Source organism: Chryseobacterium cupriresistens, from assembly GCF_046614675.1.
In the GTDB taxonomy this organism is placed as follows: domain Bacteria; phylum Bacteroidota; class Bacteroidia; order Flavobacteriales; family Weeksellaceae; genus Chryseobacterium; species Chryseobacterium cupriresistens.
The window spans coordinates 749,728-807,398 of sequence record NZ_JBKKJT010000002.1 but is presented as its reverse complement, the minus strand read 5'-3'; the positions used below and the strand labels follow the sequence as shown (position 1 = coordinate 807,398).

The window sequence follows — 57,671 nt, the reverse complement described above, 5'->3', positions numbered from 1 at the left end:
TCCTGTGTAAAGAGTAGTATGATTTTTATTCGTCATAATGTAGACAAAACCTGCTTTCATCTGTAGTTATTTTAGAGATTGCTTCGTCACTTCGTTCCTCGCAATGACCTGATGCTATTTACACATTATTGTTTTTCAAAACTTTTATAATGGTTTTTGGTAAGATAAACGTCACCATTTTGAGTGTAGATGATACGGTCAGCATTTCTTCCACCACAATGATAGTTTACATCTGCTTCAAAGTACTTTTCTCCATATGGCAAACGTCCTTCCCTGTTTCCGAATTGATCTCCGCCGATAGCTTTTCCAGGTAGTACATCACAAAGATTTCCTTGAGAAGGATTCCAACCTTGTTTCCTTGCTTCTTTTTTAGTGATATAATAATCCGGAAGCTTATGATTTTGCTTTACATAGCTGATTACCATTTTCTCCTCTGTAAGCTGATCTATAGAAACCTGACCAGATGAACTTCCATCGGAAGAAGTACTTCCGTAACTCACTGCTTCTTTTTTTACAGAATCTGACCGATCTTTCTTATTTTCAATAAAGTTTCTGTAGACATACATTACAGACATTCCGAAAAGGAGTCCCAGACATATAAAAAATACAGATCTTATTTTTCCGTTCATAACTATTATTTACTATATGATGTATTAGTCAGCTTACCAATGAATAGTATTGTTATGCTCTCCATTCTTCAGGAATATCGCAAACCGGGATAGGATCCATCTTATGTCTGGCAGCTTTATGCATTCTGTCGAAGATCAGGAACACTTCCTTATCTCTCCCTTCGTAATCTTCAGCCGTTTTCGTTCCGTATTCTTTCTGGATTTTTTCCAGTTCCGGATAACTTGCACCAATCTGTTGTTCATCTGTTCTTTCCGTATCCCAAAGTCCATCGGTAGGAATAGCCTCCTGAATGCTTTTGATAAGATTTAATCCTTTAGCAAGTTCATATACTTCAGTTTTATAAAGATCTGCAATAGGTGAAACATCTACCCCACCATCTCCATATTTTGTATAAAATCCAATTCCGAAATCTTCTACTTTGTTTCCTGTTCCACAAACAAGAAGCCCGTTCAGCTGTCCGTAATAATAAAGTGTAAGCATTCTGAGACGTGCTCTTGTGTTGGCAAAAGTCAAATTCTCATTGGGATACACCTCATCATTTACATGGAAGGTTTTATAGATCTCTTCAAAGGCCGGGGTCAGATTTACAGATATTGTTTCTACATTGGGAAATCTGGATTTAAGATCATTCATATGATCCTGTGCACGATCTACCTGATCAGCTTTCTGACGGATCGGCATTCCGATTAGTAATGTTTTCATGCCTGTCATTGCTGCTAAAGTAGAAACTACTCCGGAATCTACACCTCCGGAAACTCCGATTACATATCCGTTTACTTTAGCATTTGTAGCATAATCCTTTAACCAGCTTACAATATGATCTATTACTTTTTGTGTCTGCATTATTTATATTTTTTAGTCTATTCCAAATTCATGAGGGTATTTTACCACTCCTTTTTTATCTTTTAATCCGTCTTTTACCAATTCTACAGCCATTCCGTTTTCTTCCGGAATATCAAATGGAAAAGAAATTCCAAAATTACTTGTTTTTTTGTAACCAAAGCGCGGATAATATTTTTCATGTCCGATAAGGATTACAGATTCATATCCTAATTCTTTGGCAATTCGATGTCCTTCCAGAATCAGTTTCGTTCCGATTCCCTGATTCTGGAACTCAGGTTTTACGGAAACAGGTGCCAGTGCAAGGGATTCAAACGATTTTTCTTCATTGACAATTTTAATTTTAGTAAACAGAATATGTCCTGCAATTCTACCCTTTTCATCTTCGGCCACCAATGATAATTCCGGGATGAAAGCTTCTGAACGTCTTAGTTTTTCTACCAGAAACTGTTCCTGATGATTACTGTATTCCATTTCTCTGAAAGCTTCTTCCGTCAGCTGAAAGACCTTTTGATGATCTTCTTTTTCTTCTTTTCGTATTGTTATCATTTTTTACTGTATTTTTCACGCTTCAGTTCATACCAGAAACAGATTCCGTCGGGTTCTTCAAACTCGTCGGTTTTTTCAAAACCTAATTTTCTTAGAATATGATTGGAAGCATCATGTTCAGAATGGGCATAGGCATAAATGACTTCTGCATTTAAATCATTAAAACCATAATCCAGAGAAGCTTTTCCGGATTCCACAGCATATCCTTTTCCCCATGATTCCGGCAGAAAACGATATCCCAGTTCCAGCACATTTTTATAACCATTGGTTTCATGGGTAAGCAGTTTCAAGCCGCTCCATCCTATCAGAAGTCCGCTCTCTTTTTCTACTACTCCAAGCCTTCCTACTCCATTCTCCTCATACTGTTTCTGAATCATGCTGATGACCTTTTTTGATTCATTGATATCCGTCAAAGCCGGTACACCAATGTATTTCATAACTTCAGGATTGGAATCCAGCAAAAATATGCGTTCAAAATCTTCATCTTCGAGTTTTCTTAAAATCAGTCGTTCTGTTTCTATCATCATAATATTAGTCTATTCTTCAGCTCCAAAAATGGTTACGTTAGTTTTAGCACCCTTCTTTATATCTGTTTCTCTTATCTTATTCCCCATGATATTAAGGGTTTGTAAAGCCGGGTTGCCGGAAATATCAATTTTCTGAAGCTTGTTATGCTGTACATTCAGCTTTCTTAATACTTTAAACTGAAGCAGATTTATTATTTTTAATTGATTTAAAGATAATGTTAATTGATCAATTTTCGGAATCTCCATCAGCGAAATACTTTCCAACAAATTATTATCGAGATATAATGAACTTAAATTTTTAAGGTTTTCGGCTTTGAATGAAGAAATTTTGCATCCCGTACATGAAAATAATTCAAGCTGAGACAAATCATTAAGTACAATGCTGGAAATTCTATTATCATCGAGAACAACCATTTTCACGTTTTTAAAAAGTGACAGATCTTCTACAGAAGTAATTCCTTTCTGAACCAGGAACAGATTGGTAACCCTACCTGCTTCCGGAGATTCAAGTATTCCGTTTCTATTCAGATCAAAATTTTCCAGCACTGCTTTTTCAAAGTTTTTATCTTTAAATTCAAGGTTTTGCCCGCAGAAAAAAGAAAGCCCGGAAATAAGGCAACCCGCTGTAAATATTTTAATTTTCATCATGAATTGTGTATTTAATCCTTATTTTTGTAAACTTAAATTCCATGTAAAAATAATGAAGATTTTTAGATATATTGCGCTTTCTTTCGTTTTAGCTGCCGGGCTTGTTTCCTGCAAAAAAGAACCTGAAAATCAATGGAAGGTCGAAGTCAAACAAACTGCCGAAAAAGTTGACATTACAGATATTTCCAAAGAATTCTATAATCAGAACATTCCATTGGATCAGTTTAAAGCTCAATTTCCTTGGTTCCAGGGAAGTGTTTCTGATGCTGATTTCGAAAAAAGAAGAGCAGATGCTGAGGAGATAAAAATCTACAAGGAAGCTATCGGGAAAATAGATCAGGCAAAGCTGCAAAATGAGCTTCAGAGCTTATTTTCTCATATCAAATATTACTTTCCTCAATTTAAAAATCCAAAAGTATATCTGTTCTCATCTGCTCTACAGATGGTACAGGATCCTATATTTTATGATGAAAAAGGCAATCTGTTATTCATAGATGTAACCGGTTTTATGGGTGATGGAAATCCTAATTACAAAGGGCTGGAGTTGTATTTCCAAAAATCAATGAATCCACAGAATATTGTTCCTAAAGTATCACAGTTGTTTGCAGAAAATATTGTAACGGAATCTCCTGATCATCAGAAATTCATTGATCAGATGATTCTGAACGGAAAAGTAATGATTCTTCAGGATGCTTTTCTTCCGGATACTCCCGATTATCTGAAAATGAATTATACTCAAAAGCAGTATGAATGGGCAACCAGTAATGAGGCGAATATCTGGAATTATTTTGTAGAAAGTAATCTGATCTTCGGCGATGATCCGAGACTGGGAGAACGTTTTATTTCCCCAGGCCCATTCTCGAAGTTTTATACAGAAATTGACAATGAATCTTCACCACAAATCGGGATTTTTACAGGCTGGCAGATCTGTAAAGCATACTTTAAAGAAAAGCCTGAAACAAAGTTAACAGAGTTCCTGAAAATGGATGCTACCACAATTTTTAATCAATCCGGTTATAAACCGAAACTTAAATAATAGAAATTTTAGAATTTAGAAAAAATAGAAAAATGAGAAAGACTCAGATTACGATAGATGTAGAGCTTGATGAAAATCACGTACCGGAAAATATTACATGGAACGCTCAGGATGGCGGTATTGAAAAACAAGATACCAAAGCAACCATGATTTCCGTATGGGATGATAAAACAAGAGAAGCGTTAAGAATTGATCTTTGGACCAAAGAAATGCCTGTAGACCAGATGAAGATGTTTATCCACCAGATTTTAATATCTCTAGGAAATACGTATCAGAGAGCAACCGGAGAAGAAGATGTAGCGCAGTGGATGGAAGAAATTGCAGAAGAATTTGCGGTAAAATCTGCTATTAAGTAAAAAAATATAATTGCAGTAAGCTGCAGGCAGTAAGCGGTAAGCTTTTTGTATTCAGCTAGAGCAAATTTTAATAAAACAATCCGCTTAAGCAATATACTTTATTGTTTAATGCTAAGCCTAAAGCAAAAAATTATGAATTTTAATACAAAAGTAATTCACGGAGGGCAGCACCACGAGTCTGCAACAGGTTCTGTAAATGTACCTGTATTTTTAACCTCTACGTTTGCACAGAAGAGTCCGGGAGTACATTCCGGATACGAATATTCAAGAGCTGCCAATCCTACAAGACAGGCATTGGAAGATTCTTTGGCAAGTATTGAAAACGGAGCGAGAGGTCTGGCTTTCGGTTCCGGTCTTGCAGCCATCGACTGTGTTTTGAAATTATTAAACCCTGGTGATGAAGTGATTGCTGTAGATGACCTTTACGGAGGAACTTACAGAATGTTCACGAGACTTTTCGAAAAATATCAGCTGAAATTCACATTCGTAAATTTTGACGATGTTTCTAAAATTGCTGATGTCATTACAGATAAAACAAAACTGATCTGGGTAGAAACTCCTACGAATCCTTTGATGAAATTAGTAGATATCAAAGCAGTAGTAGAAGTTGCAAAAGGGAAAGATATTCTGGTAGCAGTAGACAATACTTTTGCTACGCCTTATATCCAGAGACCTATTGATTTGGGAGCTGACATTGTAATGCACTCCGCAACGAAATATTTAGGAGGCCATTCTGATGTGATTGCAGGAGCTCTTATTGCTAAAGATGCCGAACTGGGAGAAAAACTTCACTTTATTCAGTTTGCAAGCGGTGGTATTTTAGGTCCTCACGATTCTTATCTTGTATTGAGAGGAATTAAAACACTGGCCTTAAGAATGCAGAGACATTCGGACAATGGTCTTGCTGTAGCGAAGTACCTTGAGACACATCCAGCTGTGGATAAGGTAATTTATCCGGGATTGGAATCTCATCCACAGTATGAACTGGCAAAATCCCAGATGAAGGAATCAGGGGGAATGGTTTCATTCACTTTTAAATCTAGTAAGAAAGAAGATGCTGTCAAATTCTTGGAAAAAGTAAGAGTATTTACCCTTGCGGAATCTTTAGGAGGTGTAGAATCTTTGGCTAACCACCCTGCGTTGATGACTCACGCTTCAATCCCGGCAGAAAAACGTGCTGAACTGGGAATCACAGACGACCTTGTTCGTTTAAGCGTAGGCATTGAAGATGCAGAGGATCTTATTGCAGATCTTGAGAAAGCTTTTTCTTAACATACAATACATTAAATGAGAAGGGTTTTGATAATCCTTCTCATTTATTATAACACCAACTGATATTATGAAAAACTCAAGGAAAGCAACTATTTCCGACTTACCACAACTCGTAGAATTATTTGATCAGTACAGGATATTTTATCACAAAGAATCAGATATTCCTGCTGCTACAACCTTTCTTCAGGACAGACTTGAAAACAAAGATTCCGAAATTTTTGTTACGGAAGAAAATGGTAACCTGACAGGTTTTGTACAGCTATATCCTATATTTTCATCTACAAGAATGCAGCGTTACTGGCTGCTGAACGACCTGTATGTAAATGAAAGTCACAGAGGAAAAGGATACTCTAAAAAACTGATTGAAGAATCTAAGCAACTCTGCCGTTCCTCAAAAGCATGTGGAATTCTTTTAGAAACAGGAAAAAGCAATGATATTGGAAACCAATTGTATCCAGCCAGCGGTTTTGAGCTTTATGACTCTGTAAATTTCTACGAGTGGACGAATCATGATTAATGAGTAATTGATGCGTTACACTCACCATCCCGAATCTCAAGACCCCGAATCCCGAAAACCCGTAACCCAAACAAAAAATAATATGACCGACTTTCAAAAATACATCCAAAGATATTTAGATCAGATTCCATCAGGAAACTGGATCAATGAACTGCAGATATCAGCAGACAAAACCATCGGAATTTATTCCAACCTTACCGAAGAACAATCTAATTTTGCTTATGCAGAAGGAAAATGGACTTTAAAAGGTCTTCTACTCCACTTATCTGATACAGAAAGAGTCTTCCAATACAGAATATTAGCTTTTGCGAGAGGAGAAAAAAACAATCTTCCCGGATTTGATGAAAATGAATATGCAGAAAATTCTTTTGCAGGTGAAAGAAGCCTGGAATCTCTTTTGGAAGAATACAAACTGGTGAGAAAATCTTCACAGATTTTATTAGAAACTCTTCAACCTTCTGCTTTACAGAATACAGGAACAGCCAATGGCCATGAAATATCTGTAGAAACTATCGGAAAACTGATTATAGGTCACAATTATCACCACCTGAATATTATTGAGGAAAGGTATTTATCGAAATTGGGATGGATGTAAGAAAACGAATTCCCCTTGCCAGCCTGTTAATTTTCATAATTTCTTTTTGTTTTACAGCTTTTAAAGTTGAAGATATGGGAGAGATTAAAGATTATAAATCATTTGAAACTTTTCTTATAGGTTCGATTAGCTTTTTAGGCGGGGGCTTATTTGAATTTCTGGTATGGACAGCTAATATTTAGTTCTTTATTGCAGTGGTATTCTGTTATAAAAAATATTTTTTAATTTCTATGATATTGGCTGCAAAAGCTTTTTTAATTGCAGGAACATTTTTTTTCTGGAAGGAAATTCTGGCTGCAGAAAATGGAAGAATGGGAAGAATATACAGCTTGGAAACAGGTTATTTTTTGTGGATAGCTTCTATTGCATTTTTAATAGCTGGCTCATTATATTTATCCATAAAATCTAAATTTATCAATCATAAATTCTCATCCTGATGTGCAATGAGATCTATAAAAAATTTAAGAATCACAGAAAGTATTCAAACTGAAAAATTAGTTTTTGAAGAAAGTTCATACGATAAGTTTGATACGATCTCGATCTATTTTGGATTTTCTGCATTGGCAGGAGCTTCTCTGCTGTTATTAAAAGAAGTAGATTTTTCTTTTAATAACAGCTTCGAGTGTGCAATTCTTATAAGTTTATTCATCTGTAGCGTATATGTGCTGTATTGTAAATACACCGAAAAACATTTGAAAGAAATTAAGTTTGAAATTCCTAAAGAAGAAGCTAAAAGCAGAATCATTGAGTATGGAAAAAAACATCATCATAGAATTTCAAAGATTTCTGGGAATCTGATTTTCCTTAATGAACCGACAGATCTCTACAGTTTGGGTAAAGATTATGAACAGACAACCATTGTATTTTTTAAAAACAATGCGATTCTTTATACTTTAATTAAAGAAGGTTCAAGATCAAATTTCCCTGTCTTGATTTCACAACATCTTACCAAAAAAGATTTCAAAAAAATACTACATCCTGATTATATTGAGCCTATTAAGCGTACAACTTATTTTAATTCATTTTTTCATGGATTATAATCTTTGCATCTTGTCATAATAATCAAGCTGAAAAATCATATTTAAACCCCATTTTTTTGCCTGAAATTCTTATATTTTCTACCTTTATCCATTCTTTGAATTCACTACAATTATGGAACATATTATCGAAATATTAAAATCCGGCGGAACAATTCTTTACCCTACTGATACTATCTGGGGAATTGGTTGTGATGCCACCAATATAGAAGCAGTCAATAAGATTTTTGACATTAAAAAGCGCGAAAAAAACAAATCCATGATCATCCTTGTGGAATCTGAGAAAAGACTTCAGGATCTTGTGGATGTTCCTGAAATGGCCTGGGAAATTATTGATCTCAGTGAAAAACCGGTAACTATCGTTTACGAAAACCCAAGAGGTTTACCCAAAGAACTTCTTGCAGAGGATGGAAGTATCGGAATTCGTCTTGTAAAAAATGATTTCTGTAAAAAACTGATTACAAAACTGAACAGACCATTGGTATCTACCTCTGCCAATTTCAGCGGTGAAAAAAGTCCATTGAAATTCTCTGATATTTCTGAGGAAATAATCAGCCTTGTAGATTATGCAGTGGAAGAAGACAGAGAAAAAGTTTCAAAATACTCAGGTTCTTCGGTGATCAAAATATGGAATGACAACAGAATAAAAGTTCTTCGGGAATAAGAATTCTGAACTTTTATGTTTACTTTTTAGAGTCTTGTCAGTTCATATCGGCAGGATTTCTTTTTTTTAATTCTATCTTTGCAAACTCAACTCATAAACTATTTGCTATGAATCATCACGAATTTGCCCAAATGTGGATCAATGCGTGGAATTCTCATGATCTGGAGGATATACTTTCCCACTATTCAGATGATATTGAGATTACAACTCCTATGATTGCACTGGCTACGGGCGGTAAAGAAAGTTCTTTAAAAGGAAAAGAAGCTGTTCGTGAATATTGGAGAAAGGCATTGGATAAATTTCCTGACCTCCATTTTGATCTGATCCATTCCACAGCAGGAGTAGATTCGGTAGCATTATTTTATAAGTCGATTATGGATAAACATGCCGTTGAAGTCATGTTTTTTAATGAAGAGGGAAAAATTAGTAGAATGTATGCTCATTATGATTAATGGGTAACATACGTAGAAATTGTCACTATTATCAACGATGAAAATTAATCTTAATCAAAATAAGAATTTAAAACTATTTAAAATCATTTCTGAAGCAGCAGAAAGGAATAACCAGTCCGTATACATTGTGGGTGGTTATGTGCGAGATCTGCTGATGAACAGAAAAGCATCTACCGATATAGATTTTGTAACGGAACAAAGCGGTATTGAGCTTGCTCAGCATGTAGCTCAGGATATAGATCCGAAATTGAAGGTTTCCGTATTCAAAACTTACGGAACGGCTATGATCAAGTATAAAGAACTTGAACTTGAGTTTGTGGGAGCAAGAAAGGAAAGCTACACAGAAAACAGCCGGAAGCCAGAAGTGGAAGGCGGAAGTCTTGAAGATGACCAGAAAAGAAGAGATTTCACCATCAATGCGATGGCTATTTCTTTAAATAAAAATAATTTCGGAGAATTGATTGATCCTTTCAATGGGATTGATGATCTTGAAAAAGAAATTTTAAGAACTCCCCTGGAACCAGCACAAACCTATTCTGATGATCCGTTAAGGATGATGAGAGCAGTACGTTTTGCTTCCACTTTAAATTTTAAAATTGAGGAAAATTCTCTGAAAGCGATCCAACAGGAAGCAGAAAGAATCAGGATTGTTTCCATGGAAAGAATCATGGTAGAGTTTAACAAAATCATGATGTCTGAAAAACCGTCTATCGGATTGAGACTGATGGAACAAACCGGTCTTATGAAGCTTGTTATTCCTGAACTGATCGAACTGAAAGGCGTGGAAGAAGTGGAAGGACAAACTCACAAAGATAATTTTTATCATACGCTGGAAGTAGTGGATAATATTTCTGTGAATACCGATAATCTTTGGCTTCGCTGGTCTGCCCTTCTTCATGACATTGGGAAAGCTCCGACGAAAAAGTTTGTAGAAGGAACAGGATGGACTTTTCACGGGCATGAATTTTTAGGTTCAAAAATGGTAAAAACACTTTTCCAGAGATTGAAATTACCTTTGGGAAGTGACATGAAATATGTTCAGAAAATGGTCAAGCTTTCATCAAGGCCAATTGCGCTGATTACGGATGATGCTTCAGATTCTGCATTAAGAAGACTTTTATTTGATGCAGGAGAAGATCTGGAAGACCTTTTCACCCTTTGCAAGGCAGATATTACCACTAAAAATTCTAAAAAACAGGAGAAATTCAAAAGAAACTTTGAATATGTAGCGGTCAAGATCAAGGAAGTGGAAGAAAAAGATCAGGTAAGAAACTTCCAGCCGCCGATCACCGGAGAAGAAATTATGGAAATGTTTAATCTTAAGCCGGGCCGTGAAATTGGTATCCTGAAAGAGAAAGTGAAAGAAGCTATTCTTGAAGGTGAAATTCCCAATGAAAAAGAAGAAGCGACGAAATTTGTCATTGCTGAAGCTGAGAAACTGGGATTAACCTTATAATTCGATTTAGAAAAATATTAAAAATTCCGGCGGGATGTTCCATCCCGCCGGATTTTTTTTCTTAAGGAAACAAAGCCGGCCGGTTTCTTCGAAACCGGCCGGAAAAAAACACAAATGATGAAAAAATAAAAAATTATTTTTAGAAGTAATAATTATTGCGGGTTAAGGAAAGTTCCGTTAGCACCAAGACCACCTGTTTTAAGGGAAGTAAGCTTGGTACCCGTAGTTGCTGAATATACAGTCATTTCGCTTTCCTGAGTGAATTGTTTAACATCTGATGCAAAAATTCTACCATCAATAACATTAAATCCATAAAGCGTAAAATAAGGACCACCATCTGCAGCTGTTAATAGCGGGCTTGCAGGAACTGTTGGTGTAGCTAAACTTGTTGTATACACTTTATTGGCAGAACTGAAATAGATTTTATCATTATCAATCTGAAGATTGGTAGCACTTGGAATTCCTGTCAACGTAACTACCGGTGTCATAGCCCCTGTGCCGGAGATTTTATAGATATAAGAATCAGTAGCTGTAGAAGAAATTGTATATACATTGGATTTGTATGAAATAGTACTGTTAATCTTACCATTCGGAACAGTAAGTTCAGTTTTACTGTCATTAGAAGTATTGATATAAGTAATCATATTTCCATATCCGGAAGTAGCATTCTGCACAAAAATATTTCCACCTGCTTCTACTGCTTTATCAGCCCCGCCTGTCATCGTGATTTTGCTTACAAATGAATAGTCGGAAGCCTTATATTTTGTTACACTTGTTGCATTCGTAGAGAAGTTTAGATTAGCAACATAGATAAAATCATTAGCAAAAGCAATTCCTCTCGGGTTATCAATCTGATTAGTGATTACTCCTAATTTCTTAAATGTATAACGGTCTACTACAACAATTTTGTTTGAGTTATTGATCACAAGATAAGCCTTATTTCCATTAAGACCAATGGTCTGAAGAACGTCACCCAGAATTTCTTTATTGTTATTGTACCCATATACGTCATCCTGCTTTAAGCTTAAATCTCTTGTCAGGAATGTTACTTTAGCACCCTGGCTGTTAAAATTACCTTCATTAGAGATAAAATATCCGTTCTGGTAAGTGATCGGAGAAATTTCAAACTCGGCAGAGTCACTTGTACATGAAGACATATTAAACAATAGTACAACTGCAAATAAGACAGTTAAAAGTTTAGTTATTTTCATAATTTATTCAATTTTAATTTATTAAAAATTTATTGCTGCATACACACTATAGTTTCTTTTTGGTAAAGGATAGAAAGAAACGGTTTTATAGTAGGTATTGGTTAGATTATTCACTTTAAACCCTAAGGTATATTTTTTTGCTAAGGTGGCAGAAACTCCCATATTTAAAAGAAAATAAGGATCTATAGCTTCTGATCTCTTTTCATCACTTGTGGTGTAGGTAACACCGTTCAGCTGTCCCTGTGCATAAAACCTGAAGAAACCATATTCGTAATCTATACCGGCATTTCCCCTGTGCATGGGAACGTAAGGTCTCTGCATCTTCGTTTCTTTATCGATAGCTTTTGCATAATAGTATGCTGCATTGGCTCTGAATTTATGATTTCCCCACTGCTTGCTGAAAGACAACAGGGATTCCAGCCCGTAAGATTCGGATTTATTGACATTGTATGCCTGCCAGTATCCCATAGCCGTTGGAAGCCATACAATAAGATCTGTGATGTTCATATAGTAGGGAGACAGAGTAAGTTTGAAATCTCCCACTTTGAACTCATTGGTCATATCCACCTGAGTAGAGGTTTCCGGTCTCAGATCTTTATTTCCTCCCGGTTCATAATAAATATCATTAAATGAAGGATATCTGAAGTTTTTGGATACGTTAATACTCAGATCATACCATTTTGCGGCGTTCCATTTTCCGGAGAATGAATACATAAAAGGAGACTTTACATCTTCTACAAAATCTTTTTTGAATCCTCCTTCAAAACGCAGATCTTTTGTTGCAAAATACCGCAATAATCCTGAAACAGAACCTATATTCCTGCTGACATTGGATATTCCGCTCTCGTACCCTTCTCCTTTATTAATCTGAAATTCTCCGATGATATTAAAATTCCATTTTGAATTCAGGAAATAATTAAAATCATTTTTAAAGATATAATTTTTCCCGGTTCCTCCACTGGATTTAGGTTGGTTTAACGAACCGAAATACTGAAAATTCTCTTCCGTATAGGCTGCTTTAAGGGAATTACTGAACTTCGCTTTGTTCCAGTCCCAAGAAAGAAGACTTCTTACACTTTGAGTTGTATATTTTGTTTTTGTTCCCGTTTCCTCATATACAGGATAATGCTGTGAAGAATCAAAAAACTGGCTTTGCCACGAAACCTTATGATCGTTTGTAATTTTATAGGATGCTCCTACATTGAACGTCGTATTGTAATAATTCCCGTTTCTGTTGATGTAATTCAGATCGCTTACCTTATAATCATTTTCACTTACAGAATAATTTCCGGAGGCTTTAAAACTGAACTTATCATTGCTGTAAGAACCTTTTACAAAGTTATTATAGGTATTAAAGGAAGCCACTTCAGAGAATAAAGAACCATGGAAGCCTTTATTAAAATCAAGAGTATTATTCAGGTGAATACTTCCCCCGATGGCACCACTTCCGTACACTACACTTCCTCCACCCGCTTTGATACCGATCTGATCATAGCCGAACAAAGCAATATTATTGATATCTCCCTGGCCTAAAAAATTAGAATTGATATTAATTCCGTTCCATACGAATGCAGTCTGCTGGGCAGTTGTTCCTCTGAAAGAAGGCGAAGAAACAGCACCACGGCCATTTTCTTTAATGAAAACCTGCGACTGAAACCTCAGAAGCTCCGAAAGATTACCGGAGTTTTTTTCAGCATCTTCTGCTGTAATTGTTTTTACGGGATGAAAAAGTTTCACCCTGTTCATCTGGTTGTCGAAGACATAAATAGTGTCAATAGTTTTCTCTTGTCCAAAAAGAAAACACCCATAAGATGAAAAAAGCAGTACTAAAGATCTTTTTATATCCATACTTTTTTACTTTTCCTCCGAAAGCAATATGTTTTTAATTATAATCCTGGCAGGTCTCCTGACTTTCGCATTCTGCTCCTTCCCGTTTTTACACAGTGGCGTTTTGCAGAAACTTGTGTTGCGATTTACAGTTGCGGGGACAGTCCGGGAGTTACACCCGATTCCCTTTTCATTCCAAAATACTGGAAACCAAAATTTTTGCAAAGATAGTTTTTTATATGTATTTGCCAAAAACCAGACTTTTCTATACAAAATATGCTATCCTTTTGTTATATACACAAAAAAGAACGGCCGCTTTCAATATTGAAAACAGCCATTCATCCCACTACTTTACTATTTATATATGTTACTTTTTAATAAATTTATAAGACTCCTGTTGTACTCCTTTTACGGAATATTGTAAAATATAATCTCCTTTTGACAGGGATGAAACATCAATCTGTCCTTCTACAGTATCCAATGATTTTACCTTTTGTCCAACCATATTATAAATTTCTGCTTTCTCTATTTTTCCTTTTCCTTTAAAATACAGGATGTCAGCCACTGGATTAGGATAGATACTTGTATTGTTTTTCTCTTTCACAGCATCACTCACCGATAAAAATTCAGAAGTATCCAGGTAAAAAGCAATCATCTGCCCTGAAGCATTCGTCCCTGACCCGGCAATTTTCTTTCCGTCCTGTGAAATCGCAAGAGGAAGTCCCATTGTTACTCCATTAGTGGCAATTCCTAAAGATGCCACATAATCATTCAGGTTAATTCTCCCGGCGGCAGAGGTCCAGATAAAGCCTTCTCCTGACATGGGAGGAGCCCCAAATGCTCTGTAATACCCGATCACTTTTTTCCCATCAGCAGAAATCCCGGTGGCACCTCCTTTGAAGCTGAAAGAAGCATTAGGATGCGTTATATAAGTAAGCCCGCTCACAGCATTCCATACATAAGGATTAGGATTTGCCGAACCTATTATTGTATTTCCGTCAGCAGAAATTCCTCCTGCTTCTCCTACATGATTCCCATTATTATCTGTAATAAAACTTTCCACTCCATCCTGCCATTTTGCTCCGCTTCTTGTTCCGGTTGATTCATCCTGCCAGCCTACGATCACTGTTCCTGCTGCATTGATTGCATTTGCTCTGGAGCTGCGTCCTGGAACTATACTTCCCAGATCTACCACGCCGTTTACTTCGTCCCATTTCACAGCATGTGCATTCGCTGCGGTGAGAAAACCAAGACCAACAATAGTATTTCCATCAGTCGACATTCCCCAGGTAGAGCTTACGCTGCCATCCCATCCTGTAGGTACAAGCCCGCCTCTGTTTACCCATGTGGCCGTAGCGACATCATAAGTAGATATTTCATTGAATCCTGTTGCGGCATTGGTAACCGACGACGATATTTTGGTTCCGTCATTCGAAACAATGGTTCTGCCTGCAGCCGGATATCCGTTTGTTATAGAACCTATCTGTACGAGTCCTCCTGCAGCATTCCATTTATATATACTTCCTGCACTGGTGTGCAAGCTTACTACTCCATTATCCGATACTGCGCCTACATTATAATTTCCCAAGCCGATTACAGTAAGCTGCGCTTCTGCAAAACCAAATTTCAAGAAAAGATAAGCTATCAATATTTTCATTGACATTCTGTAAAAATTTTTCATATTTTATTATATTTAGCGTTTTGAATTGGTGAAAACAATATTAATACAACATTCACTCAATTAAAAGAAATTGACTTTCATAATTCGTGAATTTTAAAAGAGTTTAATTTTTAAAATACTAATAACCAAATAGATATAAAACAATATTTTGAATATGGATTTTACCGGAATTATTCAAAAAAACACAAAAAACAATTTATCAGGACAAAAATTATTTCAAATCTTACTGTTTATTTTCTGCTTCCTTATTACCAAAGGACAGTCCGGCCCCGACTTCAATATGCTAGCAGATAAAGCATTTCTGAAATTGTATCAGAATCCCGACGAATGCATCAGTTATACCCAGGGAATTCTTGTGAGTGATCAAAACGCGGAACACAAAATTGTACTTCAAAATATTATTTCACAAGCTTTTGCCCTGAAGGGAGACTATGTACAGTCTGTCAATATTTTTGCTCAAAAAGAAGATATTGATCAGAAAAATAACCTTTCATATTTTATGCAGGTCTTCAGTGGTTATAATCTTGCTGATCAGTATCAGAATCTGGGTTTATACAATCAGTCAAAGACAATTATTACCAATCTTTTATCCGATCAGAAACTTCCTAAAAGTAATGATCGTTCCTTAAGAATCACCACTGCAAAATTGTATCAGCTTCAGGCATTAAACTCAGGAATCAACAGAAACTATCCTGAAGCCTTACAAAATCTTGATAAAAGCAACCAATACCTTGGGAATCATAATGAAGAGAACAGAATTTTAAAAATAGAAAACAGAATTTTTCGCTCTTCTTATCTGCTGAAGCAGAATAAATCAATAGAATATAAAATACTTATAGAAAATGTGATTGCTGATCTTGAATCTCAGAAAAACCAGCCGTTTCTTTTAGGTTTGGCTTATGAGAATCTGTCCCAATACTATTTTCTGAAGCAGGATTATGCAACCTCTATTCAAAAATTGGAGGCAGGTCTTCGATTGATCGAGAATCTTCCGTTTAATAATTTAAAAATTAAAATTTACGAATCACTGTCCCGTAATTATTACGCGGTACATAATGATGCAAAATATCATCAGTACAATAAACTTTACACTGATTTAAAAACAAAAACAGATTCCGGTTCAAAAGAAGGGATACGATATCTGGTGAAGCTTGTGGAAACCAATCAGAATAAAAACATTGAATTTCAGAGGTATATTCTTTTAAGATCTTCCTCGGTTTTAATCTTCATTTTATCTTTGATAATCCTGGGCTTGCTTGCCTATTTTTTAGTCATTAGAGGTAAAAATAAAGATTTAAAAAAACAGTTTGATTTCTTTGAAAAGCAGACCAGCCAAAAGACTCAGCCGGCTATTTCAAACAAAACAAATACAATAAAAGATAACGGGACGCCAAAAATATCGAAGGAAAAAGAAGATGAAATTCTCCAAAAGCTGGAAGAATTTGAAAAATCCGACCGGTTTCTAAATAAAAACATGTCTCTGTCGCTGCTTTCTTCTCAAATGGAAATCAATACAAAGTACCTTTCCGAAATTATTAACAGTAAGGAAAAAAACTTCAATGGATACATTAATAAACTTAGAATCAATCATATTGTACAGCTATTAAGAACTGATTCTACTTTTCTTAATTATAAAGTGAGCTATCTTGCAGAATATTCCGGGTTTTCTTCACACAGTGCTTTTACAACTGTTTTCAAATCTGTTACCGGCATGTCTCCCAACACCTATATTCAGGAAATCAGTAAAACAAAAGTCTTATGAAATCAATTTTAAAAATAGTACTGCTGCTGGCTGTTTTTTGTCATTGTGTGAAAGGCCAAAAGACACCCGATAGTATCTTAATAAAAAAAGCAAAACTTGAAATTTATGACAACCCCGATAACACCATCAAAATCGGGGAACAATTATTAAAAAAATCTCATGATATAAAAACCTCCATTGATCTCTATATGCTGCTTTCAACAGCCAATATTGCTAAAAGAAATTTTGAGGAATCTTTACAATATATTTTAAAAGCAAAAGAACTTCTACAAAAAACCAATGACCCCAGAAGCCAAGCCGGGGTTCTCATTTCAGTCGCTATCCAGTATCAGCAAATGGAACTTTTTAACAAATGTCTTGAAACACTGAATGAGGCTGAACAGTATATTGCAAAAATTCCTGAAAAAAATCCTGAAAAATATAGTGAGACTGCAGCAAGCTATGCGATAAGAGGAATGGTTTACAAAAGCCAGTCTAATTCAGAAATTGCTTTGGAAAAGTTCCTGATTTCCATACAGAATTATGAAAAGGTTCCTGTAAAGAAAACCACTTACTCCAATATGAGTGTGGTATACTACAATATTGGATACTGTTATCTGAACCTTAATGAGATTGACAAAGCACAAGAGTCATTTTTACAGTCTGTCAGCTATGCCCGGAAGAATTATGGTAAAAGTCTGGAAGCATTTGCTTTGAAAGGAATTGCTGAAATACACAAACAAAAGCATGAAAATCAAGCCGCAATAGATCTCTTACTAAAAGCCGGGGAACTTTGTAAAAATACCGGAGATATCATCCTGAATGAAGGGCTTTACAAGGAATTGGCAGAAAATTATCTTGCTTTAGGACAACAGGATCTTTATCAGCAGTATAATAAAAAATACCTGGAAATGCGATTTCAAAGAAAGCAGAATGAACTGAAGTCTATTAATCAGGTGATCGATAATCATAACAGGGAAACCGTTTTAAAAAGTGAGAAACTAAAATCTGATGATCGTTATATTAAAATAGGTTCTGTTTTCCTGGGAGGTATTCTTATAATTCTACTGTTATATCTTATTATAAAAATCAGAAAGCAAAATAAGAAGTTTCATCATGAGATACAGCAAATGATACGAACATCATAAGCTGTAAAAAACAAAAAACATTCCCGGTTGGGAATGTTTTTTTATAATTTTCAATTTACTTACCAATAACCTCGGTAATTGGGTTTCCTACATTTCCACTCGGGAATTGAATTTTCAATAAAGAAGATACCGTAGGTGCAATATCCGTCATGTGATATTCTTTATTGCTTTCTCCCTGCTTCACTCCCCAACCCATAAAGATCAATGGAATATGAGAATCGTAAGAATTCCATACGCTGTGCGTAGTTCCTGTTTTAGAATATGGCGGAAGCATAGAATCGTGAGAAATTAACTGGATATCTCCGCTTCTCTGTCTGTTGATCCCGTTAATAATTCTTTGTTTGATTGGCTCCGGAATGCTTGACTCCTGAACTTTGTCTACAGAAACAGCATATAAAACAGTAGGATCTTTCTCAATTTCTTTTACAGCGAAATTTCTAACATCATCCAATTCAAGCTTGTTGTCTGCCAATACTTTTCTGTCGAAATAAACCTGATAGTTATCAATGGCGTTGACCAGTTTATCGGTTCCGAATTTTTCTTTCAGTTTCTGGTTCAGATTCTTTTCCGCATCTTCTCCAAAGAAACCTGTAGGGATTTTATGTTCTTTAAGGAATCCTACAGAGTGTGCTCCACCGTGGTCAGCAGAAAGGAAAACCGTGTACTCGCCTTTTCCTACTTTTGAATCAAGATACTTGAAAAACTCAGCTAAATCCTGATCTAATCTGATATATACATCTTCTACTTCAATAGAATTCGGCCCGAATTTATGTCCTGCATAATCCGTAGATGCCAGATTAATCGCTAAGAAGTCTGTAATATTATCTCCACCCAGCTTTTCACCTTCTACAGAAGCTTCTGCCAGTTTTAAAGTCAATGTATTTCCAAAAGGTGTATAACGGATATTGTCTTTTTTAGTCTGGTAATCTTTTGCTAAATTACTGTAAGGGAAAGTAGGTGTTTTTGCACTTCCCAACAAGCCTTCCCAAGGTGAATTGTCTGGTGCGCTTTCTGTATATTCATTGATTGGAAGTAATGTATTCCAGCCATTGGCTACTAATTTCTCAGGAAGATTCTGAGAGTTGAATGATTTTACCCACTGTGGAAGATCATTCATATACCATGTACTGGTAATGAAATTTCCTGTGCTGTCATCAAACCAGAAAGCTCCGTTTGGAGTATGGCCTGCAGGAAGAATGGAAGCACGGTCTTTCAAAGAGACACCGACTACTTTTCCCTGGAAATTTGTTGCCAGTCTCAATTCGTCAGTTACTGTGGTAGACCAAAGGTTTTTCGGAGAATGGCTTCCTGTTTTTGTATTGGTAGTACCTACCGGCTGAACGTTCTCATCTGCGGTACAGTAAACTCCTTTACCTGTTTCCTTATCTGTCCAGTCATTTCCGGCAATACCGTGAATAGCAGGTACAGATCCCGTATAGATACACGTGTGCCCCAGAGCCGTAATGGTGGGAACATAAGGAATATGTACATTATTTAAAGAATATCCTGTATTTAAAAGCCTTTTGAAGCCGTCATTCCCGTATTTACCATAAAAACGGTACAAATAGTCCCAACGCATCTGGTCTACTACCAGACCAACGACTAATTTGGGTCTTTCCAGTTGGGTATTTCTGTTCTTCTGTGCATTGATTGTAACTACGGAGAATAAAGTAGCTGCCGCAATTGAAATGTTCCTAAGCATCCAAGTAAAATTTTTATTGATGACAAATTTAAGGGTTTTGAAAGTTTTGGAGTGTGAAATTTTATTTAATTTTGATTATTGTACAATTATCAACCAATCTTCTATGATTTTAGGCGTATACTGGTATTTCAAATTTCCGGAACAATTATATGACTTTCAATTTTTCAAATTTTCTCCTGGACTTGGAGGACATGCCGATACTCCTGCTGAACTGACAACCAGAGTACAAGTGGAAAATACAGATGATTTTATTCCTAAACTGGAAGCACTAAAATCAGATTTCAAGAAAACATATTTACACCTGAATATCGATGGAAATCAAATCATCATCAATATTGGAGACCATATGCTTTTTGATTTTCATTTTCAGTTTGCTAAATTGGTTGAAGAGCTATTGATCCGTGAAAATGCAGTATTATTGGATGCAAGTCTTCCTTTTGCCATTCAATCCAGCAAAAACTATCCTCCGGAAAAGGAGGAATTCAAAAATATACAGCACCGTTTCATTCAGATGGTGGGTTCTGACTTCAAAAAAAGTAATGCAGAAAATTATGCAGCCAGAATAGATTGTAATCTGCCTTTACAGCATAAAAAAGAATTGATTGATGACCTGACCCGGATTTCCAGAGAAGAAAACCTCCATGTATTTTATTATAATGATTTTGATTTTAAAGATCATTGTAATCTGATGCTCTTTTTCACCAATGGCAGGCAGAAAAAAGATTCCTTGCAAAAGGTTGACATCAATTCATTTGGACGTAAAGTGCGGCAGCTTAGCCAGAAATATCCTCTTCATTTCGGTCATTTCGGAAGCTTTAAGGAATATCCTTTACACGGACCCCATTCAGTGTTGATAGTAGATGAAGAATATATTGTAAACAAGAAATAAACCTTTCAGATTCAATCTTATGATCAAATTCAAATATGTTATTCTGTACGTGGAAGATGTAGAACTGTCCATGAATTTTTATAAAAACACCTTTGGTTCGGAAATAAAATTCATCACTCCTGAAAAAGATTATGGCGAACTGCTGACCGGGGAAACAAGTCTTTCATTTGCTTCTGTGAGCCTGGCCAATTCCAATATTAAAAAAGGATTTTTAACCGCAAAAACAGAAGACAAACCTTTTGGAATGGAACTGGGATTTACAACGGATGATGTGGAAGCCTTGGTAGAAAAGGCACTAAAAAACGGGGCTGTTCTTTACGAAGATATCGCGGTAAAACCATGGGGACAAAAAACAGCTTATATCAAAGATCCCAGCAATTATCTGGTAGAAATCTGTACTGAAATGCAATAAAATATAAAGGTGGAAATAAAAAAATTACAGCAGCTGTCCTTCAATCCCTGCTCAGGATGGGGACATAACGGATATACAACAGACATACGATATGTAGTTTCATCTATTGAATTCGGAGGTTCTTTTGAGTTTATTATAAAGGAAAAGTCTTTGCCTTACCACAAAATATGGGAAACGACTTCTGAAGATCTTGAAGAATTGAATACCATCATTGAACAGGGAAATTCTTTCGGTGCTTTTGTTAATGAAGAATTGGCAGGCTGGATTATCTGTGAACAAAGAACATGGAACAATAGTTTTTATATTGAAAATATCCTGGTCAACGAAAAATACAGACGACAGGGAATCGGAATTAAATTGATTAAAAGCGCCATTAAAGAAGCCAGAAAATTGAATTCCAGAGTGATTGAACTGGAAACACAGAATACCAATTATCCTGCAATACAATTTTATAGAAGAATGGGATTCAATATTACCGGACTGAATACAAGATTCTATGAAAATCCAGAGGAAATTGCGCTTTTCATGACTTTAGATATAGAGTAATTTTACCACATTCATTAAAACACTTGCTGGTGTGTTAATTTTTTTTTACATTAGTAATCAACAAATTAAAAATGATTACTATGAAAAATTTAAAAAAATTAAAGAGAAATCAGCTTGTGTTGATCAGTGGTGGAGACACTCCTTATGCATTGTGTGATATGGATGGCAATTGTCCGCCAACTATAGGTTCATACTATTGCAGTGGTGGTACATGCTACAGAGTTTCTGAGGGCGGCGGCGGTGACCCTGGCTGTACTGAACCTATGCGCCTGTGCCAGGAATGGGAAACAGGATGCGGATGTGTTTATATGTAAAAAATATTTGTTAGATAAAATTTTGTTGAGGGCGGTTTTTTCCGCTCTTTTTTGTAATCAACCCTGACATTCGTTAATTTGCATCTTGTAATATTACATCAAAGAATATCATTATGAAAACATTGATCTGGAAAGGAATATTTTATCAATCTCTTGAATATTTTAATTTACAATCTGATGATAAAATCTATACTGTAGAATCAAAGATCATCGGCTGTCTTGAAGATAAAATATATAGTATAGAGTATAAAATTCACATTGATAAAGCCTGGATCGTTCAGGACTTCCTGATCGAATCGGAGATCAATAAGGTAAAAAGGACACTTGTCGGAAAAAGAATTCAGGACCAATGGGAAATTAACAATGTTATAAATCCGGAATTCAATAATTTTAAATTCATAGATATTTCTCTGACCCCCTTTACCAACACTTTACCCGTCAACAATTTAAAGCTTTCAGAAAACAGTTCTCAGAAAATTGATATCATCTATATTGATGTATTAAACCATCATATCAGACCTGTACAGCAGCAATATACCCGGACATCTGTTAATAAATACCTATATGAAAATATCGAAACCGATTTTAAAGCTGAAATTTCGGTGGATGAAGGTGGATTAGTCACCAGCTACCCTGAATTGTTTGAAAAGATTGCAGAACTTTAATACCATAAGAATTAAGAGGTGATAAAGCAAAGGAAGATAGTTTGGTATTTTAGTAATAAACAACCCCTTACAATTGTTATAATGGTATGAAAACAATTGCTATCCTACTCTTTTTTCTCACTTTCCTGACTGTCGTTTCCGCTCAGAATAAATCATCAGAAGGGTTCGTTGAAACCTCAGATCACGTAAAGATCAAATATAAAGTCTCCGGAAAAGGAGAAGCTTGTATTTATATTCCAGGTGGCCCCGGACAGGGATATCCATCTTTTGAGCTGATGGGTGGAAATAATCTGGAAAAAAACTTACAGATGATCTATATGGACCAGCGGGGTTCCGGTGAATCCGGTACATCGGAAAATTATCATCTCGATACAATGATTCAGGATATAGAAGAACTGAGACAGCATCTGAAATTGAAAAAAGTATTTTTACTGGCTCATTCTTTTGGTGGAATCATTGCTGTCGGTTATGCAAAAAAATATCCAGAGTATACCAAAGGCCTCATTCTTGCGAACGTTACCCTTCATTTTCTGAATGATGAATCTGTCAAAGAACAGATTGAATATGGAAACAGCCTTTTACAGATAAAAAACAGAGTGATTCCTAAAGACAGTCTTTCTTCAGAGCTTTCAAAAGTCAGCAGCGCTTTAAGAAAGAAAAGAATCGGATATAAATTCCTGACCGAAGATATTGAAACCATAAAAGAGTCTGATAAAATAGATTCTCTTCATCCCCGCATCATCGACTTTGGAATGGCAGTGATCTCAAAACCCAAAGAATTTCCTGAATATTATGCCGATTATGCACCCATCACCAGGGACATTCGTGTTCCGGTACTTATCATTACCGGAAAAAATGATAAAGCAGTCGGAACTCAGCATTATAAAACTTTCCAGTTTCCCAATCAGAAAGTAGTTTCTATTGATGGCGGACATCTTTTGTACTACGAGAAAAATAAAGAATTTGTGAAGGCTGTTACTCATTTTGTAAAAACAACGAAGTAATAGCAGCTGTTTATTTTTATAATCAGTTTTGGCGCGGCCTCCGGCCGCGCCAAAAACTTCCTCCATTCAAATATTTAAGCAAAACCCGGCTGTTTCAAATTTGAAACAGCCGGGTTTTATCTATTTTAATTCCTGCTTAAAAGCGGGTAAATCATTAAAATTTCAAATCTCCATTCACTTCTCTTACCGCGTTGGCAGCTTCAGCGAATTTCAATTGCTCTTCAGCAGTCAATGTTACGTTTACGATTGATTCTACTCCGTTAGCTCCGATAATCGCAGGAACACCTAAGCAGATATCATTTTGTCCGTATTCTCCTTCAAGCATTAAAGAACAAGGGATCATTTTCTTCTGGTCACATGCAATGGCCTGAACCATTACAGAAACAGCAGCACCTGGAGCATACCAAGCTGAAGTTCCTAATAATTTGGTAAGCGTAGCACCTCCTACTTTAGTTTCTTCGATGACATATTTTTGTTGTTCATCACTTAAGAACTCAGTTACAGGAACCCCGTTTCTTGTTGCTTTGCTCAATAATGGAAGCATACCTGTATCACTGTGAGCAGCGATTACCATTCCGTCAACATCAGAAATCGGAGCTTCTAAAGCTTCAGCCAATCTGTATTTGAATCTTGCAGAGTCTAATGCACCACCCATTCCGATGATTTTGTGCTTAGGAAGACCTGAAGTTTTGTGAACAAGGTAAGCCATAGTATCCATTGGGTTGGAAACCACGATGATGATTACTTCCGGAGAGTGTTTTACTAAGTTTTCAGTAACTTCCTTCACGATACCAGCATTGATACCGATCAATTCTTCTCTTGTCATTCCAGGCTTTCTAGGAATTCCTGAAGTGATTACTGCTACATGAGAACCTGCAGTTTTGCTGTAATCTCCTGTTGTACCCGTAATTTTTGTATCAAATCCGTTAAGAGATGCTGTCTGCATCAAATCCATTGCTTTCCCTTCAGCAAACCCCTCTTTAATGTCTACCAAAACTACTTCTGAACAGAAGTTCTTCATTGCGATGTATTCTGCACAGCTTGCTCCTACAGCGCCTGCACCTACTACAGTTACTTTCATATTGTTACTTTTTTAAATTATTTTTTTGTTAGTTAAATTTTAATTTGAAACTCCCCAAATTTAACAATTCCTGAAAAATTGCGCAATTTTTCAGGAATTTAATTAGAATTAAAATAATTAGTTGACATTCAGTAAAAACGAATACAGTTTTTTTGCACCGGAAAGCACTTCATTGTAGCTTTCTTCTGCCACCTCAGTATCCAGAACTTCTTTAAAATTTTTCCACATCGGGCCTGTATTTTCCTGATAACATCCGAAAAAATTGAAAGTAACGTCGTCAAAACCTTCCGTTTTAGAAAGCTGTTTAGCAATAACATTTCCTCCCAACGTAGACCCTTCAATCACATACATCGCTCCAAGCGCTTCATGTTCATTAATGAATTCAAGGTCGTGGGACGCTTCCTGATTTTTCAGGGAAAGGCTTTTCAGGTCTTTTTCAATAAGGCAAAGCTTTTTTCTTTCCTCAAGCTGAAGTTTTTCTGCATACTTGTCTGAAAGACTGCTGAATATTTTATCTTCGCTGTGAAGAAGCATCAGGTAATTGGTATGGATGATTTTTTTATAATCCTCTAAAGTGAAGGTTTTGTTGAAAATCTTCTCAGAATTAAAAAGTTTTTCTGCTGCATCGTGATACTCTGCTGTATTCTGTTTAAGATATTCTGATACCATAAATAGCGTTTTAAAAGTTTCTCAAATGTAAGGCTTTTTGAACGTTAAAATAAATGAAGTCCCCTCATTATTACTCTCAAAATCAACATTTCCTCCAAGTCTTTGCATAATGCGGTGCACAATAGATAGTCCCACTCCGTTTCCTTTGAATTTTTTGGCATTATCCATCCTGTTAAAGATTTTAAACATTTTATGTTTTTCCTCCACAGGAATACCAATACCGTTGTCTGAGATCCTGTAAATAATGGTTTGCCCGTCTTCTGTCCCTTCAATTTCTACTTTTGGAAGATCTTTATGGGAAGAATATTTCACAGCATTGTTGATGATGTTCAGAAACACCTGATGAAGCATTGTCTTATCAGCCAGTACATCCGGACACTCTTTGATGATAATCTCACTGTTGGCACTTCCGTAGGTCATCTTGGCATTTTCAGATATCTTCTCAATAGTATACGTTGTTTTCAGACTTTCAAGCTGAATTTCGCTGTGCTTGGCACGGCTCAGCTGCAGGACGTCATGCATCATTTCAGCCATATTATCAATTTCTTCAATAATTGCATTGATCTTGGCTTTACTTTTTTCAGAATTATCAGCAAGATTTCCCAGAAGCATTTGTGCATTCAGTTTCATCACGGTGAGAGGTGTTCCCAGGTCATGAGAAATAGTGTATGAAAAACTGTCAAGTTCCTCATTTACTTTTTTAAGCTCATCATTAAGCCTTTTAATCGCATTGTAATTTTTATGGGAAGTTTCTAAGATCAGATCCCTTACAGCCTGTACTGCACTTACATTTCTGGAATTCCATCTTTTTGAATGCCCTTTGATATTTTCTGTAAAAATGCGGAATGAAGTTCTGGGAGATATCATTTGTCTTTCCTCTCCGTTCTGAGAAAACACACTTACTTTCTTCTCCGGATTTCCTGCCCAGTTGATATGTTCATCAAACTCTTTTCTGAACCAGATCAGCATTTCATTTTTATCCCTTTCAATAAAATAGATGGCAATTCCTGCTGCATTTTCAGTCAGTTCAAGTTCTTTGCCATAATCTTTAAGGAAGTTTCGGCTCACATAAATACGTTCATTGGTATTACTAAGAGCCCATGCTGCAACTCGTCCAATATTTTCATGATCAGGAGTACTTCCGTCTGTTATTATATTTTCATCAGAAACAATGGCAAGACCATCAGCTTCCGGTAAGTTTCTGATTTCTTTTTTACATTCAATAAGAGAATTAAAGAGATTGTTATGCTTTAAAAATTCCGTTTTCAGCTGAGACATTCTCTCATTGAGTTCCAACCGGTAATTCAGTTCGTTTTTTGATTTAAAAGAAGAATAGGCATTCGCTGCCAGAGCCGTAAAAATTCCGGCCTGTACTCTATCTTCAAGATCAATATGTTTAGCTTCAACATTCTGGCAGGTTACCAGGCCCCAGAGATGATCATCAATAATAATGGAAACACTGAAGCTGGACGCCACTCCCGAATTTTTCAGATACTGTGCATGAATCGGTGACATTCCCCTGGATGCGGAGTAAGTAAGATCAATATTTTCAGGGCTTCTGCTTAAAATAGGAACCGTATCCGCATATACATTGCTGAAGATTCTTTTTCTTTTTTTCAGATAAAGATCGCGGGCCTGTTTCGGAATATCAGACTCCGGGTAATGAAGCCCCAGAAAGCTTTCCATATTTTCGTTTTTCTTTTCTGCGATTACTTTTCCGGAACCGTCCATCATGAATTTATAGACCATCATACGATCATAATTCACCACCTTTGAAAGAGTTTCCAGAAGATGGTTCCAGAGTTCCTTTTCATTATCGATGATGTAAAAGTTATCATATTTATTGGAAATTCGTTTATTGGGATTAATGATAACCTCTTCGAACTCCAGAAAAATATAAAGTTCACTTCTGAAAACAGAGAAATGATATTCTGTACCATTAATAAAAATCTTATCGAAATAAGTTTCATTCTTACGTCTGATAAACTTATCCAGTGAAGTATAGATTTCTGAATCAATAATGCCCTGAAAACTTTCCGGAAAGTCAGTAATCTTTCTTCCGAACAGCTCCTCTGAGCGCTCAATTTTAAATAGATCCGAAATATTCCTGCTAAAAAAAGTAATGGTACGGAACTCTGCGTCAATGCCAATCAAATAGCCAAAACTTTGTATAGAACCCGGAATATGGATAGGCTCTTCATGGCATTCTATAAAACTCATATATCTTTTCAGTCTGTTAATCAAATATAACGATTTTTCTGAACAGCTTTCTATTTTGTGGTATCTAATTTTAAAACACACAATACCAACACTTTACAACACAAAACAGTGAAAATACAGAAGAAAAAAAACATTAAAACATTCTTTATTTTTTCATCCCTTTTATATCATATCATTAAAATATACAAAAAAAAATTAAACTATCCAATTATCATTCTTTAACCATGATTCATAACATAAATTACATATTATTAATCCAAATGATTACTTTATTTAAACAAATTTTGCTAAATTTATATCACTAAATAATGAATATGATTAAAATACATTGAATTATTCACAACAAATTCAATATAAAATTTAAATTCAAATAATACTATTATGAAAAAGTTCCCATTAATTTTATTTTCTCTGATCCTTTCTATAGGATTATGGAATCCTTCTGAAGCATGTACAAGAGTAGTGTACAAAGGTCCCCAGAATACCGTTATTACAGCCCGTTCCATGGACTGGCGTGACGAAATCCCTGTCAATCTCTGGGTTCTCCCAAAAGGGATAGAACGAAATGGACTGGTAGGCTCTAAATCTGTGAAATGGACCGCCAAATATGGAAGCCTTGTAAGCTCTTCATGGGATATTGCTTCAGCTGACGGCATGAACGAAAAAGGGCTGGTTGCCAACCTGCTTTGGCTGGGAGAATCTCAATATCCTAAATTTGATGGAAAAGGTAGTAAAAAAGGTATTGCCATTTCATTATGGGCCCAATATTATCTTGATAACTTTGCCACAGTAAAAGAAGCCGTAGAATTTTCACGCAAAGAGCCTTTCGTAATTGTTAGTGATTATATTCCGGGAACTGAAAGATTTACAACCGTCCATCTTTCCATTTCGGATGCTTCAGGAGACAATGCAGTATTTGAATATATTGACGGAAAGCTTGTCATTCATCATGACCCGTCTTACACGGTAATGACCAATTCTCCTATTTTTGAGGAGCAGCTTGCCCTTAACAATTACTGGAAAGGTATTCCGGGGACCGTTATGCTTCCGGGAACCAACCGGGCAGCAGACCGCTTCGTAAGAGCTTCTTACTATATCAACGCGATTCCTCAGACTGCAGATACCCGCACAGCTGTAGCCAGTGTTTTCAGCGTAATCAGAAACTGTTCCGTTCCTTACGGGATCACTTCTGCCACAGAGCCTAATATTTCTTCTACAAGATGGCGTTCGGTTTCAGATCAGAAAAACCTTGTGTATTATTTTGAAACAGTCTTTACTCCAAACACTTTTTGGGTAGATCTTAAAGAATTTGATTTAAGTCCAAAAGGTAAAGTAATGAAACTGGATCTTAGTAATTACCGCACCTACAACGGAAAATCCAATGCAGAATTTAAAGAATCTGCTCCGTTCACATTCTTAGGATTAAAATAGATATTTCACCACAAACTACTTATGCTTAAGTAAATCTGGTCCCTGCAGATGAAGACCTAAGTATTCCGCACTATGAGTGAATGTATGATCATTCAAAATGCATCAGATACATGTGGTAAAATAAAATTCACAATTAAAAAAACAAAATAGATATGGCCTTTTTTTCGATTAAAAAGAAAAGCCTGATTCTGTGTATGCTGGCCTGTGGGTTATCTGCTTATGCACAAAATCAGGATTCTCTTAAGACCACCTCTGCTCTACAGGAAAAAAATGATGTTAAATATCCGCAGTTGCAGATCAAAGGTCTTTTTCAGGCACGTTACCTTGTTGGGATGAGTAAAGATGTAGACGTAAACGGACTTCATCACACCGATGGTTCCGGAACTGACAATAATTTCATGCTCAAATACATGAGGGTTCAGGTTCGCGCGCAGATCAGTAAACGTACTGAAGTTGTAGTTTTGGCCAACCTTGCCGATTTTAAAAATGATCCCAAAAGCAGAGTTCTTGAAAATGCTTACCTGAAGTATACTTTCAATCCCAAATTAGCGATTACTGTAGGACAGTTCAGACCCTGGTTCGGTATTGAAGAGACTTACCCTATTGATATTATTAAATCTTTAGACTGGTCTAACCAGTATACGGAATTCGGAAAGCTGGGCTGGACAAGTTTCCAGATCGGAATGTCTGCTACAGGACAGCTTCAGCTGGGAGAAATTCCTTTCCAATATGCGGTTTCAGTGGTGAACGGAAACGGAAAAAACCAGGTTAATGATAATGACAACGGAAAACAGTATTCTACCCGCCTTGTTTTCGGATTATCAAAAAAATACAATTTCAATGTAGGTCTGAATGGCGGTATCGGGGAAGTTTTCAGCAAAAAAGTATATGCGCTGGGCGTAGATCTGAGCTCACTGATTCAGTTTGATCCAAAATGGAGCCTTGATATGCAGCTGGAAGCTAAGCAGGCTACCAACCATGTTCTGTACAATTCTATTGCTCCTGAAATTCGTCCTGAAAACCCAGATCAATATCTGATCCGTGGTGCCTATTTTCTTCCGAATCTAAGATATGAGATCAATCACAAAAATCTCAGCGCCTTCGAACTATCCTGCCGTTACGAATATCTTGATACCAACTTCAGAATGGCTTCCAACCCAAGACAAACGATTACCCCGATGTTCGGATTGGAATTCCTGAAAAATTATGGGGCAAGAATTCAGCTGGGAGTTCAGTTTGACCGCTATAAACATCAGATAGAAAATACATCACAATACAACAATAATCTATTCATTGTACAGGTACAAAGTAGATTTTAACGATTAAATAGTAGTATCATGAAAGAAATTAATATTAAAAACGTAGCGATCACATTTGTTGTTGCGTTGATCATATGGTTCATTCCTGCTCCGGAAGGTGTTGCAGAGAATGCCTGGCATCTGTTTGCCATCTTTGCGGCAACCATTTTAGGAATCATTCTTAAGGCAGCACCAATGGGAACAATGTGTATGATGGCCATTGGTTTTACAGCCCTTACGCAAGTGGTAGCTCCGGGAGACGCGGGAAAATCCATTACCAAAGCGCTTTCCGGTTTTGGAGACAAAGTAATCTGGCTGATTGGGATTTCATTCTTTATTGCCAGAGGATTTATCAAAACCGGATTGGGAAACCGTATTGCCTTTTTATTCATCAGAGTTTTTGGAAAAAGCTCACTGGGACTGGCTTATGGGTTAGGACTTGCCGACGTTTGTCTTGCTCCTGCTATTCCGAGTAATACTGCAAGAGGTGGTGGGATTATTTATCCTATCATGAAATCTATGGCGATAAGTTTTGATTCCGTTCCTGAAAAACCGGAAACTCATAGAAAATTAGGTTCATTTTTAACGTTGAACAGCTACTACATGAACCTCATCGCCTCTTCCATGTTCCTTACCGGGACAGCCAGTAACCCGATGTGTCAGAAGTTTGCAGCCAACCTTGGTATTGATATTACATGGATGTCATGGGCTGCTGCAGGGTTCATTCCTGGTGCAGTAGCGTTCTTTGTCGTTCCCTTGGTATTGTACAAATTATATCCGCCAGAATTGAAAAAAACAGGTGATGCTCCGAAAATGGCAGCTGAGAAATTAAAAGAAATGGGACCTATTTCCAGAAACGAATGGCTGATGCTGCTGGCATTCTTCATTCTGCTGGCCCTTTGGATATTCGGTGGAGCGCTTTCTATTGATGCTACTACTACAGCCTTTATCGGATTAACATTATTACTACTAACCTCAGTACTAACCTGGGAAGACGTAAAAGGTGAAAAAGGAGCATGGGATACTATCGTTTGGTTCGCCGTACTGGTGATGATGGCAAGTTCTTTAAATGAATTAGGTTTCATTGGATGGTTCAGTAATCTTATCAAAGTACAGATTGGAGGTTTGAGCTGGCAGGTAGCTTTCCCGGTTATTATTGTAGTATATTTCTTCAGTCACTATATTTTTGCCAGTGCTACTGCTCACGTAGCGGCCATGTATGCTGCCTTGCTGGGTGTCGGTGTTTCTTTAGGAATCCCACCAATGCTGCTGGCAATGATGCTTGGTTTCATGGGTTCAATTTACGGGGTACTTACTCATTACGGCCACGGTCCTGCACCGGTATTCTTCGGAAGCGGATATGTTGACCTGAAAGTCTGGTGGCTCAGAGGTCTTGAAATTGGAATCGTTCTATTGATCATTTATATGGTTGTAGGAGGATTGTGGATGAAAGTCTTAGGATATTATTAACCAATACATCAAAAATATGTTATCAACACTGTCAAGAAAAATGCTGATGTGCCTTACAGGACTCTTTCTGGGATTCTTCCTGTTGATTCATTTCCTTGGAAATCTTCAGCTTTTTCTTCCACAAGAACAAGCGCACCTGCAGTTTAATGCTTATTCGCATTTTTTATCAGGAAATATCATTATCAAAATAGTCTCTTACGTTTTATATGCCAGTATTATTCTGCACGCAGTAGACGGACTGATGATTACTTTAAAAAATAAAAAATCAGGAGGCGGTTATCAAACGGACAGACGTGGAAGAGCTAGCAAGTGGGCTTCCAGAAATATGGGAATCCTGGGAACATTAATTCTGATTTTCCTGGTGATCCATTTCCAGAACTTCTGGTATATCTATAAATTCGGAAATCCTCCTTTGGATGAAAACGGAAATAAAGACCTCTACATTCTGGTAGTGAATGTCTTTAAAGAATGGTGGTACGTTATCATTTATGTTGTATCAATGATCGCTTTGTGCTATCACCTGATTCATGGAATACACAGCGCTGTAAGAACCCTGGGATTATATCATCCTAAGTTTGTACAATGGTTCAAAACTATCGGGATTGCGTATTCAATCATTATCTGTGTAGGTTTTGCATTGATGCCTGTGTATGTATTCTTCACTTATCATTAAAAGGAACGATCATGATTTTAGATTCAAAAATACCACAAGGCCCATTGGAACATAAATGGGAAAATTATAAAAAGAAAGCAAAACTCGTAAACCCTGCCAACCGTAAAAAACTGGATGTGATTGTTGTAGGAACAGGATTGGCGGGAAGTTCAATCGCAGCTTCTTTAGGGGAAATGGGATATAATGTAAAATCATTCTGTTTTCAGGACAGCCCGAGAAGAGCACACTCTGTGGCAGCACAGGGAGGTGTGAATGCCGCAAAAAACTATAAAAATGATGGTGACAGTGTCTACAGAATGTTTGTAGATACCTTAAAAGGAGGAGACTTCAGAGCCCGTGAAGCCAACGTATACAGAATGGCAGAATGTTCTTTGAACCTCATCGACCAGGCTGTTGCACAAGGTGTACCTTTCGGGCGGGAATATGGCGGATATCTGAACAACCGATCCTTCGGAGGAGTTCAGGTAAGCCGTACTTTCTATGCGCGAGGACAAACGGGGCAGCAGCTTCTTCTGGGAGCTTATCAGGCTTTAATGCGACAGGTTGGAAAAGGTTCCGTGCAATTATTTTCAAGACATGAAATGCTGGATCTGGTTACTGTTGATGGGAAAGCCAGAGGAATTATCGTAAGGAATTTAGACACAGGAGATATTGAAAGACATGCCGCCCACGCTGTAATATTGGCAACCGGAGGTTACGGAAAAATTTATTATCTGTCTACCCTTGCCATGGGATGTAACGGTTCTGCCATCTGGAGAGCCCATAAAAAAGGAGCTTTAATGGCTTCCCCAAGCTGGATTCAGGTACACCCTACTTCCCTTCCGCAATCCGGAGATTATCAGTCCAAACTGACTTTAATGTCTGAATCATTACGTAATGACGGCCGAATCTGGGTTCCATTAAAAGAAGGGGAAACAAGACAACCCAATGACATTCCGGAAAATGAAAGGGATTATTATCTTGAAAGAAGATATCCGGCTTTCGGAAACCTTGCTCCAAGGGATATTTCTTCCCGTGCTGCCAAGGAAAGAATTGATGCCGGTTTCGGAATCGGGCCTTTGAAAAATGCAGTATATCTTGATTTTTCCAGAGCAATACAGGAACAGGGAAAAGATAAGATTAAAGAAAAATATGGAAACTTATTCGATATGTATCTTAAAATAACAGGATATGATGCGTATAAAGAACCCATGATGATCTCTCCTTCTGCCCACTTTTCAATGGGTGGACTTTGGGTAGATTATGAACTGATGACTACTGTTCCCGGACTGTTTGCGTTGGGTGAAGCTAATTTTGCCGATCACGGAGCCAACAGATTAGGAGCCAACTCTCTTTTACAGGCGTCTGTAGACGGATATTTCATTGCGCCTTACACGATTGCCAATTATCTGGCTGATGAAATTCACACCGGAAAAATTTCACCGGATACTCCTGAATTTGAACAGGCTGAAAAGGCCGTTAAAGATCAGATCAACGATTTTATCAATATTAAAGGAACCAAAACCGTTGATTACTTCCACAAAACTTTAGGAAAGCTCCTCTATGATTATTGCGGACTGGCAAGAAATGAAGAAGGGTTGAAATACGCCATTCAGGAAATCCGAAAACTGAAACAGGAATTTTACAAAGACGTAAGGGTTTCCGGACAGGGAGATAAAATGAATACCGAACTGGAAAAAGCAGGCCGTGTAGCCGATTATTTCGAAATCGGAGAACTGATGTGCTATGATGCATTAACCCGTAACGAATCCTGCGGTGCTCACTTCAGAGAAGAATTTCAGACCCCGGACGGGGAAGCCATGAGAAATGATGCGGAATACCAATTTATTTCTGCCTGGGCCTGGAAAGGTGAAAATGGTGAACCTGAACTGATTAAGGAACCTTTAATCTTTGAAGAAATTCAGCCAACGGTAAGAAGTTACAAATAAAAACAGAAAATTATGGATTTACATCTTAAGATATGGAGACAGAAAGACAGAAAAAGTGAAGGAAAACTGGTAGGTTACGACCTGAAAGGATTGAATCCACACATGTCTTTCTTAGAAATGCTGGACACTTTAAATGAAAAACTGATTATTGAGGGTGATGAACCTGTTGAGTTTGATCATGACTGTCGTGAAGGGATCTGCGGACAATGTGGAATGATGATTAATGGTATTGCCCATGGTCCTTTGAAAAATACAACCACCTGCCAGCTTCATTTAAGATCCTTTAAAGATGGGGAAACGATTCTGATAGAGCCATTCAGAGCTGAAGCATTTCCGGTGAAGAAAGATTTAAAAGTAGACCGTTCTGCTTTTGACAGAATTATATCTTCAGGAGGTTTTGTATCTGTGAATACAGGCCAGGCTCCTGATGCCACAGCAATTCCGGTGACTCACCAGACGGCTGAGGAAGCTTTTGATTCTGCTGCGTGTATCGGATGTGGAGCGTGTGTTGCCACTTGTAAAAATGGAAGTGCAGCTTTATTTACCTCTGCAAAAATCACTCATATGGCGCTTCTTCCTCAAGGGAAAGAAGAACGAAGCAAAAGAGTGCTGGATATGGTAGCCCAAATGGATACCGAATTATTCGGGCACTGCTCCAATACAGAAGCCTGTGAAGTAGAATGTCCTCAGGGAATTTCTGTCCTGAATATTGCCAGAATGAATTTTGAATACAACAGAGCTTTGTTTTTCAGAAAGAAAAATTAATCTGAGAAAACAAAGATGATCATAAGTAAAGGACGAATTTGTAAATTCAAATTCGTCCTTTTATTTCTTATTCTATCATCGCCACTACTCTGGCGGGAGCAGCAGAACCGCCAACAATTTTAAGGGGAAATACACAGATTTTAAATCCGGATGGAGGTAGTGCGCCCAGATTTGTAAGCTGTTCGATGTGTAAATATTCTTTTTCGATGCCTACGCGGTGGCCTTCCCAGAAGAATTCAGGATCATTCATTTCTTTGGCTTTCTGAGCCATATATTTCAAGGGAAGATCCCAGCCCCACTGATCGATTCCCATTACTTTTACGCCCTGGTCAATCAGCCATTCTGTAGCTTCTTTACTCATTCCCGTTCCTTTTTCCACAAAATCCGGAGTTCCCATCATTTTATCACGATCCGTTCTGATCAGAACAATATTTCCTTCCTGAATGGTAATTCCTTTTTTATCGAGATCTTTTTTTAAATCCTCAACAGTGATAGCAACAAAATCTTCTTTATGCGTACAGTCAATCACAATTCCATCTCCGTAGCACCATTCCAGTGGAATCTGGTCTATCGTTTTAGCAGGCTTTCCTTCCACTACAGGGCCATAATGCCAGGGAGCATCAATATGTGTTGTAGCATGAAGTCCCATATTTTTGATCGTGTCATCTGCCCATCCAATCCAGTTTTTAGGAAAAAGTCTTGATGGAAGTCTTAATGCCAGACGAATGAGCCAATGTGATTTTCTATGTGCTTTATGTTTAATTTTCACCCGCATAAACCACGGATCTCCTGCATTGTATTGGATAGGTTTTGTCAGATCGACAAGTTTTGTTTTCATATGATTTAGCTAAGGAAGCAAAGATAATGAATAAGGCAAAAAAACGAATAGATATTAGCAAACGAAAAAAAGATTAGCTATTACTAATCTTTTTCTAATTCTAATGGGTTTTCGTATTTTTTGTTTTCTTCCCGTTCTTTTTGTCTTTGCCTTATCATTTCTTGACCTTGTATAATAGTTGTACCGTAACTAGCGAGTACACCGGCGACATTAGATTCTACATTCTGTTTTGCTTGTTTTAATTTTGCTTGTGTAGTTTCTGTAGCTCCAGTATATCGACTTTCCCTAATATTAACTAATTTACCTTTTAATTTAGAAGTAGGTACAGATTTTACAAGTTCAAAATCATAATCTCCTTTATCATCTGTTATTTTGACAATTAATCCAGGTAATCCGCTAAATTTCATCGGACCATAAGGAAATGGAATTTCAGGAGAATACCAAGCTATCCAATGACGACCTTTAAACTTAACTTCTGCCTTCTTACAAATAATTGTATTGATTGCTTTGGTCTCATTCATAAGCTTCCAATTCTTTATTACAGGTTCTTTATACATAAGTAATGACATGAAAGCAGAATCAAAATACTGGATATCTTCAGTTGATTGTATAATTGTAAAGTTGAAATTTGTTTTTGGAATAACTGCTTCTTTCTTATAGCTGAGCGTTATGCTTCCATCATAATTTTTTGTTGTAACCCTTGAATTTTCCATTACCGAATCTCCTTTCAATGATATAGTACTTGCAAAAAATGCACGTTTATTTCCCACTTGTAATGTGAAAAGTTCTTCATATTGATTGTCAGTTCGTTTATCGAACTTAGCTCTTAATCGATACGTGAACTCACCTCTTAAGCTATCTTCTTTGTATGATTGGGTATAATATAGGACACTGTATAAGAATATTAAAACCTGAAATATTTTTTTATGGTAATTCATGAGAGGTATGATTAATCTATAAATACGCATATAGCAGAATGACTCCACTATGAGTGCTCAATTTATTTTATGCTAAATGTTGAGCATCAGACCCAGAATAAGTAGGAGTTTTACAGTAATTTTTTTCAATTTCATCAACCCAAGCATTTGCCTGTTCAGCGGTCCAATCTTGAGTAGTCGTTGCTGTAAAACCACATTTGATAATTGCAATCCAAACCTCACCTCCTTTTACAGTTTTAAGATCTTCACGAGTCAATTTTTTTAATTGTTTCATAAAATATGTTTTTTTAATTGAGTCTCAAATATATACAAATAACTCACATCTGAAGGATATTTTTTGTTATGTTAAGTAGTTGTTTATCTGTTAAAAAAATATTTTTTGCTTGAAAATTTCTGTATAAAATTGAATTGATTTTTATCCTGTTACTTAAACAAAATGCATTTATTAAAAAAATGCATTTGGAGATTTTTTTATATGTTAAATAGTCAATGTCAAACAGAAACTTTACATCTAAAGTCTGAAAATATGTATTTGTTCTGATGTATTATTATCAGATTTAGCGTTTTTGCTTTTTGCTGTTTTGTCTTTTACTCTCTACAACCCTCTGGGAATCATAATCTTCTTCGGATCATTCTCATCATACATGATCTCAATAGTTCCTTGTTGAGGAATGGAAGAAAGCTTTAAAAGACTCACAATTTTCTTATAAACAGCAATATGTTCAGTCCCTCTGAAATCTTTAAAACTTACCTGAAACATGATTTGTGGCTGATCGTTCACTGTAAGGCCTGTCTGGCTTACACTGATAATATTGGCTTCAGCATTTCTTCCTGAAAAAAGAATACGTTCTTCTTTTGTATTTTTTAAAAACTTCCCGAAAATAAGCTGAAAAACCAGGACATAAATAATGGTCATCACCCCGCTGAAAATAATCGGGTGCATGAATGTCAGAAACCTCCAGCCGAAATCAAAAGATTCTCTCCAATAGAAATAAGAGTATAAGCCAATAACATAAGCAATCAATAATACAAGAAATACGATTCGTAAAATCATTCCTGATGTATTGAATCCTACTTTCTGATCACTTAAAATAAAATAGGGTTCCTGTGATACCTTAGGATTCAGCAGTACCTTGATTTTGTTTCCTACATCAAATCTTCTCTCCTGCGGTCTGGAATCATGAAACATCATTGTATGTTCTATCACCGTATTGCTGAGATTGGGAAATGAAAGCCCGACCTGAATGAGATTCATGTTTTTTTTAGGAATGTATTTGAGGAGTTTATAATCAATGATTCCCGCTTCTCTTGGAATTCCGTTCTGTACAATGGACCGGATCGTATTTTTCTCTTTAAAAGTTGTAATGAAAAGCTTGTTGATAAAGAAAATAATCACATATCCCCATATTAACAAAGAAAAACCGAGATACCCATAGCTCACCGCTAATGAATTTCTCGGTTCTGTTGCCAGCTCCTCCGTCATCATGTAAATGAAAATTGGAAAAGGAACATAGAAAAAGAAGAGAAAAGCTCCCCAGAAAATGATCATCAATTTCATAGCTGTTATTTTGTAATCAGCAATAAAGTTATGATATTATTATGGAACCGGAGACTTCTTTTTATACCTCTTTTTCGAAATAAAGTCTGTAATATTTTCCTTTATCATCCTCACCCATTTCAATTTTCTGTCGGTCTCCGTGGATGTAGATATGGAAGTTTTTATCTAATTTAATAATACTTTTAAAGTGTCTCTGAGTCTTTTTTACCGCCGCTTCACTGATCGGGAACTCTTCAGCAATATTCACCTGCATGTCCTGTTCGTAGTCTGTTTTAAAGTTCACGAAACTTTCAATCACATGCTCATCTCCCAAGACTTCACTGGCAAATTCATCCAGCTTAAATTCTTCTTTTTCCTTAAAGAAATTGATCGACTTATTCAGGAAATCTGCCTGGTCTGCTTTGGAAACTTCAAATTCCTGAGGAAGTTGTTTGGTGATATAATCTTTATACACCATCAGGGCTTCCTGCGTGTGGAAATATTCGTCATCACGCTGTTTTACTTTCAGGAAATCTTCGAACCAGTAGTACATATCCCCGTTTTTGTTGTTATCAACTACAGAAAGTACATATCCTGTTTCTTTATTGTTGTTGTAGATCAAAGCAGCCTTATCAATTTTAGACAAACCTATTCCCTGATCTTTTTCAATATCAAATGTCTCTTCAGCAGGATTGATTTTCAGGAAAGATTCTCTCTTCTCCGTTTTAAAAATCCCGATTTTATCCACTCTGTCCGGACGGTCGCTTTCATCTTCGAAAAGTACGATGAAAAGCTCTCCACTCTGAACTCTCGGGTTCTCAGCAGCCTCGAAAAGATGTTTGGCAATATTCTCAGATTCCCAGATAAACTTGGATTTATCATCAAAAATTTCAGATACGGCACTGTAAACCGGATTATTCACCAGATAAGTGTCACTGTAAAAATGGAAGGTTTCTTCCGATTTAAAAGAACCTAAAAAGTAGTCTTCAAGCATTTCTGCCATTCCTTCTTCCAACTTCAACTCCTCCTGGGAAAGTGTCAGCGAATCTCCGTTGATCTTATTTCCGACTCTGTGTACTATTATTTTTGAAAACATTTTCTGAATATTTGGACTGCAAAGATATTCATTCTTATTCTTTCTGCGAAACTTAAAAAATGTCATTTTATAACACTCTCTTTTAACCACCCCGTCAAAAATTCTTTGAATTTTCGCCCCCCTCCAAAGGATGGGAATTATCAGTCCTCAGATTAGTAATAAGGTGTGATAGCAGCAATTTTTGTCTTTTTATTTTTTCCAAATTGATAAGAACCTTATCATTTTGACAAGCTTTTCTGTTTAAAAAACTTAATCATAAAATCACAACACATTATATATCAACACTTTAATCATATTCCATTTTCATCGGAATACCATTGGCATCATGATTTGAAAACATAGAAAAATGGACTTAAAGACTTTAAACAGACTCGACAAGCTCAGAAGGTTAAAAAGCAAAGGACCTGCAACTCCGAAATGGCTTAAACCCTATCATATGCTCTTTTTTGCTTTTTTAACCATTTTCATTTTTGGTGCCTTCATCAAAATGCTAGAACACTATCACCATTAAAATATAATACGATGAACTATTTACAAGCCGTAAAGGAAATCACCGACGTGGTTCCCGACTTTGAAAAAGATGTACAGGAAATCAAAATTCAAAACTCATACAGCATTATCCGCACTTTTACGGAACGTATTAAAAATATGATCCGACAGAATGACAGAAATCTGCTGTTCAGGAGTTTACAGAAAATGGACAAAATTTACACTGACGGAGATACAGTATTAAAGAATGCAATTGAGACAACCTTTATCTATTCTCTGGACAATTGTACTGCTTTCTGCACTGAGGAATACAGAAAAGTGATTTTTAGTCACATTTCTGCCAACCTTCAGAAAGTATATTCAAGACAAATTTACACTCACGGCATATAACCGTTTTGTTACATTTTTTATCCGTTTCATTACAAAGTGTTTAAATTAAACAAAAATAAAAATAACTCACAATCAATAGATTATGAAAAATAAAATCAGAAGAATTTCAGACTGGAAAACCTGGAAAACCACTACTAACAGGCACAATGCAGAAATATTACTCACTCACATCGCTGTGATCGTCGGAGTATTTATTTTTGCTGCCTGTCTTTAAATTTTGGTATACATTTCGCTGCAATATAAAGTGTTTGAAAAATTCTTAATTATGATGAAAGTACAAATGCAAACTATTAATCAAAAAATAGCTGTTGAATACTTAAAATTTTTCTATCCGCCACTTCGCAATGAAATCACCCAGCTGTCTGTACAGGACAATTTCGCAGGGATCATGCAGGCTACCGTGAATTATCTGAAGCACCTGCTGCAGGAATCGAAGATCAATATCATTGCCCATCACATCAAGTTGATGGACTGGATCTACAGAAACGGGAATTCTTATGTAAGAACCATGATTGAAAACCTGTTTGTAAGATCTTTCGAAAGCTTCAAGAAACACGCAAAGATCCAACATTGGAAACTTCTTTACCAATATATGCCTGTCAGCTTCCAGATCATTTATAATGAACAACAGAAGCAGGATCAGATATATTTTGGGAAATAAATTAAGTCAAAAAGCGAAAAGGTAAATACGCGTTTACCTTTTCGCCTTTTCATTCCTGATCGATATAACTCCCACTCTAATATGTTTCACAAATAGGTGTGAAACTTCTTTTTATAAAATATACCATGAAATACTCTTTTTATGCCCTGATAATGGCATTGTCATTAATATCGTGTGAAAACAACGACAATATAATTGATGATCCGAGACCTGTTGATAAAAATGTTTACTCGTTTCAATTTAAAAGTTATACTGTAAAAAATACGGTTTTGTACAAAGGATCAAAAGGAGAAAAATCTACTCCGGATGAATCTTACCTTACCGATTACTGGAGCCTATACCAGGAACCTGCATGGGAAAAAATAAATCTTGATCTTAAAAACAAAACGATCAGGTTATTCTCAGAAACCTCATCTACAGATTTTGCTTACAGTTTTACCATCGCGAATGATTCTGTACTGATCAAAGAGAACAACAATAATAAACCAACTTACATTGGTGATTTCCATAAAGACACTTCTTCATTCACCTTAAAAAGAACGTACAGATACGTTAAATTACCAAAAGTTCTCATTTTGGAACAACTCAATACGAAAATATTTTCGGTAATATATTCTCCAAACCTTCTGAAATGATCAAAACAGGAGATCAGGTTTTATGGAGCAATATTGAATATTCTTATAAATAATTGTAGCTACATTTTTATTTTTTAATTATTAACTCAGAAACCAACTTCCCGTCCTGCAAGATCCGGAAGGTTTTCGTTGAGAAATATACTGTAATAATATATCTTCAGTTATTTTATTAACTTTAGATATTATTTATAAATAATGAAGAATAAATATTTTTATGGATTTTTAATCACTTTTATTTACACAGGATATAATGCCCAGGTTTCTGATACAGTAAAAAAACTGGCACAGCCTTTAAGTACTCTTTCTTATGCTGAGTCCTCCCATATTGGTTATGGAGGTGAAGAAAGTAAGATTTATAATCAATTTAAAAAAATTGCTAAAACAGCAAGTAATGATGAGCTCTATTACTATGCGATGAATGGCAGCAATGCGTTAAGGGTTTATTCCGCCAAGGAGCTATTTAAAAGAAATGATAAAAGATTCTTAGATATCTATACTTTCTATTATAACAATCCTTTAATGATGAAATATACTTTGGGATGTGTCGGAGAAAATAAAAATATTTCAGAATTTTTAAAAGATGAAGTATACTCTGCCCAGGATTATATTTCGTTGCGGGATCATTTATTGAAAAATAAAGATAAGCAAGATGAAATATCAAAATTACAATTAAGCCAAATCAGAGACCATGGCTATGGCAAGCTTACAGAAGAAAATGTCAATTCAGTTAAAAAGCATTTAGAAGAAATTGATAATAAAAAATCAAACTAAAACTTATCTGTTCAATATAATGGGCAAAACCAAAAGTATAAAAAATATTACTATACCCGCCGAATTTTTATTGGATAATAGTTTTATTTCAAAGAGTATTTAAAGGAGCTTTAAACAAGACTTAAAATCTTTTTAATATCCTTACGGTTTTCCATATTTGGTGATTAAAAAAATAATTTTATATTTAAATTGTTAAATATTTAAAAAACATAATTATGAAAAAAGTATTATTACTTTCAGCATTTATGGTTGCTGGACTTGTTTGTGCTAAAGAAAGCACTTCTAACAAATTAGAGTCAAAAAAGGAAAAACAGCAAATTGCAGCCTTTACAAGGTATTTGGTGACTATCAAAACTATTTGTGGAACTACTTATCAAACAGTTTTTGATTCTGAATTTGATTCAAGTGATTGCCTTTACAACGAATGGGAAATGTATAACAATCAAGATTGTGGACATTCCAGTTATGAAAATCCAATGACGTAATGAAAAAAATAATAGGCTGTCTTTTAACAGCCTATTTAATTATAATATTTTGAGTACCTATGAAACCACTTTTTAGAATTTTTTTGTTATTTCTTTGTTTTAACTATGTGAAAGGTCAAGAAAAAAAAGATTATTCGGAAATCGAAGTAAAGTATAAATATAATTTTGTACAAGATACTTTGGATAAATTATCTACAATTAATGAGCCTATGGTATTACTCACTAATGGCAAAAAATCTATATATTATAGTGAAAATTATAAGGCTGCAGTGGATGGTTTTGGGAAAAAACTGGAAGACGCAATGAAGACCGGAAATATTGTTGATCCCGGCTCTCTTCCGAAATCTAAGGTAAAGCATAATGTATATAAGGATGAAAACAAAACCTATATATCAAATTATTTAGGGAGAAATTATTACACCTATGAGAGTCCTGATAAACTTGACTGGCAAATTGATAATAAAAGCACTTCTACTATTGGCGGCTATAAATGTAATAAAGCAGTTGTAAGTGTAGGAGGAAAAAAGTTTATAGCTTGGTTTACTTATGATATTCCAATAAGTGATGGTCCATACAAATTTAGAGGACTTCCTGGATTAATATTAAAGATCAATGAGTTGAATAATTATATAGGTTTTGAACTTATATCAATAAATAAAACGAGTTTACCCATTGAGCAAAAAAAAGGGTTAATTGTATCCAAAGATCAATTTATTACAAAGAGAAAAGAATATATGAATGACCCGTATCAAGGTAAAATTAATAACCCGGAGTATAGAAAAATGATTGAGGACAATAAAAGGAAGTATAACAATTCTTTAGAATAAAAAAAATAAAACACCTGAATTTACAGGTGTTTTATTTTTTACTCATTATTTCTATACATCATTATATCATTATAGCTAGCATTATGAGTGAGCTGTATACCTATAATTACAGTTGTAGCTTCATCAAAAGGATTTCTACAATATCCGTTTTGTTCCATCCAGTTACATCAATTTGATATTCACCTTTTAACAGATCTGAAATGATTAAAATAAGAAAATACTCCAACCATGCAGGATATCCTGAACCGCGACGGGTCATCAGATACACCTTATTCTGGTGCCAGTCCGGAAATGCAGAAATTCTGATTGACGAAAATATTTTTATGATGAAAACCGGTCAGGTTGTAACCATTACTTCAGGACAATTCCATCAGTTAAAATCAGTGGAAGGAGAATTGACTGCATTGGAATTTACGCTGGATTTTTTCTGTAAAAGTGATAGTGATATTGAACTTATCTTCCACAATGGTCTCTTCTGTCATTTTGGAATGAATGAAATGATCACTGTACAGCACCCTGAATTTTTCTCTGAAACATTGAACACTATTGAAAAAGAAATTCAGCAACAGCCTTACCAGTATCTGATCTCTACACATTCTCTGGTGGAATTGCTTCTGGTAGAAATCAACCGCAGTAAAATTGCCCACGGCGATGAAATATGGAAACCCGATGCTTTATTTTTAAAGTTCCTTGAAACTGTAAGGGCAAATTTTAAAAATAATTATCAGGTCTCTCATTTTGCTGATCTTCTCGGAACCACTGAAGCCAAACTGAATGAGGTTTCAAAACTTCATACCAACAAAACGGCCCAGAATGTGATCTACAGCCTCATTATTTCTGAAGCTAAGAGACTTTTATTATATGAAAAGCTGACTGTAAAGGAAATTGCCTACCAACTTGGCTTCAATGATCCTTTCTATTTTTCAAATTTCTTTAAAAAACATACTTCACAGTCTCCCAAAGAGTATCAGAAAGTGGTAAAGGAAATTTAAAAACTTTCAGCTTCCTTCTTCAATATTACATGCTTTTCCCGGAATTGTCTATTCTTTAGGCGGCGGCTTTCGCTGAACTTTGTACTGTAATTAAAACCTAAAAATTATACGTATGAAAACGCAACAGGATACCGCCGTTTTTTTATTAAGAATTGCTCTGGCTGCCGGATTTTTATCAGCAGTAGCAAGCAGGCTGAATCTTTGGGGGGCTCAATCTTCAGGCTGGAAAAATTTTGTTCATTATACCGCTGAAACCAATTCATTTTTACCACCATCGTGGGCACCTTCTATTGCCCTATTTTCAACGGCAGCTGAAGTTTCAATAGGCTTTATGCTTCTTCTGGGTTTTCAGATAAAAAGAACAGCAAGGTACGCCTCTGTGCTCACTTTATTTTTTGCCATAGCCATGAGCATTTCTTTTGGAATTAAAGAACCTCTGGACTATTCAGTCTTCGCATTCAGTGCAGGGGCATTTCTTCTGAGTACATTTTCCCATTATAAATGGAGTTTTGATCATTTCTTACATCAATAACAATTAAAATTTATATTACATGAACACCAACATCCACGATTACATCGTAAAAACAGAACAGAAAGAATGGCAGCCTTTAATTGAAAAAGGAATTCATTATCAAGGTATTTTTGTAAAATCCTTAAAATTTGATCCTGAAAAAAAACGTTCTACCAGTATTCTTTTAAAATTTGAACCAGGAGCCAGCTATCCTTATCATAACCATCCTGCAGGAGAGGAATTATTTATACTGGAAGGTGATGCAACTATTGCAGGAGCCCGGCTTGAAAAAGGAGATTATCTATATACTCCGCCTGATTTCAAACATTCCGTGAAATCTGAACATGGCTGTACCATTCTTTTTGTTGTACCGGAAGAAGTGGAAATTCTTAGCTGATTACAAAACAAAACCACGGTAATTTTTACCGTGGTTTTTATGAATTTTAAAGAGGATGGAATTATTATTTTAAAACTGTTTCATCAGGTGATATCAGTATGAAGTCAATTAACGTTTTTTTCTTTCTTATGACATCCACCATAGTCTGTACTGAAAAAGTGAGAATAATATACAACGGGATCAGCATACACACGTATCCAATTTCATGTTGCCGATATCCGAAAATTCCTTTTCCCCACGAGATTAATATCCATTGAATCATGTACATTGAGGTCAGGTTTTTACTGCAATATTTGAGAACACGTATAAAACCATTTTCTTTGGCGTTTGCCATAAACGTATTAATCAGCCATAAAAACAGTAGTGTCCAGCCTGCAAAATAAAGAACACCTCCGGGGCCCATATGATAAAAACCATTGTAATGATAATCACCATACAGAAAGACCAGCGGTGCTCCTATGGCAATAAATAACAGTCCGGCATACAGCATATTTCTAAATATCTGTTGGGTATTGTAGTTCAGCTCCTGAAACCATTTCCCGAAAAACATTCCGATGATGATAAAGGCCATCCATGGAAAAACAGGGAAATAGACATATGCCGGATAATCGGTATTGAAAAGGAGATCCAGAACATAATTGATCACAGGATAATCCAGGTTAATTCCGCTTACTTCCCTGGATACCAGCGCAACGAATAAACCTATTGCCAGAATGATATATTTATTTTTCACATACGCCCTGATAAATCCAACAAATAATAAAGACATCCCAGCCAGCTGTAAAATATCACCCAGCTGTACCAGATATACATACTGCTGTTCTATAGGTGCGCCCCAGCCATATTTTTGGATAAAATTATCGGGAGCAAAATTAAAAATGACAGGAATCATAAACTTCATAAAGTTCATGAACAACCCTGCAAATATTAGTAAAGCACCCCGTTTTAAAGCACTTTTAAGACTTTGATGACTGGAAGTCATGAAAGTAATTCCCATACAGATCAGGAAAATAGAAGTTCCCCTTCCAAGAAAAACAATAAAACTGCCGACAGCTGTTTCATATTGTGATTTTACATTGGCATACACCAATAAGGTATGTATAATGATCATTCCGATGACACTTATACCTTTTATTACATCCAGAGTAAGGATTCTTTTGTTTTGTAGTTTCATAGTTTTTAATGAAAATGTGGATTAGATGGACAAAATTGTATTCATTAATGATTTCTTTAAATTATATTTTTATTTATTCTAAATAAAACCAAATATACAAATTAAAACCATTCCTCATAATTCATGAATCAATTTTCATAAAATAGTAATACTTAAACATTTACTCCAGTATAATTACAATAATATTTTCAACACTCAAGTATGTAATTTTCCTTGAATCGTCAGACAATGAAAGTTTAATATTCTATGTCTTTAAATAAAAAACTCTTCCAGCAGGAAGAGTTTTTATCATATCTAAACTTATAGCTTTAAATCATAGCAAATGATCTTTTAGAAATCATAGCCCCGAACCAAGCATTTTTATCCAGATAGGTTGATACACAGGATTTTTAATTCCTTCCACATGATAGGGATTAGGAGGAGTACGCATATTTGTGTTTTGAACAATAGGCTGATCTAATGCAAAAACATTCTCTGCTGGGATATGGAGTGTTTTACAAATTTCCGCTAGCTCTGTTGAAGCAACCTCTTTTACATGATAAGTTGCAAAAACATTTTGAGGTGATGTTACTAATTTTTGGGAGTACCACCCTGCGATTTTTTTCGTTTTGGAATTACTGTAATCCCACCCCCCTGAAAAGCTGATGATCCTGGCTACAGACTCATGCTGGGCAATAAATTCAGCCATTCCTCCCCCCTGAGACTGACCGGCTATAGCGATTTTGCTCCAGACAGGTTTACCTGTGTTGTGATCAAGATACTGAGACCATACACCCTCTTTATCATTTTTTGACAAATACTGTAAAAGTTTTGTCAGGCGAGGTATTATGGCATCCTGATACTGATCCGGAATAGGCAGGAAAGTATTATCACCATAAATACGTTTTCTACGGAATTCTGCAGCACAGTCAATATTTTGATTCAAATAATCTCCTTTACACACCTGCGAAACTCCAGGGGTACTTATAAAAGAAAGTGCTATAACCCTATATCCCTGCTCCAATGCTGTTTTTAAAAAACTTTGGGGAACATGAACAGTTGATCCTTTAGTCCCTGTGAGCCATAGCAGTACTTTATTATTCTTAATGGCCTTATCATAAAATACAATATGTGCACTGTCCCAGTTCTTTACCGAAGGATCAGCTTCACTGGGTTTCACCTGAATCTTTTTATATCCGGAAAAATCAATAGCAGGATTTACCTTTTGTGCTTTCAGATTTGCGGACAAACTTGCCAAAAATAACACAATAAACAGTATCATGGTGGATAATGAGGTCTTTTTTTCCATAGTATTTAAAATTAAATTAGACAATTAAAGCACTATAACAAGTGTTAAAAATCAGTCCTCAGAATAAAATCTACTCCCATTTGGGCGTGCAGCAATGTGGTGTTGAATACCGGAATCTCCAGATCATTTTCCCCGATAATAATCGGAAATTCTGTACATCCCAATATGATGCCTTCAGCACCCATCGTTTCCAGGATTACAATCTGATCCAGTATATATTTTTTTGTTTCAGGCTTTAAAATACCAAGAGACAGTTCTTTTTGTATAATGGTATGAAGTTTTTCCCTGTCTTTCTTTTGGTCGGGTACCATTATATCAATATCATATTTATCTTTTAGGATTTTCTCAATAAATGGCTCCTCCATGGTAAATACTGTCCCAATAAGCCCAACTTTACGAAGTCCTTTCTTGCGGACTGCAGTACCTATCGCATCTCCGATATGCAATATGGGAATCATACTATGCCGTTGCACTTCATGATACACTTTATGGGGTGTATTAGCACAAAACATTGCTGCAGAGGCTCCGGCTTTATATAATTGATCGCAGGCTTCAATCAGCATTGCTGCAATTATATCCCAATGATCCGACTTTTGCAACTGATGCATAGAATACTGATCAAGATTTACTAATACAAGAGGAGGATTTGTATTATTACCGAAATAATCATTGATGGTTTGGTTCAGGTACATGTAATATTCCAGCGTTGAATGCCAGGAAAGACCTCCGACAAGACCTAATTTCCGTAAGGTGGGATGGTGCAGAGGATAACCTGAAGAACTTTGATTATAATTATTCATGACAGTTTTGTTTGCAGTTCTCTGCAGCCGGTACTTGTACTGCAAAGCCGGAAATCTCACCCTCTTCTTTACAAAATAATCGTATGCAATTTATAGGGAAGTACATTTTCTATTTTTTACCAAGATTAAGAAAAAAACAGAGAGAAGCATAATAATACCCTACAACATATATACGCCACTTTGTAGGTATACCCACAAAAACTACTCACACATAGTGCCTTTTTTTGTTTTTTGAAAACACACAATAAGGCGAATTACTAATCGATCCATTATGTAATAGGTTCAAAACCAATTTTTGGATTAATGATTCTTATCGTTAAAATTATTGTATTGAAATACAGGAAAATGGATAGCCCCAACTGACATGCATTCCTTCATTTATTATCCAAAACAGCAATTATAAACTCATTATGTATAGTCAATATTTTTTACAGCAACAACAAAAGAAAACATCATATTTTATTATTTAATTCACTATAATGGATGTAATACATTGGCATTTTTTAAAATCATGTATTTTATAAACAAATGAAAATGCACATATGATGTATATAAAACCTTAGCTAAAAACTACGGATTATAAAATTCAGATCATAAATTCTGATGTTCTATAGCTTTTCAGGATAAAAATTAACAAAGAAACCGAAACAAAAAGATTTGTTCCGGTTCTGTATTATCTATTCAAATTAGCCGATACATGGATATTCTTTTCAAACCTGCTATGGCTCCAATATAGATCTGAAAAAAAGATACAGATTTGTCTCGCTTTCCAGATTCAGTTTTTTCCGTATTCTGTACTTTTTTGTCTGTACAGATCTGTGCTCCATAGAGACACTCTGAGCAATTTCCTTTGACGAAAAGCCAAGCCATATCATGGCACAAAAAGTTAAATCCGATTTGGAAAGATTAGGATTTATTTTCAGCAACTCCCTGAATAATTCCGGATAGGCTTCCTGGAATTTAGGAAAAAAATCAGCTTTTTTTTCTCTGGCAAGCTGAATGATATTCTCATAATTTTCACTGAGTTTTCTTTTCAGGTCTTTTGTTTCTTCCCCTATTTCAAAAATTATTTGTTGACTTTCCGCCAGCTTTTTTTTCTTTTTTCTTACATGTAAATAAAAGTAAACGGTGATTAAAGTAACCAACAGCATTGCGATACCACTATACCACAGCGTGGTATTATTTTGTTTTTTAAACTGAACTTTTTCGTTTTCTCTATCTTTATTCAGTCTGTTGATGGAGAGGTTTACAGCCTGATTCTGGTTGGCATTAAGGCTGTCCTGCAATGAAATTGCCTTTTTCAGATATTCATTTTCTTTTTCAGCATCTCCTTCATTTTTATAAAGTCCAGACAGTTCCTTATAATTGTTAAGAAGAAGTTTAGGTCTGTTGACCTGCTTAGCCAATTCAATTGACTCCTTAATTGCGTTGATAGCCTCACTGCTTTTTCCCTGACTGTTCAGAAATATTCCATAATTCTGTAAAACAACAGCTCTCTGGAATTTGTCATGTTTAAAATTCCTGGTTTCTAAAAGCATAAAAGCCTTTTGAAAGTAATACCTGGCAGAATCAGGTTTCACCTCAAATATGGTAAAGTACCTTGCAACATTAGATATATCGAGAGGATTTGCTTCTATTTTTATAGCTTTATGCAGGTAAATAAGAGCAGAGTCAGGCCGGTCAACATTGTACATGTAAAAAGATCTGGTTGAATAGGCATAGTGTAAAAACAGACGGCAGTCACGGTTATCTTTTCTCAGCTTCAAAGCATAATTCACCGCTTTTGAATTGTATTCCAAAGCCAGCTTACTCACATCCATTTTACTATAAACCTGGGCATACTCCTGATTAATTTTACCGAAAAGAAAATTATCATTGCTTTTCCCGGATATATCTTCAGCCTTGTTTAAATATTCTAACCCTTTCTTTAAATTACCCCCAAATACATATCGGTTGGCAATATTGGCATATCCCATTGCTTCTCCTTCGCGGTAGCCAATCCGGATTGCTTCCTTTATAATTCCTTTGTTCCAACGGATAAGATCATCGTCAGATATTCTTGTCCGGAGTACTTCATTTGTTTTTATCAGTAAAGTATCAATATTCCTTTCTGTATATCGTTGTGAAAATAGTTGCGAATAACATATTATGAAAGAAAATAAAATTATTTTATTTATTTTTTTTAAAAAAAACATAATAACGAGTTATTGATTAAAGATAAAAAAATACTTATCATGACCAAATAAAATTATTATGATAAGTACATCAGATTAATATTCTCCAATTCAGAAAACAAGAAACAAGGCAAAAGTTTCCTATCCATCATAATTTACTGTTCTGTAAAGTATAATTACTCCTTTTTTGAATGTTATCTTTTCTCTGTTTTTATTTACACGAATAACAAGATTGAGAATCACATCAAAATATATGTTGTCTCCCGTTTTCACCTGCTACCGGTAATAAATTCAATTTTTTTCTTTTTTGCTTTAAAGAAATGATTCAACATTATTATTGGTTCCGGATGTCTGGAATCTCACAAAGAGATCAGCGATTCACTTTTCTTATATACATATCTATCTTATTTTTCACAAGGTTAAAAAAAAGTGATAAAAAATGCACAATAATAACATACATCGTACATACATCATCTTCTCAAATCCCTATAAACAAAGGATTCAAAAAAATCATACATCCTTACTACACCCACTTGAAAATGCACCCTATTTCCACCTGACAGCAAAAAAAAATTCTAACCAGAATCAACAGATGTATAAAACAGATGTAAAAATTATTATAACATTAGCTGTCTCTTTATTAATTTAAATCAATAACACCCTCCTTATCTTGATTTCTCCTCTATAAATCATGATTTAAAATTATATTGCTAAACCAATCTTCATTTACAACTTCTTATAATAAGCTGATAAAAGCAACCAGGGCAAAAAGCAAAGATAGTATTTCCCTCTTTAATTCACTGTAATGTGGTTTAATTTATTAACATTTTTTCCTTATATCATATATTTTTTCAATAAAAATACACTAATGATGTACCTATGATATACCCATGTTGTATCTATGATAAGCGTATAATATACTTTAAAACTTCACCAAGCATTACCTTTGCAACCAATCACAGTAAGTAAAGCACGTAGATAAAGTTCAGTAATATTTTCACTGCTATTATAACTGTTGATATAAGAAAATTATTAATTAACACATATTATGAAAAAAAATTTATTCGTAGTAGGATTGCTTGCTACCTTTTCATTGGCAAAATCACAGGTGGGGATTAATACCCCAACCCCCGCTGCAACACTTGATGTGACCGCTAAAAACAGTACTGGTACCGGTACAACAGTAGAAGGATTACTTATTCCAAGAGTAGACAGACAAAAAGCTCAGAGTATGACCGGGGTTCCGGTATCAACCCTTATCTATGTCAACAATATCGCTACGGGTACCGCTGCAGGTACCGCTTTGAATATTGATACCGTTGGCTACTATTATTACAATGGTACTGTATGGACAAAGCTGAGCACTCCCGTTAATATTTACAATGCAGATGGCACCCTTACCGGTAACAGAACAGTAACGCAGGGAGCCAATACCCTGGCATTCACAGGGACAAAAACCAATGCTTTTTCTGTCAATGGGAAAAATTTCTCCGTGGATGCTGCAAACAGCAGAGTGGGAATCGGTACCATCGCTCCTGCTTCTGCCCTGTCTGTTCAAAACAGTGCGGGAGCTACAACCAATACCATTTCTGCAGGAATTGAAAATTGCGGGGCTCCGTGTTCACAAGGAGTTTCAAGAAATATTACCCTCTATAATTTAAATAGCACCGGCGGGCAGTTTGCAGAGCTGGGGTTCATTCCATCAACATCTGAAACAGGACTATCAGGAGCAAGCATTACAGGAATCGACCGTGATGCAGCCAACAGCTATGCAGGATTACAATTTTCAACCAGAAATGCTACAGATTATGCGCCGAGACTGACCATCAAATCTTCCGGAAACATTGGTATCGGGACAACAAATCCTACTAGTAAGCTTCAGATTGAATCAGGAACAAGCGGGGCTTTGAAAATTGTAGACGGAACGCAAGGGACAGATAAGGTGTTAACATCCGATGCCAGCGGAGTAGCAACATGGAAAGCTCTACCGGCAGCACCTGCATCTGCCAATATCTATAACACGGATGGGTCTCTGACAGGAAACCGTACTGTTACCCAGGGAGCCAATACCCTTGCCTTTACAGGAACACAGACCAATGCATTTTCTGTGGATGGAACTACCTTATCTGTAGATGCTGCCAATGACCGTGTAGGTCTTGGTACTGCAACGCCTGACACCAAACTGACCATCAGCACCCCTGATAATAGTTTTGGTTTAAACCATACCAATGGTACAGTGAATCTGAAAACATATATCGGAGCAGGAGCAGGTTATGTGGGGACTACTACTTCAAATAATCTGAACCTGATGGCTAATAATAGTGCAAAAGTGGTAGTTACTCCTTCCGGGAATGTAGGGGTAGGAATCAATAGTCCGGATAATTCAGCATTGCTGGATCTTAATGCTGCCAATAAAGGACTCTTACTGCCAAGAGTATCCCTGTCATCTCCATCAGATGCCAGTACTGTTCCCGCACCTGCAAAAGGCCTTCTGGTGTATAACAACAATACAGCCATGTCACCTCAGGGAGAAGGAATTTACTATAACGGAGGAACAAGCGCATCACCGAACTGGGGTAAAATAGGACCTGTTTCAAAAATGTATTTTAAATATTATACTTTTACAAACCCGAACGGAGATTTCATCTCTAACTTCGATACCAAAATACCTGTTTCTTCATATACTGCCATTGTAGTGGGATTTGACACCAATAATCACAGTGATATCAATGCAGGCTTTAAAGGTAATGGTTCAACCGTTTTTGATTTTCAGGCACCAGATATCTATACTTTTCAGCAAAACGGAACCTGGAGGATTTATGCAGATGTCCCTAATGCAAATACTACATCAGGCAGTTCATTTGTGTGGGGAATCAGAGTACTGATTATTTCCAATGAACAAATGTCGAATCTGAGTACTGGCACTTATAATCTTGGAGGCAGCAGCGTCGGAGCGGCAACTGCTTCTCCCGTTCCATAGCAGTAACCAATAACTAAGTCATCTGGAACATATCCAGCTTCAAATACTCTTCAAAAAAAATTTTGAAGGGTATTTTTATTTATTGACCTGTCCTTTTTTAGTAATGAAGCTGTTTACACTTTTATATTCATTATTTTTAAATACAAAAGACCCAAAAGTTTTAAACATTCCATTTTTTTTAGAGTCAGACTTTATATAATAGCCCACTTAAGCTTTGTGAAAATCTTTGCCTGTTGAGCGAAGTTGAAATGTTTATCTCTTATGTGAGCTTTTGTGCAGTCTCATTTTAAACTTACTTAAGTAAACTCAAATGTTTTTAAATGAAATCTTTTGTGATTTTTGTGGTTTTGTAAAGTGTAAACAACTTTAATATTAGCTTTGACAGGCTCATCCTGACAACGTTTAAAAATTCCAGTTGGTATCCGGGTTGTCACCCTGAGCCTGCCGAAGGACTATCCATATGAAGACCTTTTGTTAATTATTAATCCCGGGTATTCATAAAAGAGACAAGTCAATAATTTTATTAAACCTGGATGATTATTAGTACCGTGAGATACCTGCTCATCCAGGCTTTATATTTTTACACTTAAAATATGCAGTAATTACATTAAGCCTTTTTACAATCTGTATTTCATTCAAAAATACCATTTATGATACCATCAATACCAGATGATGTATGAGCTTATATCTTTTACAGCTACAAGTAATTTCTTTTTTAATCAAAATCAAAAGAGCCTTTACAAAAGAGCTGCAGAATACCGGAACACCGTATTGCTAAGGTTTAAATATAAAAAGATAAAACACATTATAGATTAATTATTTCACACAACAATGATAATACAAAGTATAAAATACAGTGATTTCATCAAATGATGTACATGTGATGTATGTGTGTTGTATATCAAAAACATGCGACCACCTTAATAAATCTTATTTTTACTAAGGAAATCATGAAATAAATTGAAGATCAAAAAAACAATACTATACAGCACAATCTTTTTTATTTCATTTCAACAATTGAAATGAAAGATTGACAAAAAATATGTGAATCTGATATAGATATAATAGTAAAATGTAAGGAGACTCTGTTGCTATGATGGAGTTCCCGACAACAAAAAGAGATATTAATTTATTCTAATCTTAATTTCTTATATATTATGAAAAAAAATTTATTACTAGCCGGCTTGCTCACCACCTTTTCTCTGGTGGCAAAATCACAAGTGGGGATCAATACAAGTAATCCTCAGGGAATATTTAACATTGACGGATTAAAAAATAATCCAACAACGGGAGTGCCTTCAACAGCTCAGTCTACTGACGATTTTACTGTGATATCTAACGGTAATGTTGGGATAGGCACAGTATCCCCCACTAATAAACTGGTGGTAACGGGCATTAATGCCCAACCCTCAGCATTGGGCACAGCCAATACCAATGCTGCACTCAGAGTTGATGGAAATACCAGCCATGCGCTGGATTTCGGAACCTATGCCAACTCTCCTTATGGATCCTATATTTCAAGCCAGAACAAAACGGCTGCCACAGGTCTTCCATTAGTATTAAATCCGGTGGGAGGAAATGTAGGGGTTGCTACAGATTCTCCAGGAACAGCTTTGGATGTAAACGGAGCGATTACCAACCGTGAAACCGCTTTAGCTGTTGCGGGTAATGCTGTTACGATACCTGCCAATGTCAGCCAGGTACAACTTACCGGCGCTGCTACAGCAACCGTTACGGTTACTGCGCCTGCTGCCCCTAATGCAGGTCAGCGAATCATTGTTTATAATAATACAACAGGAGGTTTTGGCGCCTCATTAGGTGGGGTTACCATTCCCAATGGCAAAGCTTTGGAATATGTATACAGTAATTCAGGATGGAGATCTACGGATGGCGGATCTGTAGGAGCTACTCCGGTAAATCTCTATACTGCAGACGGTACTCTTACCGGAAACAGAACGGTAACACAGGGCGCTAATACCCTGGCATTTACAGGAACGCAGACCAATGCATTTTCTGTAGACGGAAATACCTTATCTGTGGATGCAGCCAATGACCGTCTGGGAATTGGAACCACTACCCCTACGAATAAGCTGGTGGTAGCCGGAATCAATGCACAGCCTTCTGCATTGGGTACAGCCAATACCAATGCAACCTTTAGAGTTGATGGGAGTACGAATCATGCTCTGGATTTCGGAACCTATACCAATGCCCCTTTTGGATCTTATATTTCAAGCCAGAATAAAACTTCAACTACGGGTCTTCCTTTAGCACTTAATCCTGTAGGCGGAAATGTCGGGGTGGGTACCAATGCTCCTGATAACTCAGCTTTGCTTGATCTTACTGCTACCAACAGAGGCTTTTTGCTGCCAAGAGTATCATTAACCTCAGTCACAGATGGAGCTACTGTTCCCTCTCCTGCAAAAGGGTTAATGGTTTATAATTCCAACACCGCCTTAACTCCCTATGGAGAAGGACTTTATACTAATTCAGGAACTCCGGCAGCTCCAAAGTGGGATAAATTAGCCCCTCAGACAACTGATTATCAACTTTTAGGAGTTTTTACGGATACGGCAACAGCTCCGGTAGGCCAGATAGCACTACCTTCTGGTACTACTGTAAATAATATTGATCTGGGATTATCTGTTTCGGTAACTATTCCAGCTAACAATACTGCTAAAATTGTTGTAGATTATAGCGTTCCGATGGGGACTGGAGTTCAGTATACTGGTGTACCTATTACTGGTTATTTTGGAATACGTTTTCTCAAAGATGGTATAGAAGCACCAGAGGGTTCCAGAAAATTTACCCTTCCGGAAGGAACTACTGGCTCTGAAATGGTTTCTGTCTCCGGAAAATTTAATGATACCTTTAACAATACCAGTGCTTCTCCTGTTACAGTAACCTATACTTTAAATGGGTATGCTGAAAGTAATTCTTATCCAGTTAGGTTTAATATGTGGTCCGCTACAGGAAGTAATTTCAACTGGGGTAAAGCTTCAATGGCTGCTACTGTTTTCACTAAAGATAACTAGTAAGTAAAAGCATCATCAATTACATCAATTACAAAAAGGTCTCTTGAGCTCAGCTCCAGAGACCTTTTTGTTTTATGAATTTAATTTTTGCAAGCTCAAAACACACAAAATCAATCTTTATGGTTAAAATAGTTTTACTATAAATTATTATGACTTAGGTAATTCCGGCGGACGTACTTTGTATTGATAACTGCTCAGTGTTTTTAAAAATGCTACGATATCAAACACTTCATCATCAGTTAAATTTAGTTTTTTTATCATTGCTGATTTACGAGGAAACTTATGATCATTGATCTGCTCTCCTTTTGGAATTTCCTTCAGCATTCCGGCATTATACATCATGACAACGTTCGCCAGCTCAGGGAAAAGCCCGTTATGCATATAAGGTTTGTTCTCAGAAAC

The 57,671-nt window shown here is 36.1% G+C and carries 59 protein-coding genes and 1 riboswitch (2 of these 60 only partly in view); of the genes, 36 read left to right on the top strand and 23 right to left on the bottom strand.

The window, feature by feature from the left end:
• From ACLI50_RS08895 to ACLI50_RS08870, 6 genes are all read right to left on the bottom strand, one after another.
• Positions 1-60, bottom strand: partial view of a GIY-YIG nuclease family protein gene (locus ACLI50_RS08895; RefSeq protein WP_343642064.1) — the 5' portion only. It extends 249 nt beyond the left edge of the window; the window shows 60 of its 309 coding nt (coding positions 1-60); it begins with the start codon at positions 58-60; its stop codon lies off the left edge, out of view.
• A gap of 65 nt (positions 61-125) precedes the next feature.
• A complete protein-coding gene (locus tag ACLI50_RS08890) occupies positions 126-629 on the bottom strand; it encodes a ribonuclease domain-containing protein (RefSeq protein ID WP_411413589.1) in 504 nt (167 codons plus the stop codon).
• 52 nt (positions 630-681) lie between these two features.
• Positions 682-1,473, bottom strand: coding sequence for an NAD(+) synthase (nadE, locus tag ACLI50_RS08885; RefSeq protein WP_202838863.1), 792 nt, complete (start codon positions 1,471-1,473; stop codon positions 682-684).
• Positions 1,474-1,485: 12 nt separating this feature from the next.
• Positions 1,486-2,019 (bottom strand): GNAT family N-acetyltransferase, encoded by a 534-nt coding sequence (locus ACLI50_RS08880; protein ID WP_202838862.1) that lies wholly within the window; start codon positions 2,017-2,019, stop codon positions 1,486-1,488.
• Positions 2,016-2,546 carry a GNAT family N-acetyltransferase gene (locus tag ACLI50_RS08875; protein ID WP_202838861.1) on the bottom strand — a complete coding sequence of 177 codons (531 nt, stop codon included), beginning with the start codon at positions 2,544-2,546 and terminating at the stop codon, positions 2,016-2,018. The genes ACLI50_RS08880 and ACLI50_RS08875 overlap by 4 nt, the downstream gene beginning before the upstream one ends.
• A 9-nt stretch (positions 2,547-2,555) precedes the next feature.
• On the bottom strand, positions 2,556-3,194 hold the full coding sequence (locus ACLI50_RS08870; protein WP_411413588.1) for a leucine-rich repeat domain-containing protein: 639 nt from the start codon (positions 3,192-3,194) through the stop codon (positions 2,556-2,558).
• Positions 3,195-3,246: 52 nt separating this feature from the next.
• Between ACLI50_RS08870 and gldB the strand changes: the two genes are divergently transcribed.
• The 10 genes from gldB (at position 3,247) to ACLI50_RS08820 (ending at position 10,579) form a co-directional block, all read left to right on the top strand.
• The gene (gene gldB, locus ACLI50_RS08865) at positions 3,247-4,230 is read left to right on the top strand and encodes a gliding motility lipoprotein GldB (protein WP_202838859.1); all 984 of its coding nucleotides are present in this window, start codon (positions 3,247-3,249) and stop codon (positions 4,228-4,230) included.
• Positions 4,231-4,262: 32 nt separating this feature from the next.
• Entirely contained in the window at positions 4,263-4,586 is a 324-nt protein-coding gene (gene gldC / locus ACLI50_RS08860; protein ID WP_002977443.1) for a gliding motility protein GldC, read from the top strand.
• A gap of 132 nt (positions 4,587-4,718) precedes the next feature.
• Positions 4,719-5,858, top strand: coding sequence for a cystathionine gamma-synthase (locus tag ACLI50_RS08855; protein WP_343642055.1), 1,140 nt, complete (start codon positions 4,719-4,721; stop codon positions 5,856-5,858).
• A gap of 67 nt (positions 5,859-5,925) precedes the next feature.
• Positions 5,926-6,375, top strand: coding sequence for a GNAT family N-acetyltransferase (locus ACLI50_RS08850; protein WP_343642053.1), 450 nt, complete (start codon positions 5,926-5,928; stop codon positions 6,373-6,375).
• Between the two features lie 82 nt (positions 6,376-6,457).
• On the top strand, positions 6,458-6,970 hold the full coding sequence (locus tag ACLI50_RS08845; RefSeq protein ID WP_343642051.1) for a DinB family protein: 513 nt from the start codon (positions 6,458-6,460) through the stop codon (positions 6,968-6,970).
• Positions 6,971-7,206: 236 nt separating this feature from the next.
• Positions 7,207-7,407, top strand: coding sequence for a hypothetical protein (locus tag ACLI50_RS08840; protein WP_343642047.1), 201 nt, complete (start codon positions 7,207-7,209; stop codon positions 7,405-7,407).
• Positions 7,408-7,413: 6 nt separating this feature from the next.
• A complete protein-coding gene (locus ACLI50_RS08835) occupies positions 7,414-8,010 on the top strand; it encodes a hypothetical protein (RefSeq protein ID WP_110011359.1) in 597 nt (198 codons plus the stop codon).
• A gap of 112 nt (positions 8,011-8,122) precedes the next feature.
• Positions 8,123-8,671, top strand: a complete 549-nt coding sequence (locus ACLI50_RS08830; RefSeq protein ID WP_110011358.1) for an L-threonylcarbamoyladenylate synthase — start codon at positions 8,123-8,125, stop codon at positions 8,669-8,671.
• A gap of 107 nt (positions 8,672-8,778) precedes the next feature.
• Positions 8,779-9,123, top strand: coding sequence for a nuclear transport factor 2 family protein (locus ACLI50_RS08825; RefSeq protein ID WP_395974651.1), 345 nt, complete (start codon positions 8,779-8,781; stop codon positions 9,121-9,123).
• 37 nt (positions 9,124-9,160) lie between these two features.
• Complete coding sequence (locus tag ACLI50_RS08820; RefSeq protein ID WP_137905791.1) at positions 9,161-10,579, top strand: CCA tRNA nucleotidyltransferase; 1,419 nt, start codon at positions 9,161-9,163, stop codon at positions 10,577-10,579.
• A gap of 152 nt (positions 10,580-10,731) precedes the next feature.
• Here the strand turns inward: ACLI50_RS08820 and ACLI50_RS08815 are convergent, their stop codons facing one another.
• The 3 genes from ACLI50_RS08815 to ACLI50_RS08805 all read right to left on the bottom strand — a co-directional run bounded on the left by ACLI50_RS08815 (position 10,732) and on the right by ACLI50_RS08805 (position 15,298).
• Positions 10,732-11,790, bottom strand: a complete 1,059-nt coding sequence (locus ACLI50_RS08815) for a YncE family protein (RefSeq protein WP_202838854.1) — start codon at positions 11,788-11,790, stop codon at positions 10,732-10,734.
• A gap of 21 nt (positions 11,791-11,811) precedes the next feature.
• Positions 11,812-13,638, bottom strand: a complete 1,827-nt coding sequence (locus ACLI50_RS08810; protein WP_202838853.1) for a TonB-dependent receptor plug domain-containing protein — start codon at positions 13,636-13,638, stop codon at positions 11,812-11,814.
• A gap of 31 nt (positions 13,639-13,669) precedes the next feature.
• A riboswitch (cobalamin riboswitch) is annotated at positions 13,670-13,847 on the bottom strand.
• Between the two features lie 137 nt (positions 13,848-13,984).
• Positions 13,985-15,298 carry a T9SS type A sorting domain-containing protein gene (locus tag ACLI50_RS08805; RefSeq protein WP_411413587.1) on the bottom strand — a complete coding sequence of 438 codons (1,314 nt, stop codon included), beginning with the start codon at positions 15,296-15,298 and terminating at the stop codon, positions 13,985-13,987.
• A gap of 154 nt (positions 15,299-15,452) precedes the next feature.
• Between ACLI50_RS08805 and ACLI50_RS08800 the strand changes: the two genes are divergently transcribed.
• Complete coding sequence (locus tag ACLI50_RS08800) at positions 15,453-17,060, top strand: helix-turn-helix domain-containing protein (RefSeq protein WP_411413586.1); 1,608 nt, start codon at positions 15,453-15,455, stop codon at positions 17,058-17,060.
• On the top strand, positions 17,057-18,187 hold the full coding sequence (locus ACLI50_RS08795; RefSeq protein WP_411413585.1) for a tetratricopeptide repeat protein: 1,131 nt from the start codon (positions 17,057-17,059) through the stop codon (positions 18,185-18,187). Before ACLI50_RS08800 ends, ACLI50_RS08795 begins: the two co-directional genes overlap by 4 nt.
• A gap of 55 nt (positions 18,188-18,242) precedes the next feature.
• On the opposite strand, the gene pafA is transcribed toward ACLI50_RS08795, so the two are convergent.
• Positions 18,243-19,889, bottom strand: a complete 1,647-nt coding sequence (gene pafA / locus ACLI50_RS08790; RefSeq protein ID WP_343642033.1) for an alkaline phosphatase PafA — start codon at positions 19,887-19,889, stop codon at positions 18,243-18,245.
• A gap of 19 nt (positions 19,890-19,908) precedes the next feature.
• Between pafA and ACLI50_RS08785 the strand changes: the two genes are divergently transcribed.
• From ACLI50_RS08785 to ACLI50_RS08760, 6 genes are all read left to right on the top strand, one after another.
• Complete coding sequence (locus ACLI50_RS08785; protein ID WP_411413584.1) at positions 19,909-20,778, top strand: hypothetical protein; 870 nt, start codon at positions 19,909-19,911, stop codon at positions 20,776-20,778.
• A 19-nt stretch (positions 20,779-20,797) separates the two neighbouring features.
• A complete protein-coding gene (locus ACLI50_RS08780) occupies positions 20,798-21,190 on the top strand; it encodes a VOC family protein (RefSeq protein ID WP_202838847.1) in 393 nt (130 codons plus the stop codon).
• A gap of 9 nt (positions 21,191-21,199) precedes the next feature.
• The gene (locus ACLI50_RS08775; protein ID WP_411413583.1) at positions 21,200-21,736 is read left to right on the top strand and encodes a GNAT family N-acetyltransferase; all 537 of its coding nucleotides are present in this window, start codon (positions 21,200-21,202) and stop codon (positions 21,734-21,736) included.
• Positions 21,737-21,816: 80 nt separating this feature from the next.
• Complete coding sequence (locus ACLI50_RS08770) at positions 21,817-22,050, top strand: hypothetical protein (protein WP_062674788.1); 234 nt, start codon at positions 21,817-21,819, stop codon at positions 22,048-22,050.
• A gap of 113 nt (positions 22,051-22,163) precedes the next feature.
• A complete protein-coding gene (locus ACLI50_RS08765) occupies positions 22,164-22,715 on the top strand; it encodes a putative glycolipid-binding domain-containing protein (protein WP_411413582.1) in 552 nt (183 codons plus the stop codon).
• An 86-nt stretch (positions 22,716-22,801) separates the two neighbouring features.
• Positions 22,802-23,719, top strand: coding sequence for an alpha/beta fold hydrolase (locus ACLI50_RS08760; protein ID WP_411413581.1), 918 nt, complete (start codon positions 22,802-22,804; stop codon positions 23,717-23,719).
• Between the two features lie 154 nt (positions 23,720-23,873).
• On the opposite strand, the gene ACLI50_RS08755 is transcribed toward ACLI50_RS08760, so the two are convergent.
• From ACLI50_RS08755 to ACLI50_RS08745, 3 genes are all read right to left on the bottom strand, one after another.
• Positions 23,874-24,800: a malate dehydrogenase gene (locus ACLI50_RS08755; RefSeq protein ID WP_034699354.1), complete on the bottom strand. Its 927-nt coding sequence runs from the start codon at positions 24,798-24,800 to the stop codon at positions 23,874-23,876.
• A gap of 117 nt (positions 24,801-24,917) precedes the next feature.
• On the bottom strand, positions 24,918-25,469 hold the full coding sequence (locus ACLI50_RS08750) for a biliverdin-producing heme oxygenase (protein WP_202838841.1): 552 nt from the start codon (positions 25,467-25,469) through the stop codon (positions 24,918-24,920).
• Positions 25,470-25,490: 21 nt separating this feature from the next.
• Positions 25,491-27,689 (bottom strand): ATP-binding protein, encoded by a 2,199-nt coding sequence (locus ACLI50_RS08745; protein ID WP_411413580.1) that lies wholly within the window; start codon positions 27,687-27,689, stop codon positions 25,491-25,493.
• Between the two features lie 381 nt (positions 27,690-28,070).
• Between ACLI50_RS08745 and ACLI50_RS08740 the strand changes: the two genes are divergently transcribed.
• The 6 genes from ACLI50_RS08740 to ACLI50_RS08715 all read left to right on the top strand — a co-directional run bounded on the left by ACLI50_RS08740 (position 28,071) and on the right by ACLI50_RS08715 (position 35,254).
• On the top strand, positions 28,071-29,120 hold the full coding sequence (locus ACLI50_RS08740) for a linear amide C-N hydrolase (RefSeq protein WP_110011339.1): 1,050 nt from the start codon (positions 28,071-28,073) through the stop codon (positions 29,118-29,120).
• Between the two features lie 152 nt (positions 29,121-29,272).
• Positions 29,273-30,439 carry a porin gene (locus ACLI50_RS08735; RefSeq protein ID WP_110011338.1) on the top strand — a complete coding sequence of 389 codons (1,167 nt, stop codon included), beginning with the start codon at positions 29,273-29,275 and terminating at the stop codon, positions 30,437-30,439.
• Positions 30,440-30,457: 18 nt separating this feature from the next.
• Entirely contained in the window at positions 30,458-31,888 is a 1,431-nt protein-coding gene (locus tag ACLI50_RS08730) for an anion permease (protein ID WP_395974675.1), read from the top strand.
• 16 nt (positions 31,889-31,904) lie between these two features.
• On the top strand, positions 31,905-32,561 hold the full coding sequence (locus tag ACLI50_RS08725) for a succinate dehydrogenase cytochrome b subunit (protein WP_062674167.1): 657 nt from the start codon (positions 31,905-31,907) through the stop codon (positions 32,559-32,561).
• An 11-nt stretch (positions 32,562-32,572) separates the two neighbouring features.
• Positions 32,573-34,489: a fumarate reductase/succinate dehydrogenase flavoprotein subunit gene (locus ACLI50_RS08720; protein ID WP_411413579.1), complete on the top strand. Its 1,917-nt coding sequence runs from the start codon at positions 32,573-32,575 to the stop codon at positions 34,487-34,489.
• A gap of 12 nt (positions 34,490-34,501) precedes the next feature.
• The gene (locus tag ACLI50_RS08715) at positions 34,502-35,254 is read left to right on the top strand and encodes a succinate dehydrogenase/fumarate reductase iron-sulfur subunit (RefSeq protein ID WP_202838838.1); all 753 of its coding nucleotides are present in this window, start codon (positions 34,502-34,504) and stop codon (positions 35,252-35,254) included.
• Positions 35,255-35,321: 67 nt separating this feature from the next.
• On the opposite strand, the gene ACLI50_RS08710 is transcribed toward ACLI50_RS08715, so the two are convergent.
• The 5 genes from ACLI50_RS08710 to ACLI50_RS08690 form a co-directional block, all read right to left on the bottom strand.
• A complete protein-coding gene (locus tag ACLI50_RS08710) occupies positions 35,322-36,092 on the bottom strand; it encodes a cyclase family protein (RefSeq protein WP_411413578.1) in 771 nt (256 codons plus the stop codon).
• Positions 36,093-36,175: 83 nt separating this feature from the next.
• On the bottom strand, positions 36,176-37,030 hold the full coding sequence (locus tag ACLI50_RS08705; protein WP_411413577.1) for a GLPGLI family protein: 855 nt from the start codon (positions 37,028-37,030) through the stop codon (positions 36,176-36,178).
• Between the two features lie 67 nt (positions 37,031-37,097).
• The gene (locus tag ACLI50_RS08700) at positions 37,098-37,304 is read right to left on the bottom strand and encodes a bacteriocin-like protein (protein WP_411413576.1); all 207 of its coding nucleotides are present in this window, start codon (positions 37,302-37,304) and stop codon (positions 37,098-37,100) included.
• A 321-nt stretch (positions 37,305-37,625) separates the two neighbouring features.
• Positions 37,626-38,588, bottom strand: a complete 963-nt coding sequence (locus ACLI50_RS08695) for a hypothetical protein (RefSeq protein ID WP_411413575.1) — start codon at positions 38,586-38,588, stop codon at positions 37,626-37,628.
• A 61-nt stretch (positions 38,589-38,649) separates the two neighbouring features.
• Positions 38,650-39,663, bottom strand: a complete 1,014-nt coding sequence (locus ACLI50_RS08690; RefSeq protein WP_137905808.1) for a nucleoid-associated protein — start codon at positions 39,661-39,663, stop codon at positions 38,650-38,652.
• Between the two features lie 522 nt (positions 39,664-40,185).
• Between ACLI50_RS08690 and ACLI50_RS08685 the strand changes: the two genes are divergently transcribed.
• From ACLI50_RS08685 to ACLI50_RS08640, 10 genes are all read left to right on the top strand, one after another.
• Entirely contained in the window at positions 40,186-40,542 is a 357-nt protein-coding gene (locus tag ACLI50_RS08685; protein WP_202838833.1) for a DUF7674 family protein, read from the top strand.
• An 82-nt stretch (positions 40,543-40,624) separates the two neighbouring features.
• Positions 40,625-40,756, top strand: coding sequence for a hypothetical protein (locus tag ACLI50_RS08680; protein WP_262486817.1), 132 nt, complete (start codon positions 40,625-40,627; stop codon positions 40,754-40,756).
• A 51-nt stretch (positions 40,757-40,807) separates the two neighbouring features.
• Positions 40,808-41,203: a DUF7674 family protein gene (locus tag ACLI50_RS08675; RefSeq protein WP_110011329.1), complete on the top strand. Its 396-nt coding sequence runs from the start codon at positions 40,808-40,810 to the stop codon at positions 41,201-41,203.
• Between the two features lie 125 nt (positions 41,204-41,328).
• Positions 41,329-41,838, top strand: a complete 510-nt coding sequence (locus tag ACLI50_RS08670) for a hypothetical protein (RefSeq protein ID WP_411413574.1) — start codon at positions 41,329-41,331, stop codon at positions 41,836-41,838.
• Positions 41,839-42,033: 195 nt separating this feature from the next.
• Complete coding sequence (locus tag ACLI50_RS08665; RefSeq protein ID WP_202838831.1) at positions 42,034-42,609, top strand: hypothetical protein; 576 nt, start codon at positions 42,034-42,036, stop codon at positions 42,607-42,609.
• A 215-nt stretch (positions 42,610-42,824) separates the two neighbouring features.
• Positions 42,825-43,094 carry a hypothetical protein gene (locus ACLI50_RS08660; protein ID WP_114822606.1) on the top strand — a complete coding sequence of 90 codons (270 nt, stop codon included), beginning with the start codon at positions 42,825-42,827 and terminating at the stop codon, positions 43,092-43,094.
• 59 nt (positions 43,095-43,153) lie between these two features.
• The gene (locus ACLI50_RS08655) at positions 43,154-43,921 is read left to right on the top strand and encodes a GLPGLI family protein (RefSeq protein WP_202838830.1); all 768 of its coding nucleotides are present in this window, start codon (positions 43,154-43,156) and stop codon (positions 43,919-43,921) included.
• Between the two features lie 200 nt (positions 43,922-44,121).
• Complete coding sequence (locus ACLI50_RS08650) at positions 44,122-44,913, top strand: helix-turn-helix domain-containing protein (RefSeq protein WP_202838829.1); 792 nt, start codon at positions 44,122-44,124, stop codon at positions 44,911-44,913.
• 112 nt (positions 44,914-45,025) lie between these two features.
• A complete protein-coding gene (locus tag ACLI50_RS08645) occupies positions 45,026-45,445 on the top strand; it encodes a DoxX protein (RefSeq protein WP_202838828.1) in 420 nt (139 codons plus the stop codon).
• A gap of 19 nt (positions 45,446-45,464) precedes the next feature.
• A complete protein-coding gene (locus tag ACLI50_RS08640; RefSeq protein ID WP_202838827.1) occupies positions 45,465-45,821 on the top strand; it encodes a cupin domain-containing protein in 357 nt (118 codons plus the stop codon).
• A 64-nt stretch (positions 45,822-45,885) separates the two neighbouring features.
• Here the strand turns inward: ACLI50_RS08640 and ACLI50_RS08635 are convergent, their stop codons facing one another.
• From ACLI50_RS08635 to ACLI50_RS08620, 4 genes are all read right to left on the bottom strand, one after another.
• The gene (locus ACLI50_RS08635; RefSeq protein ID WP_202838826.1) at positions 45,886-46,995 is read right to left on the bottom strand and encodes a heparan-alpha-glucosaminide N-acetyltransferase domain-containing protein; all 1,110 of its coding nucleotides are present in this window, start codon (positions 46,993-46,995) and stop codon (positions 45,886-45,888) included.
• 337 nt (positions 46,996-47,332) lie between these two features.
• On the bottom strand, positions 47,333-48,283 hold the full coding sequence (locus ACLI50_RS08630; RefSeq protein ID WP_411413573.1) for a BPSS1187 family protein: 951 nt from the start codon (positions 48,281-48,283) through the stop codon (positions 47,333-47,335).
• Between the two features lie 44 nt (positions 48,284-48,327).
• The gene (locus ACLI50_RS08625; RefSeq protein WP_411413572.1) at positions 48,328-49,083 is read right to left on the bottom strand and encodes an aspartate/glutamate racemase family protein; all 756 of its coding nucleotides are present in this window, start codon (positions 49,081-49,083) and stop codon (positions 48,328-48,330) included.
• 719 nt (positions 49,084-49,802) lie between these two features.
• Positions 49,803-51,278: a LuxR C-terminal-related transcriptional regulator gene (locus ACLI50_RS08620; protein WP_202838823.1), complete on the bottom strand. Its 1,476-nt coding sequence runs from the start codon at positions 51,276-51,278 to the stop codon at positions 49,803-49,805.
• A 1,027-nt stretch (positions 51,279-52,305) separates the two neighbouring features.
• On the opposite strand from ACLI50_RS08620, the gene ACLI50_RS08615 reads away from it, so the two are divergent.
• Together ACLI50_RS08615 and ACLI50_RS08610 are read left to right on the top strand one after the other, a co-directional pair.
• Positions 52,306-54,237: a phage tail-like protein gene (locus ACLI50_RS08615; protein WP_202838822.1), complete on the top strand. Its 1,932-nt coding sequence runs from the start codon at positions 52,306-52,308 to the stop codon at positions 54,235-54,237.
• Positions 54,238-55,394: 1,157 nt separating this feature from the next.
• Positions 55,395-57,269 (top strand): phage tail-like protein, encoded by a 1,875-nt coding sequence (locus ACLI50_RS08610; RefSeq protein ID WP_202838821.1) that lies wholly within the window; start codon positions 55,395-55,397, stop codon positions 57,267-57,269.
• Between the two features lie 147 nt (positions 57,270-57,416).
• Here ACLI50_RS08610 and ACLI50_RS08605 read toward each other — a convergent pair whose 3' ends face one another.
• Positions 57,417-57,671 carry the 3' end of a cytochrome-c peroxidase gene (locus tag ACLI50_RS08605; RefSeq protein ID WP_202838820.1) on the bottom strand. Its footprint extends 888 nt past the window's final position, so only the last 255 of its 1,143 coding nucleotides appear in the window; its start codon lies beyond the right edge, outside the window; the stop codon is at positions 57,417-57,419.

Coding starts and splice junctions, on each gene's coding strand:
- ACLI50_RS08890 (WP_411413589.1), bottom strand. CDS start 629: ATGAACGGAAAAATAAGATCTGTATTTTTTATATGTCTGGGACTCCTT.
- nadE (WP_202838863.1), bottom strand. CDS start 1,473: ATGCAGACACAAAAAGTAATAGATCATATTGTAAGCTGGTTAAAGGAT.
- ACLI50_RS08880 (WP_202838862.1), bottom strand. CDS start 2,019: ATGATAACAATACGAAAAGAAGAAAAAGAAGATCATCAAAAGGTCTTT.
- ACLI50_RS08875 (WP_202838861.1), bottom strand. CDS start 2,546: ATGATGATAGAAACAGAACGACTGATTTTAAGAAAACTCGAAGATGAA.
- ACLI50_RS08870 (WP_411413588.1), bottom strand. CDS start 3,194: ATGATGAAAATTAAAATATTTACAGCGGGTTGCCTTATTTCCGGGCTT.
- gldB (WP_202838859.1), top strand. CDS start 3,247: ATGAAGATTTTTAGATATATTGCGCTTTCTTTCGTTTTAGCTGCCGGG.
- gldC (WP_002977443.1), top strand. CDS start 4,263: ATGAGAAAGACTCAGATTACGATAGATGTAGAGCTTGATGAAAATCAC.
- ACLI50_RS08855 (WP_343642055.1), top strand. CDS start 4,719: ATGAATTTTAATACAAAAGTAATTCACGGAGGGCAGCACCACGAGTCT.
- ACLI50_RS08850 (WP_343642053.1), top strand. CDS start 5,926: ATGAAAAACTCAAGGAAAGCAACTATTTCCGACTTACCACAACTCGTA.
- ACLI50_RS08845 (WP_343642051.1), top strand. CDS start 6,458: ATGACCGACTTTCAAAAATACATCCAAAGATATTTAGATCAGATTCCA.
- ACLI50_RS08835 (WP_110011359.1), top strand. CDS start 7,414: ATGAGATCTATAAAAAATTTAAGAATCACAGAAAGTATTCAAACTGAA.
- ACLI50_RS08830 (WP_110011358.1), top strand. CDS start 8,123: ATGGAACATATTATCGAAATATTAAAATCCGGCGGAACAATTCTTTAC.
- ACLI50_RS08825 (WP_395974651.1), top strand. CDS start 8,779: ATGAATCATCACGAATTTGCCCAAATGTGGATCAATGCGTGGAATTCT.
- ACLI50_RS08820 (WP_137905791.1), top strand. CDS start 9,161: ATGAAAATTAATCTTAATCAAAATAAGAATTTAAAACTATTTAAAATC.
- ACLI50_RS08815 (WP_202838854.1), bottom strand. CDS start 11,790: ATGAAAATAACTAAACTTTTAACTGTCTTATTTGCAGTTGTACTATTG.
- ACLI50_RS08810 (WP_202838853.1), bottom strand. CDS start 13,638: ATGGATATAAAAAGATCTTTAGTACTGCTTTTTTCATCTTATGGGTGT.
- ACLI50_RS08805 (WP_411413587.1), bottom strand. CDS start 15,298: ATGAAAAATTTTTACAGAATGTCAATGAAAATATTGATAGCTTATCTT.
- ACLI50_RS08800 (WP_411413586.1), top strand. CDS start 15,453: ATGGATTTTACCGGAATTATTCAAAAAAACACAAAAAACAATTTATCA.
- ACLI50_RS08795 (WP_411413585.1), top strand. CDS start 17,057: ATGAAATCAATTTTAAAAATAGTACTGCTGCTGGCTGTTTTTTGTCAT.
- pafA (WP_343642033.1), bottom strand. CDS start 19,889: ATGCTTAGGAACATTTCAATTGCGGCAGCTACTTTATTCTCCGTAGTT.
- ACLI50_RS08785 (WP_411413584.1), top strand. CDS start 19,909: ATGACAAATTTAAGGGTTTTGAAAGTTTTGGAGTGTGAAATTTTATTT.
- ACLI50_RS08780 (WP_202838847.1), top strand. CDS start 20,798: ATGATCAAATTCAAATATGTTATTCTGTACGTGGAAGATGTAGAACTG.
- ACLI50_RS08770 (WP_062674788.1), top strand. CDS start 21,817: ATGAAAAATTTAAAAAAATTAAAGAGAAATCAGCTTGTGTTGATCAGT.
- ACLI50_RS08765 (WP_411413582.1), top strand. CDS start 22,164: ATGAAAACATTGATCTGGAAAGGAATATTTTATCAATCTCTTGAATAT.
- ACLI50_RS08760 (WP_411413581.1), top strand. CDS start 22,802: ATGAAAACAATTGCTATCCTACTCTTTTTTCTCACTTTCCTGACTGTC.
- ACLI50_RS08755 (WP_034699354.1), bottom strand. CDS start 24,800: ATGAAAGTAACTGTAGTAGGTGCAGGCGCTGTAGGAGCAAGCTGTGCA.
- ACLI50_RS08750 (WP_202838841.1), bottom strand. CDS start 25,469: ATGGTATCAGAATATCTTAAACAGAATACAGCAGAGTATCACGATGCA.
- ACLI50_RS08745 (WP_411413580.1), bottom strand. CDS start 27,689: ATGAGTTTTATAGAATGCCATGAAGAGCCTATCCATATTCCGGGTTCT.
- ACLI50_RS08740 (WP_110011339.1), top strand. CDS start 28,071: ATGAAAAAGTTCCCATTAATTTTATTTTCTCTGATCCTTTCTATAGGA.
- ACLI50_RS08735 (WP_110011338.1), top strand. CDS start 29,273: ATGGCCTTTTTTTCGATTAAAAAGAAAAGCCTGATTCTGTGTATGCTG.
- ACLI50_RS08730 (WP_395974675.1), top strand. CDS start 30,458: ATGAAAGAAATTAATATTAAAAACGTAGCGATCACATTTGTTGTTGCG.
- ACLI50_RS08725 (WP_062674167.1), top strand. CDS start 31,905: ATGTTATCAACACTGTCAAGAAAAATGCTGATGTGCCTTACAGGACTC.
- ACLI50_RS08720 (WP_411413579.1), top strand. CDS start 32,573: ATGATTTTAGATTCAAAAATACCACAAGGCCCATTGGAACATAAATGG.
- ACLI50_RS08715 (WP_202838838.1), top strand. CDS start 34,502: ATGGATTTACATCTTAAGATATGGAGACAGAAAGACAGAAAAAGTGAA.
- ACLI50_RS08710 (WP_411413578.1), bottom strand. CDS start 36,092: ATGAAAACAAAACTTGTCGATCTGACAAAACCTATCCAATACAATGCA.
- ACLI50_RS08705 (WP_411413577.1), bottom strand. CDS start 37,030: ATGAATTACCATAAAAAAATATTTCAGGTTTTAATATTCTTATACAGT.
- ACLI50_RS08700 (WP_411413576.1), bottom strand. CDS start 37,304: ATGAAACAATTAAAAAAATTGACTCGTGAAGATCTTAAAACTGTAAAA.
- ACLI50_RS08695 (WP_411413575.1), bottom strand. CDS start 38,588: ATGAAATTGATGATCATTTTCTGGGGAGCTTTTCTCTTCTTTTTCTAT.
- ACLI50_RS08690 (WP_137905808.1), bottom strand. CDS start 39,663: ATGTTTTCAAAAATAATAGTACACAGAGTCGGAAATAAGATCAACGGA.
- ACLI50_RS08685 (WP_202838833.1), top strand. CDS start 40,186: ATGAACTATTTACAAGCCGTAAAGGAAATCACCGACGTGGTTCCCGAC.
- ACLI50_RS08680 (WP_262486817.1), top strand. CDS start 40,625: ATGAAAAATAAAATCAGAAGAATTTCAGACTGGAAAACCTGGAAAACC.
- ACLI50_RS08675 (WP_110011329.1), top strand. CDS start 40,808: ATGATGAAAGTACAAATGCAAACTATTAATCAAAAAATAGCTGTTGAA.
- ACLI50_RS08670 (WP_411413574.1), top strand. CDS start 41,329: ATGAAATACTCTTTTTATGCCCTGATAATGGCATTGTCATTAATATCG.
- ACLI50_RS08665 (WP_202838831.1), top strand. CDS start 42,034: ATGAAGAATAAATATTTTTATGGATTTTTAATCACTTTTATTTACACA.
- ACLI50_RS08660 (WP_114822606.1), top strand. CDS start 42,825: ATGAAAAAAGTATTATTACTTTCAGCATTTATGGTTGCTGGACTTGTT.
- ACLI50_RS08655 (WP_202838830.1), top strand. CDS start 43,154: ATGAAACCACTTTTTAGAATTTTTTTGTTATTTCTTTGTTTTAACTAT.
- ACLI50_RS08650 (WP_202838829.1), top strand. CDS start 44,122: ATGATTAAAATAAGAAAATACTCCAACCATGCAGGATATCCTGAACCG.
- ACLI50_RS08645 (WP_202838828.1), top strand. CDS start 45,026: ATGAAAACGCAACAGGATACCGCCGTTTTTTTATTAAGAATTGCTCTG.
- ACLI50_RS08640 (WP_202838827.1), top strand. CDS start 45,465: ATGAACACCAACATCCACGATTACATCGTAAAAACAGAACAGAAAGAA.
- ACLI50_RS08635 (WP_202838826.1), bottom strand. CDS start 46,995: ATGAAACTACAAAACAAAAGAATCCTTACTCTGGATGTAATAAAAGGT.
- ACLI50_RS08630 (WP_411413573.1), bottom strand. CDS start 48,283: ATGGAAAAAAAGACCTCATTATCCACCATGATACTGTTTATTGTGTTA.
- ACLI50_RS08625 (WP_411413572.1), bottom strand. CDS start 49,083: ATGAATAATTATAATCAAAGTTCTTCAGGTTATCCTCTGCACCATCCC.
- ACLI50_RS08620 (WP_202838823.1), bottom strand. CDS start 51,278: ATGTTTTTTTTAAAAAAAATAAATAAAATAATTTTATTTTCTTTCATA.
- ACLI50_RS08615 (WP_202838822.1), top strand. CDS start 52,306: ATGAAAAAAAATTTATTCGTAGTAGGATTGCTTGCTACCTTTTCATTG.
- ACLI50_RS08610 (WP_202838821.1), top strand. CDS start 55,395: ATGAAAAAAAATTTATTACTAGCCGGCTTGCTCACCACCTTTTCTCTG.